This window comes from Parabacteroides sp. Y3-G-102 (genome assembly GCF_023656845.1).
Classification (GTDB): Bacteria; Bacteroidota; Bacteroidia; order Bacteroidales; family Tannerellaceae; genus Parabacteroides; species Parabacteroides distasonis.
Window position 1 is genome coordinate 57,672 of the sequence record NZ_JAMOKU010000004.1, and the last position, 57,671, is coordinate 115,342.

At 47.7% G+C, this 57,671-nt stretch carries 43 protein-coding genes (2 of these 43 cut by a window edge); 17 read left to right on the plus strand and 26 right to left on the minus strand.

The features are described 5' to 3' along the window. From NBH16_RS02950 to recQ, 8 genes are all read right to left on the minus strand, one after another. Window positions 1–865: the 5' portion of a hypothetical protein gene (locus NBH16_RS02950; protein ID WP_057326274.1), read on the minus strand. It extends 1,652 nt beyond the left edge of the window; 865 of the gene's 2,517 nt are visible here — the first part of the coding sequence; the start codon lies at window positions 863–865; its stop codon lies off the left edge, out of view. 21 nt (window positions 866–886) lie between these two features. Continuing rightward, a complete protein-coding gene (locus NBH16_RS02955; RefSeq protein ID WP_057326273.1) occupies window positions 887–1,741 on the minus strand; it encodes a hypothetical protein in 855 nt (284 codons plus the stop codon). 8 nt (window positions 1,742–1,749) lie between these two features. Further along, the gene (locus NBH16_RS02960; RefSeq protein WP_005862182.1) at window positions 1,750–2,139 is read right to left on the minus strand and encodes a helix-turn-helix domain-containing protein; all 390 of its coding nucleotides are present in this window, start codon (window positions 2,137–2,139) and stop codon (window positions 1,750–1,752) included. Between the two features lie 180 nt (window positions 2,140–2,319). Beyond that, complete coding sequence (locus NBH16_RS02965) at window positions 2,320–3,924, minus strand: AraC family transcriptional regulator (RefSeq protein WP_057326272.1); 1,605 nt, start codon at window positions 3,922–3,924, stop codon at window positions 2,320–2,322. Window positions 3,925–3,928: 4 nt separating this feature from the next. Continuing rightward, window positions 3,929–6,418, minus strand: a complete 2,490-nt coding sequence (locus tag NBH16_RS02970) for a TonB-dependent receptor plug domain-containing protein (protein ID WP_284705617.1) — start codon at window positions 6,416–6,418, stop codon at window positions 3,929–3,931. A gap of 14 nt (window positions 6,419–6,432) precedes the next feature. After that, window positions 6,433–7,950 (minus strand): DUF6850 family outer membrane beta-barrel protein, encoded by a 1,518-nt coding sequence (locus tag NBH16_RS02975; RefSeq protein WP_250788090.1) that lies wholly within the window; start codon window positions 7,948–7,950, stop codon window positions 6,433–6,435. A 6-nt stretch (window positions 7,951–7,956) separates the two neighbouring features. Then, window positions 7,957–9,135, minus strand: coding sequence for a DUF4876 domain-containing protein (locus NBH16_RS02980; protein WP_005862191.1), 1,179 nt, complete (start codon window positions 9,133–9,135; stop codon window positions 7,957–7,959). A 94-nt stretch (window positions 9,136–9,229) separates the two neighbouring features. Continuing rightward, on the minus strand, window positions 9,230–11,065 hold the full coding sequence (gene recQ / locus NBH16_RS02985) for a DNA helicase RecQ (protein WP_005862193.1): 1,836 nt from the start codon (window positions 11,063–11,065) through the stop codon (window positions 9,230–9,232). Window positions 11,066–11,173: 108 nt separating this feature from the next. On the opposite strand from recQ, the gene NBH16_RS02990 reads away from it, so the two are divergent. The 10 genes from NBH16_RS02990 to NBH16_RS03035 all read left to right on the plus strand — a co-directional run bounded on the left by NBH16_RS02990 (window position 11,174) and on the right by NBH16_RS03035 (window position 29,469). After that, complete coding sequence (locus tag NBH16_RS02990; RefSeq protein ID WP_008772118.1) at window positions 11,174–12,439, plus strand: DEAD/DEAH box helicase; 1,266 nt, start codon at window positions 11,174–11,176, stop codon at window positions 12,437–12,439. Between the two features lie 284 nt (window positions 12,440–12,723). Next, a complete protein-coding gene (locus NBH16_RS02995) occupies window positions 12,724–13,326 on the plus strand; it encodes an RNA polymerase sigma-70 factor (RefSeq protein WP_008778339.1) in 603 nt (200 codons plus the stop codon). Between the two features lie 81 nt (window positions 13,327–13,407). Next, window positions 13,408–14,430 carry a FecR family protein gene (locus NBH16_RS03000; protein WP_008778340.1) on the plus strand — a complete coding sequence of 341 codons (1,023 nt, stop codon included), beginning with the start codon at window positions 13,408–13,410 and terminating at the stop codon, window positions 14,428–14,430. Window positions 14,431–14,507: 77 nt separating this feature from the next. After that, on the plus strand, window positions 14,508–17,810 hold the full coding sequence (locus NBH16_RS03005) for a SusC/RagA family TonB-linked outer membrane protein (protein ID WP_048927327.1): 3,303 nt from the start codon (window positions 14,508–14,510) through the stop codon (window positions 17,808–17,810). Between the two features lie 14 nt (window positions 17,811–17,824). After that, a complete protein-coding gene (locus NBH16_RS03010; RefSeq protein WP_044545791.1) occupies window positions 17,825–19,516 on the plus strand; it encodes a RagB/SusD family nutrient uptake outer membrane protein in 1,692 nt (563 codons plus the stop codon). A gap of 6 nt (window positions 19,517–19,522) precedes the next feature. After that, the gene (locus NBH16_RS03015; protein WP_048927326.1) at window positions 19,523–21,049 is read left to right on the plus strand and encodes a sulfatase family protein; all 1,527 of its coding nucleotides are present in this window, start codon (window positions 19,523–19,525) and stop codon (window positions 21,047–21,049) included. 100 nt (window positions 21,050–21,149) lie between these two features. Beyond that, on the plus strand, window positions 21,150–22,550 hold the full coding sequence (locus tag NBH16_RS03020) for a Gfo/Idh/MocA family protein (RefSeq protein ID WP_250788091.1): 1,401 nt from the start codon (window positions 21,150–21,152) through the stop codon (window positions 22,548–22,550). 145 nt (window positions 22,551–22,695) lie between these two features. Then, window positions 22,696–23,952 (plus strand): Gfo/Idh/MocA family oxidoreductase, encoded by a 1,257-nt coding sequence (locus tag NBH16_RS03025; protein ID WP_250788093.1) that lies wholly within the window; start codon window positions 22,696–22,698, stop codon window positions 23,950–23,952. Window positions 23,953–23,964: 12 nt separating this feature from the next. Continuing rightward, window positions 23,965–27,432 carry a DUF1080 domain-containing protein gene (locus NBH16_RS03030; protein ID WP_250788094.1) on the plus strand — a complete coding sequence of 1,156 codons (3,468 nt, stop codon included), beginning with the start codon at window positions 23,965–23,967 and terminating at the stop codon, window positions 27,430–27,432. A gap of 138 nt (window positions 27,433–27,570) precedes the next feature. Next, on the plus strand, window positions 27,571–29,469 hold the full coding sequence (locus NBH16_RS03035) for a PAS domain-containing sensor histidine kinase (RefSeq protein WP_022192157.1): 1,899 nt from the start codon (window positions 27,571–27,573) through the stop codon (window positions 29,467–29,469). Here the strand turns inward: NBH16_RS03035 and upp are convergent. From upp to NBH16_RS03050, 3 genes are all read right to left on the minus strand, one after another. Then, window positions 29,412–30,065 carry a uracil phosphoribosyltransferase gene (upp, locus tag NBH16_RS03040; protein ID WP_022192158.1) on the minus strand — a complete coding sequence of 218 codons (654 nt, stop codon included), beginning with the start codon at window positions 30,063–30,065 and terminating at the stop codon, window positions 29,412–29,414. The two genes, NBH16_RS03035 and upp, sit on opposite strands and share 58 nt — an antisense overlap. A 153-nt stretch (window positions 30,066–30,218) precedes the next feature. Next, window positions 30,219–30,503, minus strand: coding sequence for an HU family DNA-binding protein (locus tag NBH16_RS03045; protein ID WP_005856836.1), 285 nt, complete (start codon window positions 30,501–30,503; stop codon window positions 30,219–30,221). 182 nt (window positions 30,504–30,685) lie between these two features. Then, complete coding sequence (locus NBH16_RS03050) at window positions 30,686–31,522, minus strand: hypothetical protein (protein ID WP_022192159.1); 837 nt, start codon at window positions 31,520–31,522, stop codon at window positions 30,686–30,688. A gap of 100 nt (window positions 31,523–31,622) precedes the next feature. Between NBH16_RS03050 and murB the strand changes: the two genes are divergently transcribed. The 4 genes from murB to NBH16_RS03070 all read left to right on the plus strand — a co-directional run bounded on the left by murB (window position 31,623) and on the right by NBH16_RS03070 (window position 37,000). Continuing rightward, on the plus strand, window positions 31,623–32,636 hold the full coding sequence (murB, locus tag NBH16_RS03055; RefSeq protein WP_022192160.1) for a UDP-N-acetylmuramate dehydrogenase: 1,014 nt from the start codon (window positions 31,623–31,625) through the stop codon (window positions 32,634–32,636). Beyond that, a complete protein-coding gene (locus NBH16_RS03060) occupies window positions 32,636–33,391 on the plus strand; it encodes an MBL fold metallo-hydrolase (protein WP_005862219.1) in 756 nt (251 codons plus the stop codon). The genes murB and NBH16_RS03060 overlap by 1 nt, the downstream gene beginning before the upstream one ends. A gap of 117 nt (window positions 33,392–33,508) precedes the next feature. After that, window positions 33,509–35,887 carry an SLBB domain-containing protein gene (locus tag NBH16_RS03065; RefSeq protein ID WP_048927322.1) on the plus strand — a complete coding sequence of 793 codons (2,379 nt, stop codon included), beginning with the start codon at window positions 33,509–33,511 and terminating at the stop codon, window positions 35,885–35,887. A gap of 6 nt (window positions 35,888–35,893) precedes the next feature. Continuing rightward, window positions 35,894–37,000 (plus strand): Wzz/FepE/Etk N-terminal domain-containing protein, encoded by a 1,107-nt coding sequence (locus NBH16_RS03070; RefSeq protein WP_048927321.1) that lies wholly within the window; start codon window positions 35,894–35,896, stop codon window positions 36,998–37,000. Here NBH16_RS03070 and NBH16_RS03075 read toward each other — a convergent pair. From NBH16_RS03075 to NBH16_RS03135, 13 genes are all read right to left on the minus strand, one after another. Then, window positions 36,997–37,878: a hypothetical protein gene (locus NBH16_RS03075; RefSeq protein ID WP_250788095.1), complete on the minus strand. Its 882-nt coding sequence runs from the start codon at window positions 37,876–37,878 to the stop codon at window positions 36,997–36,999. The two genes, NBH16_RS03070 and NBH16_RS03075, sit on opposite strands and share 4 nt — an antisense overlap. Beyond that, window positions 37,875–38,513, minus strand: coding sequence for an endonuclease III (nth, locus tag NBH16_RS03080; protein WP_048927319.1), 639 nt, complete (start codon window positions 38,511–38,513; stop codon window positions 37,875–37,877). The genes NBH16_RS03075 and nth overlap by 4 nt, the downstream gene beginning before the upstream one ends. Before the next feature lie 168 nt (window positions 38,514–38,681). Beyond that, window positions 38,682–41,195, minus strand: coding sequence for a beta-N-acetylglucosaminidase domain-containing protein (locus tag NBH16_RS03085; protein WP_217772824.1), 2,514 nt, complete (start codon window positions 41,193–41,195; stop codon window positions 38,682–38,684). 102 nt (window positions 41,196–41,297) lie between these two features. Beyond that, the gene (locus NBH16_RS03090; protein ID WP_250788096.1) at window positions 41,298–42,881 is read right to left on the minus strand and encodes a DUF3857 domain-containing protein; all 1,584 of its coding nucleotides are present in this window, start codon (window positions 42,879–42,881) and stop codon (window positions 41,298–41,300) included. A 13-nt stretch (window positions 42,882–42,894) separates the two neighbouring features. Further along, window positions 42,895–44,856, minus strand: coding sequence for a DUF3857 domain-containing transglutaminase family protein (locus NBH16_RS03095; RefSeq protein WP_250788097.1), 1,962 nt, complete (start codon window positions 44,854–44,856; stop codon window positions 42,895–42,897). A gap of 2 nt (window positions 44,857–44,858) precedes the next feature. Beyond that, a complete protein-coding gene (locus NBH16_RS03100; protein ID WP_250788098.1) occupies window positions 44,859–45,857 on the minus strand; it encodes an AMP-binding protein in 999 nt (332 codons plus the stop codon). A gap of 3 nt (window positions 45,858–45,860) precedes the next feature. Then, a complete protein-coding gene (locus NBH16_RS03105) occupies window positions 45,861–46,919 on the minus strand; it encodes an o-succinylbenzoate synthase (protein ID WP_250788099.1) in 1,059 nt (352 codons plus the stop codon). A 43-nt stretch (window positions 46,920–46,962) separates the two neighbouring features. Continuing rightward, window positions 46,963–47,787 carry a 1,4-dihydroxy-2-naphthoyl-CoA synthase gene (gene menB / locus NBH16_RS03110; protein WP_250788100.1) on the minus strand — a complete coding sequence of 275 codons (825 nt, stop codon included), beginning with the start codon at window positions 47,785–47,787 and terminating at the stop codon, window positions 46,963–46,965. Window positions 47,788–47,790: 3 nt separating this feature from the next. Beyond that, window positions 47,791–49,479 carry a 2-succinyl-5-enolpyruvyl-6-hydroxy-3-cyclohexene-1-carboxylic-acid synthase gene (gene menD / locus NBH16_RS03115; RefSeq protein WP_122382423.1) on the minus strand — a complete coding sequence of 563 codons (1,689 nt, stop codon included), beginning with the start codon at window positions 49,477–49,479 and terminating at the stop codon, window positions 47,791–47,793. 14 nt (window positions 49,480–49,493) lie between these two features. Next, window positions 49,494–50,591 carry an isochorismate synthase gene (locus NBH16_RS03120; RefSeq protein ID WP_122369431.1) on the minus strand — a complete coding sequence of 366 codons (1,098 nt, stop codon included), beginning with the start codon at window positions 50,589–50,591 and terminating at the stop codon, window positions 49,494–49,496. Next, entirely contained in the window at window positions 50,588–51,820 is a 1,233-nt protein-coding gene (locus NBH16_RS03125; RefSeq protein WP_005862246.1) for a Cof-type HAD-IIB family hydrolase, read from the minus strand. The genes NBH16_RS03120 and NBH16_RS03125 overlap by 4 nt, the downstream gene beginning before the upstream one ends. 260 nt (window positions 51,821–52,080) lie before the next feature. Next, a complete protein-coding gene (locus NBH16_RS03130) occupies window positions 52,081–52,887 on the minus strand; it encodes a Cof-type HAD-IIB family hydrolase (RefSeq protein WP_250788101.1) in 807 nt (268 codons plus the stop codon). Continuing rightward, window positions 52,877–54,817, minus strand: coding sequence for an AAA domain-containing protein (locus tag NBH16_RS03135; RefSeq protein WP_250788104.1), 1,941 nt, complete (start codon window positions 54,815–54,817; stop codon window positions 52,877–52,879). Before NBH16_RS03135 ends, NBH16_RS03130 begins: the two co-directional genes overlap by 11 nt. 280 nt (window positions 54,818–55,097) lie before the next feature. Between NBH16_RS03135 and NBH16_RS03140 the strand changes: the two genes are divergently transcribed. Beyond that, window positions 55,098–56,333, plus strand: coding sequence for a site-specific integrase (locus NBH16_RS03140; protein WP_004291422.1), 1,236 nt, complete (start codon window positions 55,098–55,100; stop codon window positions 56,331–56,333). Between the two features lie 11 nt (window positions 56,334–56,344). Beyond that, entirely contained in the window at window positions 56,345–56,707 is a 363-nt protein-coding gene (locus NBH16_RS03145; protein WP_004291423.1) for a hypothetical protein, read from the plus strand. Between the two features lie 77 nt (window positions 56,708–56,784). Here NBH16_RS03145 and NBH16_RS03150 read toward each other — a convergent pair whose 3' ends face one another. Together NBH16_RS03150 and NBH16_RS03155 are read right to left on the minus strand one after the other, a co-directional pair. Then, window positions 56,785–57,090, minus strand: a complete 306-nt coding sequence (locus tag NBH16_RS03150; protein WP_004291424.1) for a helix-turn-helix domain-containing protein — start codon at window positions 57,088–57,090, stop codon at window positions 56,785–56,787. Between the two features lie 31 nt (window positions 57,091–57,121). Next, window positions 57,122–57,421 carry a helix-turn-helix domain-containing protein gene (locus NBH16_RS03155; RefSeq protein WP_004291426.1) on the minus strand — a complete coding sequence of 100 codons (300 nt, stop codon included), beginning with the start codon at window positions 57,419–57,421 and terminating at the stop codon, window positions 57,122–57,124. Window positions 57,422–57,559: 138 nt separating this feature from the next. Here NBH16_RS03155 and NBH16_RS03160 point away from each other — a divergent pair, with 138 nt between their 5' ends. Continuing rightward, a protein-coding gene (locus tag NBH16_RS03160; protein ID WP_004291432.1) for a helix-turn-helix domain-containing protein crosses the window boundary here: on the plus strand, window positions 57,560–57,671 show its beginning. The gene runs 314 nt beyond the window's last position; 112 of the gene's 426 nt are visible here — the first part of the coding sequence; the start codon lies at window positions 57,560–57,562; the stop codon falls past the right edge of the window.

Genomic DNA, 57,671 nt, shown 5'->3' on the forward strand with positions numbered 1-57,671 from the left:
GTCCTATGTCGTGATGTGCGTATTCTTCCCAGTTGGAGGGCCATGTGTTATCCTTGCCATACTCGCCGCTGTAGCTGAATGCCTCGAAGGTACCGCTCTTGAGCCGGCCTATGATGAGTTTCTCCACGTTCTTTTTCTCGGTGTCGTCGTAGCCGTACCACGAGGTGGCGTCCCAGTGGTCGTCGGGATCGTATTCCATTGATATGCCTGTTGAGCCTTTTAGCTCGATATTATCGTGTCCGGCGTTGCGCACGGTGCCGCACCAGTCCCAGCCGCTGTTCAGCTCGGGGTCGCCGTATTGGTAGACTTGCAGTTTCTTGTTGGTGCGGCGGTGTAGGATGACGCAGATCTTGTCACGGTAGATGGTGGCGGCGAAGTTGGCGTAAGTTTTCCCGTCATCGAGCATACGAGTTTTCTTGTATTCTCCCTTTTTCATATCCACCTCGCCGATCCATATCTGGCCATTGGTATTATTCTTCCAGAGCACGTAGAAGCGATTGCGGTATACGATGATCTCGGCATCTTGGTATACGCCGAAATCATTGAGAAAGATCATTTTCTTACCGGTGTCGCCAACGGTGGATTGTTCCATTGTCCGGGTCTCGCCGTTCACCTCGAAAGCGATGAGGCGTATGGATGAGGGGCCGTTATTATCTATGTAGACCCCGTAGAGCTTCCCTTGGTAGTATTGTGCGTCGGTGAAGCAGTAATAGGCACCTCCGTCTTTATCCATATTGTGGAATTCTTTCACCTTATACAGTTCGGGATGTTGGCTGATCTGTGCCTTGACGGTGGTGGTAGAGGCACAGATAAGCAAAAATATGGCGATCAGCCGTATCGCTTGTGCTTTGAGTGTCGTTCTCATGTATATATCTGTTTAAGAGGTTTAGAAACTGATATTGAATTGTAACTGTACGGACTGCCTCTTGCCGAAGCTTCCGTTTACTCCGAGCGAGATGTTGTCAGCGAGGAAATAGTTCACCCCGGCCAAAGCGTACAGCTTGTGACGGGCGTGGAAGGTCTCGTCGATACGAACGGTATAGTCCTCGCCGGCATATGTCTTGGTGAACTCGTACCGGTCTTTCATCGTGTAGTCCTTGTAGAGGATCCCGGCATAGGGCACGAAATTGCCCAGTGCGTATCCGGCCACCACGGGCACGGCCCACTCTAGGTAACGGCGGTTGAGGCTGAGGTCTCGCAAGGGGATGGTCTTGCCTTGGTAATACACCTCGGTGGTCATGTTATCGCTGTTGGCATAGCGCACGCCGGGTTGGGTAGACATGAAAAAGCGGTCGGTGAAGGCATAGCCGTAACCTAGCCCTCCGCTGTAGATGGGTACCATGTTCTTGCTGAAGATGGTACTGCTTAGGTCGTCATCATCTCGGAAAGTCTCCTCGTGGGTGAAGTTGGTGGTACCGATGCCTGCCCACAGGCTGAGATTGTCCCATACACGATAGGAGAGGCGCAGGGAAATACTGTTCATGATGAGTCGGTGACTTACCGAGTGATTGTCCTCGTCGATTTGTTCGGATGTCCAATTCTCCGGGTTTCCCATCTGTCCATCTTCATCCACGCCAAATGACGTGGTGGAGAGCCAAGGGGTACTGGTATCGTGACTTCCGTTGATCTGTAAGTTGAAACGTTTTTCCCCCGTAGGATATTTGTCTAAGGGGATCAATATATCCGCCTTGGCTTGATAGACAGTAAAAACGGATAAGAGTAGGAGTGTAAAATGTCTCATATCGCTATTTATTTAGTTGAATCATTTACGTTGTTATAATATAGGTTGGCGAAGTACTCGATGGGAGTGTTGCCCGTCACCTCCTTGAATTGGCGGTAGAAAGAGGTACGGGAGGTAAACCCAGCCGTCTTGTATAACTCCTGCGGCTCTTGTGTGAGGCACTTGGAAAATTCCCGTATGAGGTACTCTACCCGATAGATAGCCAGCCAGCGACTGAAGTTCATACCCGTCTGATTGTTCAAGGTAGAGGATAGCCGGGTACGGTTCGTGCAAGCGAGGTTGGCCAACTGGCACAAATTGAACTGTGGATCGAGATAAGGCTTCTTATCCTCCATGATTTGTAAGATGCGGGCATATAGCCTGCGTTCGATTAGGGATGGCTTTTGCTTTTCTTCCATATTGGTACTGTCTTAAGTAACCCGCATAAGAGGGACTTGCGAGGTCAAATATAGACAGTCCCATTTGGTAAATCAAGGGATGAGAAAAGATGCGAACGTATTGAAACTTGATCCGAACGATCTGGTACACCAAAGGCCGTAAAGCCCCTGCATCAAAGGCTAGACACGTACTTTAACAGATTATTTGCCGGTCTCTTTTCGTACGTTTCTGTATTGGTTGGGCGTAAGTCCGGTGACTTGCCGGAACTGCCGGAAGAAGGAGGTTCGGGAGGTGAAGCCTGATTCGGAGGCTAGTGCGGTGATGTCGCTGTCGGGACGTAGGGCGACGAGCGAAAGGAGGTGGTGTACCCTGTATTCAGCCAGCCAACGACTAAAGTTCATTCCCGTCTGCCTATTGAGGGTGGTGGATAGTTGTGTTCGGTTAGTACCCACTAGACGGGAGAGGGTCACAAGGTCGAGATTAGGATTTAAGAAAGGCTTTTGCTCTTTCATAACTGATAGGATTCGTTGATATAGGAGATTATCAGATTTTGTTGTGACCTCGGTGTTTGCCTCTGAATGATCTGGTAACTTTATTTGTGGCCGGGAGATTAGCGGAAGCGGATCGTGTATTAGCAACCAAGCCGCATGATGGCTTATCAATAAATCGAATAACTGGCGTAGGCGACGGCGATGATTTCTCCACCAAAGGTATCCTCCGGTTAGGATAGCCATGAGCAAAATAATGACTCCGGTAAGGATATACTGGATGAGCCGTGCCTGTTCCGCCTCCACCTTCTGACTTTTTAAGCGGGTGGATAATAGTTCGTTTTGCAGGCTTTCGCTGATCATCTTTCTGCGTATGTTCATTTGCTCTTGGGCATAATGGGATTGTAGGGAGTCTGCCCGGTTTGCCTGTTGGATGGCTTCCGATTGATTTCCGGTCGCATAATGGCATTCGGACAACATACGTGCCACACGCACCTTATATTCCTCGATATTGTCTTTGTTCCTCAAGAGAGGCGTGGCGACATTATTGAATGAGACTCTGTCTAATTCCTCCAATACGGATAGTGCCTCTTTGTTTTTTCCATGTTTCCGGAGAGAGACGGCGTATTCCATGAAGAGTTGATATTGCAGATAGCTGATCGTGTGTATTTGGTGTTTCGCCTGAAAGTGGCGGATATCGGTAATGCATCGTTGGGTCCATTCCTCCGCTTCGGCGGTCTTTCCCGTACGGCTTAATGCTATAGCTTTTACTAAGTGAGGAGAGCTTATCACTTTATATTTCAAGTTCACCAATGCTGAATCCGCATAGATGAGTGCTTGGGGATATAATCCACATTCAAGACAAGCGCTAGCCGCCGTGATATACCAGTTTTGAGGATTTATATATGCATATTTTCGTGCCTCGTTTATCCATCGCTCGCATTCTGCGGGTTGGCGTGTCTGTGCGTGAAGAAATGCCATACGCAGGTGATTCATGAGAAGGTGCTTGTCTTTTATGCGGATGGCATAAGGTTTCATGCGGTCGAGTAGCATTCTCGCATGGGCCGTGTCCTGTAATCTGCAATAGCGGGTGTATATGATTTGGCGGGTTGCCAGCAAAAGCGAGTCATTCCCTATTTCTTGGGCATGGGTTTCTATCTCTTCGCATAGCTGGTCGTTCAAGGGACCGCTCAACAAAGAATAATCATTCAGTTGCGCTATTTGCTGATCCAATTGCTGCTTGGGTGGAAGAAGAGAGTGGGAGTCGCAGGCGTAAAGGACTGACAGTAGGAATATGTAAAGTATGCTTGTTTTCATGATGTCATAGTTTTATTTGTAATTCCAGACCGAAAAAAGGCTGGGTATTTTGTTGAAGGTAAGATCTCGTGCTGGCCGAATAGCGAGTGGGGCGTAAATCGGCGAGGTTGTTGGCAAAGAATGCCAGCGTGATGTGCTCTCCGAAAGCTTTGTTTACCCGGATATTCAGCATACCATATGGTTTATAAGAGTTTGGCAGGAATCGTTCCGGCGCGGTGGTGGAGAGTAAAGGCGCGAAGGCTGGATCCTCTTTCTGTGTCTCGGTGAACGAATGTATGATTCCGTCTGTTCCACACCAATATAGGGGCCATACATTCTCGCCAGTGCTACCGTTGTAGAGCGTACGATATTTATAGAGCCATATCATTTGCCACGTAAGGGTAGTGACCAGTCCGATTCTGGGGATGCGCGTGATGAAACGGAAGTTCGTGGAGATGATCTCCGAACGACTTTCATTTCCCGGTCCGCCTTGCTTGTCGTAAAAACCTACGTAGGGGTATTCTGTTTTATCTGTGTACTGGATCGGCCAGATCCCGTTAAGGGCCGTATTCTTTTCTCGTACATATAACCAGATCCCGTCTACGATTAGGGAGGTACGCAAGGGTGAGAAAGTCCCGAGGTCCGCTACCATCTCGATCCCATGTTTCTTCCTATGGAGTGTATTGACTGGTACAGATACCGGCGTGTAACTATATTTCTCTTGATAAGGGACAACCTTACCGTTCACCCATACCTGTCCATCTTTGTATTCAGGACGAAGTTGGGCGGTTGATAGATAATCATATTCCCGATAGCTGAACGGAATATATTGCGCCGAGGAGGAAAAGCCATCCGTTTGTTTCTCGAAAAAAGCGGTCATGTCTAGTCGGATGGCCGGAGTCTTCCCTATAAGGCCAACCTCTATCTTTCGATTTACGGTAGGTTTTAATTTCATATTTCGTTCCATTCCGGGGGCATGTGTCGTGAGAATACCAAGGGTGTTTCCACTTTCATTGCTATCATTATAATAGAAAGAGACCTTATCATTATAAATAGCTTCCGGGTAGAGTTTATCCAATGTCGGCATGAAACTGATCCATCCGAGCCCACCTTTTAAACTCAATGTATAGCCGGAGGGAGAGGAGAAGAGAGACCATAAGAGATTCAGGCGAGGTTCTGTCTGATAGATTAAGGCATAATCCCGGCTTTTCAATCCTTGATTTCTTAATCCGGCTTCTACATGGAGGTTGGAAGTCCGGTATGTGGCCTCAATGAAGCCACCGAACGTATGCAAGGACGGGATTTCCCGGAATGAGCGGGGACGGATAGATGTAGAAGGAGGCCTCTGCCGATCGAAATCCCTGCCTCGCCCTTCGTTACCCTCACTACGGTATGAGAATCCGGCTACTAAGCTGATCTCCCTCCCTTGTCGTAGAGGGAATAAGGTAGACGCCAGCATCTCGGTTTCTACATAAAAAGGTTGGCTTTCATTGACTAATGTGTACATGTAGTTTGAGGATAAAACACGGGCTTCCCATTCGCCGCTCTCTTTCTGGTCTGTATAAAGCTGGCTAGAGGCATTGTTGACCTGACTCTTTGTTTGTTTGCTTTTTTGAAGGGAACCGTCTATTCTCAGAGACAGCTTCTTGAGCCAACGTCGGTCGGGTTGCCATTCCCCTTGTATGGAAAATCGCTGATCCAATCGTTGTCTTTGCGTATGATTCTGCTCGTTGACGAATTGCTTTTCCTTTCCTATGCGAGAGGTGTAAGTAAGGCTTAATTCTAGTTTTTTCCCTGCGGGCAACCAATGGTAAAGGTTTGCCAAGCGTATGCCGCCGGTATGGAAATCGCCTTGGCTGGTATAGTCCGCTAACAGGTTGAGCGTATGGCCTTGTGGGGAGATACAGAAGCCTTTTCCAAGCATATATTGTTTCAGTTTCGGATTGTAACGTATGCTGGTGGAGAGAGGCATTCTACCTTGATGAGTCTTGAGTAATAATACGCTATTTGTTAAGTTTCCGTACCGGGCAGAAGGTATTCCTCGGATGATTTCCGCCTCTTTCACTTGGTTGAGAGATAGAAAACGGGCATCATATCCTTCGTAAGGCTCGTTGATGCCGGTGTTGAAATGAAGAGGAGAGCCGTCTACCCATATTTGGGCACCCATAGCTGCGTTCTTATGAAATTGGTTTACCCCGTTCTTTAAAGAAACCTCCCGCACTGAGAAATATTGTGCGTCTGTCACCCCAGAATTATTGGTGAGACCTCCCGGTAATAATTGTGTCAGATCAGAGATCGTGATCGGTTGCGTATGTTCCAACGTTGACGCTGGAAGCAAGGAAACCGTACCCGGAGTCTTAGACTCGATGGCTGTTACCAAAATGTTGGGTAAATAGAAGGACAGAGTATCCGGTTGCTTTTGCCCGTGAAGGTAATTGCCCGGATGAAGTGATGACAATAAGAGAAATATCGTCACGATCTTTATTGGTATTTTGTACAAAGTTGAGTAACGCATAGTATTAAGACCTATTATAGCCAGATGACAATACTGAGATTTCCGCCCCCTCCGAGGGGCGATTGAGGACTTGTCGTTTGTTCGAGACTACCCATTAAACGAAATCCCGCTGATAAGGCGGAATGAATGGGATGCCGATATTCCATTTCCGCACCGATACCCAGACGGGTTGCCGTGCGAGCAATAAAATCCTCGTTCACTTTTTGCATGTTCTGCTCTAGCTTGATTTCTGCTGAGCCATTCTCATCCTTCTGCGTTTCCTTCTCCCATTTGATCTCGGTGCCATAGCCCGATACGATATACACGGACGGGCGGATACTTAGCTTGTTTTCTTTAGGTAGGCGGATTTGTCGAAAAAACGCGATCTCTCCGTGGAAGAGCCCTGTATATTGTTTGACCGTAAAAGGATATATGTAGAAATCATTTTCCAAACGATTCCATCCGACAGTCATTTGCCATGTGGATACCTTTTCGCCCGAAGTATCATTCTTTGTCGCCTCGTAACTTAGTTGGGTAGATAACATCCGTTGCCTTGCTAGGCGATAGGTGGCGAATGTAGTCCATATGGCAGACGAGCTTGTGGTGGGATTCCGTTGTAATATGCGGTTGGCCGTAGTTTGGTTGAATCGGGCTGTGGGCGACCAGATATGCGTCCACGATTTATTCGTTCGGGTAAAACGACCTTGGTAACTGATTTGATGCAGCCGTTCTTCCCAGCCTCTCAAGTTGCCGGAGTTATTTGGATTGTCCGCTAATTGCTGGGTCTCGTAGAAGAGATCATGGAAAAGACTCCAATGCTCTTTTAGGGTTTCCGTTTGCAAGGAAACACCTAGGCGTTTTCCTTGGCTGCGAAACAGGAAACTTCCCGATAATTCTTGCATCGGAAGCCAATAACCCAGAGGAAATGTATAAAGTTTATCTTTACTATCCGTATCATACGTTAATTCCTCTGTTCGATGGGTATAATGGATCGAGGCTCCAAAACGTCTGCGTACTTGTTCGTAAACGATACCTCCTGATATCCGGATTAAGTGTGCCATCCCATGGTAGATATGGTAAGAGGAGCGATCTTCGTTGCTTGTAGCTGTATAGTCTCCATCTATCCCGACCTTGATTTTCGGGGATAAGACGTAAGCCGCTTGTCCGTAGATCCTGTATTTCTCGATGCGTTGTGGCTCTCCCAAGGAATCGCCGGCCGTAATCAGATAGTCCGGTTGCGATAATAAATTCCATTTTCTCCCTTCCAGTAGGCTTTGCGACCAATCGATACCACCCGCCAGCCAAAGCAGACCCAGCTTTCGGTTACCGGATACATAAGCCCTATAGGTCTGTGTTTGATCCGGCTGGTCGCTGGCAGGTAAGGCGGCTTGATGGATCAAATAACTTAAACCGGCTTCCATAGCGCTGTCCTTAGGCACATAGCTGATGCTGACAGGATTGGCGGATAAAGCCCATGCGCTCTCTTGTTGAGCCCATGACCGTGAGGCATAGACAGATAGTGATATCATATATAGAATGATAGTGATCTTCATAGAGGCTTACCGTTTTAAGGAAGGTGGACTTTTCTCGAAATCCTCGGCGGTGTTATTGGAATCTTTCCAGCGGAAGCGTTTCCCCTCTTGCTCATATTTCCGACGCATTGCCAGGCCGGAGCCGCCGGACGTGGCTATACCCGGACTCACATCCATAGAAGATGGGATACGTGTGTAAGCTACCGTAGAGGTTGAAGAGACGAAATTTGCGATATCCAGCACCCAATCAGCGGGTATATGGAGGTATTTTAGCGTATTGAAACTCTCAGGTTCTTTTTGGATGTGATCCGGATTGGCGATCCATTCTCTTAAGTCCGTTTTGGGACGGAACAAGAGGATCGTCGGGCCGTTCATGGAAAACAGATAGGAGAAACCGGTGCCACGCCATACCAAGTTTAGAGGTTTTACACCGGCGGAGATTTGGCTTCCGGTCAAGATAGGATCCCAAAAAGCCCATTCCACGCTGGATAAATCGAGCGAGGCCGGAACTCCCACTTCGCTATTGGTATGGTTTATGGCGTTAATCGCTATCGTTTGTCGCTCCCCCGGTTGAATGGGATATTCGGCTCCCGTTCCCGGAAACTCCCAGCACATCATGAATAAAGGTATTTCTTTCATATCGGTATGGAGCATCCATCCGGAAGGCTTTGTCACGCTTACGGGTCCTGCTTGTGCGATACATAGGCCATCTAGGAAAATCAAGTCATCGGAGTTATTGACCAACGTGAGGTATTGATCTTTGTTATAGACATTTTTCCCGTCAGGCCAGAGACAACCGCTGAAATAAATCTCGCTAATCAGCAGACGGCCTCGTTCGGACACTTCCAAAGGTATTTCCACGGATCGTTCTTCTCCATTGGCCTCGAACTGGATATTGGAGAGGCTACCACTCAATATATAATCCCTGTTGCCAGTCGTGGTTTCCTGATTTGCGGAGATTGCGCATATGCCAGCGGTTAGTTCAAATAGAGCTAGTCCATTTGTGTCGGTGGTCGTGGTGTAGACACAGCCTATACTTTGATTGATTAGTGTGACCGGGATATTCGCCAAGGAGATATCTGCGTATCCGGAAGGTTTCTTCAATTGGATATGGATACTCCCCGTTTTGAAATACTCATTCTCGCATCCTGCCAGAAAACACAGACAGAGCAGGTGGGTGAGGAGAGAAAGATGTTTGTCTATCATGAATATGGGGCATTGTGCTTAATAACTGTAGACAAATATATGTGATTTTTTTATATTTCCATTTAGGAGCTAAAAACATTAACATGTGTTCTTCTTATTTCGGTAGCTTCAGCACGAACCGGATCAAGGCCACGAACACCTTCCCGTACCGGTCCAGCTTGATTTGCCCCACGCCCCGGATGTCGCTGAACTGGTCCAAGGTGACCGGTTTCTTCTCCACCATGTCTTCCAAGGAATCGTCGGAGAAGATGATATAAGCCGGCGTATGCTCTCGCTCGGCAATTTGCTTGCGAAGCTGGCGGAGGGAGTCCAGCAAGGTCTCGTCCGTGGAGGCGGACCGGATCGGCCGGATCGGCTGGGCTTTGAAGGAGGATTTCCGCTCGCCTCTCCGGACGGGGCGTGTCAGCTCATCCGGTTCCCGATAGATGACGAGCTGGGCCTTTTGCTCCCCGTACAGGACACGCCTGCCTAACGGGGTCATCCGCAAGACACGCTCGGCGGCGTAGTCGATCTCCATGTACCCGAGTTGGATCATCTGGTAAATGTACTCCTTCCATTCCTTATAAGAGAGGTCCCGTCCGGCGCCGTACGTCTTTAGCTTATCGTATCCTCTCTCCAAGAGTTCCGCCCGACCGGAGGCACGTAATATGTCGATCAGCATTTGCATGCCTACATGCTCGCCGGTCCGGATGACGGCGCTCAGCGCTTTTTGTATCAAGACACTGCCATCGAAGCGTTGCGGAGGGTTCTTGCACACGTCGCAGTTGCCGCAATCATGGTCCGCTTCCTCGCCGAAGTAACTGAGCAGGACACGGCGGCGGCACATATCGGACTCGCAATACCGTCTCATCCGGTTTAGCTTCTCCAAGTTCACCTCGCTTTGGCCACTCTCCTCGGCGAAACGGCGAAGTACGATCAAGTCGCTCAAGGAATAGAACAGGAGGGTATCGCTTTTCATCCCGTCCCTTCCGGCACGGCCGATCTCTTGGTAGTAATTCTCGATACTCCCCGGCATGCTGTAATGCACGACCCAACGGACATTACTCTTGTCGATACCCATCCCGAAAGCTACCGTGGCGCACACCACGTCCACCCGGTCGTTGATGAAATCGTTCTGGGCCTGTTCCCGTTGGGCGGGCAGGAGGCCGGCGTGGTAGGCGATCGCCTTGATATTATACATCGCCAACTCATCGGCCAGCTCGGTCGTATCGTTGCGGCGCATGCAATAGATGATACCGCTCTGCTCCCGGTGCCCCCGGATGAAATGGACGATGGCGGCGATCTTCTCTTTCTTGTTAAGTCCCCGGCGTACCGTGAGGGAGATATTCGGGCGGTCGAATGACGATATGAACGTTTGGGGCGTGCGAAGCCGTAACTGCTCTAGGATATCCTTCCGGGTGATTTTATCGGCGGTAGCGGTCAGGGCCACGACCGGGACTTTCGGGAAACGTTCCTTCAAGATCGCCAGTTGCGTGTATTCCGGACGGAAGTCATGTCCCCAATGCGATACGCAATGCGCCTCGTCGATAGCGATGAGCGAGATGTCCAGCCGGGGCAGGAACCAGTCCGCTTCCATCTTGATCCGTTCCGGGGAGATATACAATAATTTGATCTTGCCCTGCACGCAAAGTTGCTTCACCTGTTGTTGCTCCTCTTCCGGCATCATACTGTTCAACGCCGCCGCCGGGATGCCGTTGGCGATCAACCCCTCTACTTGATCCTTCATCAAGGCGATCAAGGGGGACACCACCAAAGCCGTACCCGGCAGATAGATAGCCGGTAGCTGGAAACAGATCGACTTGCCTCCACCCGTGGGCATCAGCACCAACGAGTCCTCTTTCTGTAAGATACGCTGTATGATGTCCGCCTGCAAGGGACGGAAGGAGGTATATCCGAAGAACTTCTTCAGTAGTAGTAATAATTCTTTCATATCGCTTTACGGGCATAAAAAGCGCAAAGATAGTTTATATCATAAAGTTTTACTACCTTTGCCCGCATTATTTACATAACGAGCCGTGATGGCTCACCCTATTTTAGAATGACATTTGAAGATTTAGATTTGATAGAGCCGATATGTAAGGCTCTCGTGCAAGAAGGTTATACGACTCCAACACCTATACAATCAGAAGCGATTCCCATCGTTTCGCAAGGTTATGATTTATTGGGTTGCGCCCAGACAGGAACCGGTAAGACGGCGGCGTTCTCCATCCCGATTATCCAGCGGTTATATCTCCAGAAGAAGAAAGGTTACAAACGGGGTATCAAGGCATTGATCCTTACGCCTACCCGTGAGCTTGCCATCCAGATCGGAGAGAGCTTTGCCGCTTACGGCCGTTTCGCCGGATTACGCCATACGGTGATATTCGGCGGGGTGGGACAGAAGCCCCAGACGGAAGCCTTGGAAAGAGGCATCGATATATTAATCGCTACGCCGGGACGTCTGCTGGACTTGATCGGACAAGGATTCATCCACTTGGATACCTTGGAGTATTTCGTCTTAGACGAGGCGGACCGTATGTTGGACATGGGCTTTATCCATGACATCAAGCGTATTTTACCGTTATTGCCCAAGAAACGCCAGTCCTTGTTCTTCTCCGCTACCATGCCCCCTGAGATCGAGCGCTTGGCAGGTACGATCTTGAGCGAGCCGCAAAAGGTGGAAGTAACCCCGGCCTCATCGACCGTGGACGCAATCGACCAATCCGTTTATTTCGTCGAGAAGGCCGAGAAGATCAACTTGCTGAAAAGCTTGTTGGAGAACCCGGAACTGGAATCCGTATTGATCTTTACCCGTACGAAACACGGGGCGGACAAGGTGGCCCGTGTCTTGTCGAAAGCGGAGATAGGGGCGGAGGCGATCCATGGCAACAAGAGCCAGACCGCCCGCCAGCGTGCCTTGACGAATTTCAAGGATCATACGACCCGTGTGCTGATCGCTACGGATATCGCCGCCCGTGGAATCGACGTGGATCATCTGACGCACGTCATTAACTATGAGCTTCCTAACGTACCCGAGACTTATGTACATCGGATCGGGCGTACGGGTCGTGCGGGCCGTGAAGGTGTGGCTTTCTCTTTCTGCGACGCCGAGGAGGTACCTTTGTTGAAAGATATCCAGAAACTGATCGGCAAGGAAGTCCCCGTAGCCGGTGGCCATATGTATGAGACCAAGGAGGTGAAAGCCGCCGTAGCCGAGAAGAAAGAAGCGATCAAGCAAGAGTCGAAACGCCGTAATATGTTCGGAAGCAAACGTGACGGCAGTTACTGGCGTAACAAGAAGCGTGCCGCCAATTCCTCTAAGTAATCTAAGTTATTGTATTGCAACGATGTATAGTGCCAGTCCTTTCCATAGCATTGGCACAGTCGTGCCACGCTGGTGGCATAGCCGTGCCACAACGATGGCAAGGGCGTGCCATAAGGATGGCACAGCTATGCCACCCATATGCCACCCGGTTCGTCACCTAAGTATCCAAACAGTCCGCTTTAGCGAGCTGTTTGGCGCTATTACCCTATACTTTCTTTTAAAATGAGGTAATCTCTGGAATATTTCATTATTTTTGTGATTCAATTGTGAGTGAAACTTAAGGGTTGACGTTTGTGCTGATTGTAAAGGAGGACATAATATCTCGGATCAATAATGGCGATGCCAAAGCATTTGAACAATTATATACGACCTTCTACGTGTACTTGTGCGCCGTAGCGACTAAATATGTCTATAACCCGGAGGCGGCACGTGAGATCGTTAATGATGTCTTCATGAATGTATGGAATCACCATTCGGCGTTAATACATCCGGTAAACGCTTATTTAATTCGCTCGGTACGTAATTATTGCCTGAATTATTTAAGAGATAAACGCCAGCAAGAAGTCCCTTTATCAGATGTACAAGAAAACTTATTGTCGATACAAGAGTTGCAGATAGACGCCGATCCCCATCCGTTGGCTTATCTGGAGAATAAGGAATTCGAGGAGAAAATCTATCGTGCCGTGGATTCCTTGCCCGCTAAATGCCGGGATATCTTCGTGCAATATCTTTACCATAACAAGACCTATGAGGAAATAGCGATAACAAATCATATCAGTTCCAGTACGGTACGAGTACAGATCAAGATCGGTTTGGCGAAGTTGCGTGAACTTTTAGGCGATCTTTACCCTCTTTTCTTACTTATATTTAATTTTTTCGAAAAATAATTGGAATCTCCTTAAACGGAATCTCTAAAACATGTGTATATAATAGAAACCGGGTTGAAAACCGGCTCCTTTGTTAATATCATGGAAATAGAGAATAAACACATAGAAGATTTAATTTATAGCTACCTCATGGGAGATATATCCGAGGAGGGGCGAAATGAATTACTACAATGGTTGGAAACGGATGACGCTCATAAACAACGCCTTTCCGAGATGGCGGATTGTTGGGCGACGGCGCATGTACCTTTGTTTGCCTCTGATATGAAAGCCGATTTCCAAAAACATTTCGGGGCACTTATCGATCCCGCTATTCCTTCTGAAAAGAATCATTGGCTAAATTTTCGGTTTTTAGGAAAAGTTGCCGCCTCGGTCTTGATCGTGGTATCGGTGGGGACTGCCTCTTATTATATAGGTACGAGACATAATCAGCCGAAATCTGCCGCCTTGGCTTATTTTGAGACGACAACTCCTATGGGAGCCCAAACGAAAGTCGTTTTGCCGGATCAATCCGTGGTTTGGGTCAACGCGGGTTCCACGTTGAGATATGGCAGTGATTTCAATACGAACGGACGTAGCGTACAATTGGATGGTGAGGCTTACTTCGAGATTACCCGGGATTCCCTTAAGCCTTTTATCGTAAAATCAAAGAGATTGGATATCAAGGTTCTAGGAACTAGCTTTAACGTAAAGGCTTACGGAATGGATGAAACGACCGATGTCACTCTGGTGTCGGGAAAAGTAAACGTGAGCTTGCGGGATGAGGTTGCCCATGCGGGCGATGTGACCTTGACTCCAAACCGGAAACTAAGCTTTAATAAGCAGACCAATAAGGTAAGAGTCAGTGAGGTGGATGCCAAGGATGCTCTCTCTTGGATGGACGGTAGCCTGAAATTCTCCGAACAACCTTTCATGAGTATCGCCAAGGATTTGGAACGTAAGTTCAACGTGCGTATCCGCGTCGAGAGCGATCCTTTGAGAAAGGAAATCTTCTCCGGCAGCTTTACGAAAGATTATTCGTTGGATAAGATCCTTCGTGAGGTGGACGTGGATCACAAATATGTGTGGACTCGTTCGGGAGATGAGATTATTATAAAAGATAAATAAAAATACAAACCTTAATCCTAAGGTGTAAGTGTGGAAAATAGTATAAACGAGAAAATTATTTATTAAATCTAACTTTAATGGAAATGAACTATTTCAAGAAGACCGGTAAGATGATGGTAGCCGCATGTATGCTTGCGGGACTGCCGTTTATTCCCGGTACGGTTTCAGCGTCCGAACTTCAGACACAAATGATGTCTGTTCAAATGGAAAGTACGACATTAAAAGAACTTTTCGATTTGATCGAGGAAAAATTTAATTACACGTTCCTTATCCGTAACAATGACATCAATCTGAATGAGCGTATCTCAATCGACATGTCGAACCGTTCGGTCGAGGAGATTTTGACGACGGCGCTGAAAAATCAGCATGCTGATTTTGTTGTAAACAACAATAGGATTGTTGTTTACAAGTCATCTTCTAATCCAAATGAATTGAGAAACGCGGAGAGAATGGTGGCGCAGCAGACAATTACGATTTCAGGTACCATTGTTGACGCGGTGACGGGTGAGCCGGTAATCGGCGCGAACGTGCTTGTGAAAGGCACTACGAACGGTACCAGTACCGATTTCGATGGAAAGTTTAGTTTGGAAGCTCCGGCCGGAGCTACTTTAGTCGTTTCTTACATCGGTTATGTGAACCACGAGGTTAAGGCGACTAGCGCTCCGATGACTATCCGTATCAAGGAAGACACTCAGAACCTTGAGGAGGTGGTTGTTGTTGGTTACGGCGTGCAAAAAAAGGAAAGCTTGACGGGTGCCATGCAGGTGGTGAGCAACGAGAAATTGTTGGATGCCACTAGCCCTACGGTCGAGAACTTATTGTCTGGTAAGGCTCCGGGCGTACAGGTTACTTCGGGTGGTGGTCAGCCGGGCGCTGCCGGTAAGGTGGTGATCCGTGGTAAGTCTACGGTAAACGGTAGCACGGACCCTCTTTGGATCGTGGATGGCGTAATCGTCGGTACGGATGCGGGTAGCTTGAACCCGGCTGATATCGAGTCTATGTCTATCTTGAAGGATGCCGCTTCAACCGCTATCTATGGTTCTCAAGGAGCGAACGGTGTTATCGTGGTGACTACGAAGAAAGGTAAGATCGGAAAAGCTACGATTAACGCTTCCGTAAAGATGGGTGTGAACCAGTTGCACCGTGGAAACATGAATATGATGAACGGCGAGGAATTATATGATTATTATAAATCTTTCGCAAATCAAGACGCCCTTCCGAGTTATTTTACGGAGGATTTGCGCAACCGTAACTTCGACTGGTGGAAAGAGGGTACGCATCTGGGCTTCGCTCAAGATTACAATGTTTCTGTTTCCGGAGGTTCCGAGAAGATCAAGACTTATACTTCCGTTGGTTACTACGATGAGGATGGTGCCGTGAAAGGATATGACTACAAGCGTTATAACTTACGTTTCAATGTGGATTACCAAGCGACGGATTGGTTGACTATCAAACCTAAAGTATGGGCTACCCGTAGCGACGTGATGGACCAGCAACAAGATCTAGGCGCTATCATGTACGTTAATTTCCCTTGGGACTCCCCGTATGACGAGAATGGCGACTTGATCCAGCAATACAGACCTTCAAACTGGATTAATAGTGATGCTACCAATTACTTGTATGATCTGCAATGGAATTACGACAAAAGCACCTCTTATGAGTTCATGGGTAACTTTGACTTCGATATCAAGTTTACCGATTGGTTGACTTTCTCATCCGTGAATAACTATAAATATAATAGTATCCTTTTTAAGAGCTATCAGGATCCTCGTTCTAAGGCGGGAGAGGCAGATAACGGATTATTGCAAGATAAAACCACTGCCTCCTATAGAGTATACAGTAACCAATTGCTCCGTTTCAACAAAGTATTCGATAAGCACTCTATCAACGCTATCTTGGCTTATGAGTGGAATACCTATACACAAGAGATCAAGGATCAGACAGCGGCTAGTTTCGCTCCGGGTTTCTCTGTAGCCGATGTCGCTACTACTCCTAAGACGATAAAGGGAGAGCAAAAAGAGTGGGCCGTACAATCTTATTTGTTCAATGCCAACTATGCGTATGATAATCGTTATTTGTTGTCTTTCTCATTCCGTCGGGATGGTGCCTCCAACTTTGGTACGGACGCTAAATATGGTAATTTCTTCTCCGTCAGCGGTGGTTGGAATATCCATCAGGAGGAATTCTTCAAGGCTAAGGATTGGGTACAACAGTTGAAGTTACGTGCAAGTTATGGTTCCGTAGGTAACCGTCCGACCGAATTATATTCTCAATATACGGTGTACGCCATGTCTACGGGATATAATGGTGATCCGGGTGCGGTAATCGAACAGAAGGAAAACAAGAACCTGACTTGGGAGAAGACTTATACGGCAGGTGTAGGTATCGACGCTATCTTGTTTGATCGTTTGACTATCAACTTGGATTATTATAATAAGAAAACAACCGATTTGCTTTACAAAGTGCCTCTGCCTGGTGTAACGGGTATTGTTGGTATCTATCGTAATGTGGGTGCCGTCAAGAATAATGGTTTCGAGGTCTCGATGAACGTGGACATCTTGAAAGGGGGCGATTGGAGTTGGAGCGTCGCAGCTAACTTAGGTCTGAACCGTAATAAGATCACTGAGTTATATGGTGGCAAGAGCGAGATCATCACTTCTAACGCCGGTTCAAGTTATGCCATTTCGATGGATAAGATATTGACTCCGGGACAAGACGTGGATACTTGGTATGGTACCGAATGGGCAGGCGTAGATCCGGAGACAGGTTCTCCGTTATGGTATACCACGAATGAGAATGGGGAACGTGTAACGACCTCGAATTATAGTGACGCATCTAAGCACCAGACTATAATAGGTAAGTTGAGCCCCGATTTCTACGGAGGTTTCTCTACTGACTTATCTTGGAAAAACATTGATCTCTCCGCTGTCTTCGGTTATTCCGTAGGAGGTGATATTTATAATTACGACCGTTCGATGTATGATAGTGACGGCGCTTATGTAAATTATAACCAGATGAATTTGAAGGAAGGTTGGAATCGTTGGGAAAAACCGGGCGATATCGCTACCCACCCCAAGGCGGAATATGGCAATAAGAGCCAATCCAGCAAGGGATCTTCCCGTTATCTGGAGGACGCTAGCTACTTACGCTTACGTAGCTTGACGTTAGGCTATACATTACCTTGGAAGATTCAGTATGTAGATAATATCCGTCTTTCTTTCTCGGGTGAGAACTTGTTTGTCCTTTCCGGTTTCTCCGGAGTTGACCCGGAACTTCCGGCTGAGGTTGGCAATAAATACAAGGCAGGCTCGGTTGGTGTGGCGATCTCTCCGTACCCACAAGCTCGTAAATTCATGTTTGGTCTAAATGTTACATTTTAATTAAAGGAATCATAATGAAAAAAATCGCTATAGTGGCTCTTGCGGCAGCGGCCACGTTCATAACAAGCTGTGATATCGAACGTCTACCTTACGATAAGTACACGGAAGACAAGATCATGGAGGACAAAGATGCCGCGGTGGATGTTTTGCTAAACGGTTGTTACGCAAAACTGAAAAAGGCATCCGAACACTTGCATTATTGTGGTGAGTTCCCGGGGGATAACGTTTGTAAGGATAAACCGACAACCAATCCGTTCGGTACTTATTTTACCTATCAGCATACGGTAAATAACGGTGGTCTTACTACGGTTTGGAACAGTGCCTATAATATCATCTCACAGACTAGTTCTTTGATGAAGATGATTAATGAGGGCGAGTCTGCTGAGTTGGATCAGAAGTTGGGCGAGGCTTATTATATGCGCGGCATGATGTACTTCTATCTTTGCCGTGTGTTTGGCCGTCCTTATTATCAGGAACCGGAGAAGAATCTGGGCTTGCCGATCGTAAACGGTATGCCTGAGGATATGGATAATCTGGATCTTCCGGATCGTTCGTCCGTGAAGGATACGTATGATCAAGCTCTGTCTGACTTGAAAAAGGCGGAAGAGCTGATGACAACGTTTAAATCTACCGCTTATGCCTCAAAATATGCGGCTCAAGCTTTATTGGCGAAGGTCTATATGTATATGAGTGGCACGTTTGAGAATCCGAATAAGGAATATGCCCAATTATCTTATGATTATGCGAATACGGTAATCGAGAGTGGCCAGTTCTCTATGTTGGACCGTGCTAACTTTATGCGTTATAATGAGTTCGCTCCGGATGCCGCTTCACAGACAGAGACTATTTTCGCCGTGAAGTTTATAGCCTCAGACTGGGAAGATTGGGGTGATCCGCTAGGAAGTATGTACGCTGAGATCGATGGTCAAGGCTGGGGTGAGGTTTACGCCAGCGCTAAGTATATGGATTTGTTGCATGAGACAGGAAAAGGAACCGATGCACGTGAGGCGTTTATCCATCCGCAATATAAGGAAGACGCCAATGGAAATCAGATCCCCGCTTTCCGTTTTGTAGCTAACTTATATACGGACGGCAAGATTTCCGGTTACGTATATCGTCAAGGTGAGACCAAGGAAGTAGGAGGTAAGTTAATCGCTACGGTAGATGGTGAAGAATATACATTAACTCCGGTAGATGTGGACAATAAGCGTTATTCTATTAGCTATAAGGGAGAAACGTATGAGGGAGATTATGACTACTTTATGTTGGAAAGTCAAGGTAACCCGAAATTCTATAGCTATAAGTGCTCTAAGCAAGATGGCTATCCTCACCTTTATTCTCCGGTTATCTCTCGCTTAGGTGAGTTATACCTGATTCGCGCCGAGGCTAGCGCTAAATTAGGAAACTATACAAAAGCATTAGCCGATTTGAATACCGTTCGTACCCGTTCCTTACCTAACGCCGGATATAAATCTTTGGATGCGACAAACGCTCATGAGCTTATCATGAAAGAACGTCAGTTGGAATTAGCTTATGAGGCTGACCGTGGTTTTGATGTATATCGTGTAGGCGATACGATGAAACGTCATTACCCGGGATTCCATGACGGCGTGCCTGAATATCCTGCTACCAGCCCGTTGGCTATCCAGTATATTCCGCAGTCTGAGATTAACGCTTATCCGGGTACATTAACTCAGAATCCGTAATAAGCGATGAATAAGTATTGTATAATGAGTGTGTTGGCAGGGTTTTCCTTGCCAACAACTTTAATAGCTCAATCAGCTCCCCGGCAACCTAACGTGGTGATCATCGTAGCTGATGATCTCGGGTATGGTGATCTAAGCTGTTACGGGGCTCATCGCATACAGACTCCGGGAATGGATCGTATCGCAAATGAAGGCATACGCTTTACGCAAGGTTATTGTACGGCGGCTACTTCTACCCCCAGCCGGTATTCCTTGCTTACCGGATTATATCCTTGGACAAATAGGGAAGCCAAAATACTTCCCGGCAATGCGGCTCTGATTATCAATACTCAACAGGTTACCTTGCCGAAGGTGATGAAGCAAGCGGGCTATGTCACCGGCTCGGTCGGCAAATGGCATCTGGGATTAGGTGACGGGGCGGTAGACTGGAACAAGCTGGTTTATCCCGGAGCGAAAGAGATCGGTTACGACTATTCTTTTATCCAAGCTGCTACCAATGACCGGGTTCCCTGTATCTTTATCGAGAATGGGAGAGGTGTAAACCTCGATCCGAACGATCCTCTCTATGTCAGTTATAAGGAGAATTTCCCCGGGGAACCGACTGGGAGGGATAATCCTGAATTACTGAGAATGCTCCCGAGTGTCGGGCATGCCGGCGCTATCGTAAACGGTGTACCTCGAATTGGTTTCCAGAAAGGAGGCAAGACCGCCCAATGGAAAGATGAGGATATGGCAGAGTTGTTCCTTGAGAAGGCGAAAGGTTTTATGAAAGAGAATAAGGATAAACCTTTCTTCCTGTACTATGGCTTGCATCAACCGCATGTACCTCGTGTACCGAACGAGAGATTTGCGGGTAAGTCGGGGATGGGACCTCGTGGAGATGTTATCTTGGAAGCGGATTGGTGCGTGACCGAATTCTTGAAGGAAATGGATAAGTTGGGGCTAACGGAAAATACATTAGTTATTTTCACTAGCGATAACGGACCGGTTCTGGATGACGGTTATCAAGATCAAGCCGTGGAATTGGTAGGGGATCATAAGATGGCCGGACCGCTTCGTGGAGGAAAGACGAGCTTGTATGATGGTGGGACCTGTATCCCGTTCATGCTTCGTTGGCCTGCGGAAGTTAAGCCGGGCGCTGTGTCGGATGCCTTGGTTTGCCAGATGGATTTGTTAGCCTCGCTGTCGGCGTTGATCGGACAGACCTATTCTGATAAGGTAGATAGCCAAAACACCTTGCCTGTATTTCTAGGAAAAGGTGGTAATGGGCGAAAGGAACTTGTCTTGGAAGGTTATTTCAATTATGCGCTACGTGATGGTGATTGGGTCATGATCCCACCGTATCCGGATACCTATGGCGATGCGGAGGAGGCTGCCTTTGCCGGAAATAGTAACTGTTATCAATTATATAATGTAAAGGAAGACATCGGTCAGCAAGTTAATTTGGCGGAAAAAGAACCTATAAGACTTCGACAGATGATGATGACCTTCGAGAGGCTAAAAAGGGAAACCGGAAAGATAACGAACTTTTAGTCTTGGACTCTTTATTTTTCAAAATACTCAATAACGTTTTGATTGAAAAAATATTTTTTTAATTTTGTATCCTCAAAACACAAACTAATTTATAAAATATATGGAAAACACTCGTCGTTCATTCCTTAAGAAAGTATCTGCCGCCGGTATTGGTGCCGCAGGCTTGGCAATGGCCGGAAACGCCGGAGCTACAACAACCGCCGCTGAACCCCAAAAGAAAAAAACAGCCGGTAAAGATGATGGTAAATTACGTTTCGGTTTCATCGGAACGGGTTCTAGATGCCATGAGCATATTAATAATGTATTGGCGATCCCCGGTAATAAGATCGTAGCGATTTGCGATATCCAACAGGGCCCGATCGATAGTACCTTGAAACATATCGCTAAATTTAATGTTCCTGCTCCGAAAGTTTACAAAGGGGGTGAACGTGAATTTGAGAATATGTTGAACAACGAGGAGTTTGATTGCGTGATCATCGCAAGTCCTTGGGAATGGCACGTACCGATGTCTGTCGCCGCTATGAAGGCTGGTGTTCCTTATGTAGGCGTGGAGGTTTCTGCGGCTAACACGTTAGAGGAGTGCTGGGATTTGGTAAATGTTTCGGAAGCAACCGGAAGCCATTTGAATATCATGGAGAACGTATGTTATCGTCGTGACTGTATGGCTGCGTTGAATATGGTTCGCCAAGGTTTGTTCGGCGAGATATTGCATGGTACTTGTGGTTATGAGCATGACTTGCGTGAGGTGAAATTCAATGATGGAACTCATTACAACTATGTACCGGGCAGTGGTGATCTTCGTATGGGTCCGACGGCTTTCGCCGAGGCTCAATGGCGTACGAACCATTCCGTACATCGTAATGGCGATATCTATCCGACTCATGGTATCGGACCGGTAGCTCATTGTATGGATATCAATCGTGGTAACCGCTTCCTTTCTTTATCCGCTATGGCTACTCAATCTCGTGGATTGCATAAGTTTATCGTGGATAATGGAGGTGAGAATCATCCGTTGGCGAAGGTCAACTTCAATTTGGGAGATATCGTGACTTCTATGATTAAGTGTTCTAATGGACAAACGATCATCGTAACCCATGATACCAATTCTCCTCGCCCTTATTCATTAGGTTTCCGTGTTCAGGGAACTGAGGGTTTATGGATGAATGATGGCGATCATGTATATGTACAGGGTAAATCCAAACCTCACCGTTGGGATGATTCGGAGGAATGGTTCAAGCAATATGACCATAAATTATGGGCACAACATTCCGCTGAGGCGGCTGAGGCCGGACATGGTGGTATGGACTATATCATGATGTACGACTTGATCGACGCTATCCGTAATAAAAAACCGGCTCCAATGGATTGCTATGACGCTGCCGCTTGGAGCGCTATCTCCGGCTTGTCAGAGATGTCAATCGCTCGTGGCGGTGCTTTAGTAGACTTCCCGGATTTCACCCGTGGACAATGGATTCACCGTCAACCGCAATTCGCTTTGTAATAAATTTTCATAAAATACTAGGGAAGGATGTCTTTGTTAAAGGCATCCTTTTCTTTTTTATATACATTTTTCTTGTCTCTTCGAGTATTATGATTATTTTTGTCACTCAAGTTAATCTATTCTATCTAAATTTTAAATTCGTACTATGAAGACAAACAGAAGAGACTTCCTGAAGACTCTTGGAGGAATTGCGGCATTTACGATTGTACCGCGCCACGTGTTGGGTAATGGATTCATCGCTCCAAGTGATCAATTGACAAAAGGAATTATCGGTACAGGTGGTATGGGCCGTGGACATGTGGACTATGCCGGGACTCGTCTTGTCGCCGTGTGTGACGTCGATAAGAATCATCTGGAGTTAGGAAAACAGTTGGTAAAGGATAAGATTGCCGCATACCATGATTTTCGTGATTTGATTCTGGATCCTAATGTAGATATCGTTCATATAGCTACGCCTCCTCACTGGCATGGTATTATGTCTGTCGAGGCCGCTAAAGCTGGAAAAGATATTTGGTGCGAGAAGCCTATGACCCGTACGATCGGAGAGGGTAAACGGGTAATGGAAGCCGTGAAGCAATACGGGCGTATGTTCCGCTTGAACACTTGGTTCCGTTTCGCAGACCCGTTCTATGGATTGGGTACTCCCGTGAAACCTTTGAAGAAACTGGTTCAAAGTGGTATGTTGGGCTGGCCGCTAAAGGTAACGATCAGCAAGCATACCGGTTTCGACTGGAAGTTCTATTGGGTTGGTAAAGAATATCTGGAACCGCAATCGGTGCCTAGTGAGCTGGATTATGATTTCTGGTTGGGGCCGGCCCCTTACAAACCTTATAACCCGCATCGTGTGCATCAGACATTCCGTGGATACTGGGATTATGACGGCGGTGGTTTAGGGGATATGGGACAGCATTATATTGACCCTGTACAATATTTTCTGGGAAAAGATAATACCAGCCCGGTTAAGGTAGAGGTGGATGCTCCGCAACAACATCCGGACGCCGTGGGTACTTGGCGCTCGATTACGTATACCTATGAGGATGGTTGCCAGATCGTACTTTGGGGAGGTGATTACGGGGATCCGAACACACCTTATATTTCCGGACCGAACGGGAATGTTTATAAGAATTTCGTATGTGATATCCCGGATTGGGAGAAAAAGTTATCCGATTATCCCGAACCTGAGCCACAGGTTACCGACTTTATCGAGTGCGTAAAGACTCGTCAGCCTTTTGCCTTGAATGAGCGTAATGGCTTCCGTTCCGCTACGATCGTGAACATGGGTGCCGTAGCCCTTCGTTTGAATCGTACGCTTCACGTTGATCCCGTAAAACTGGAATTTATTAATGATGAGGCCGCTAATCGTTTGTTGGATCAGCCGATGAGAGCGCCTTGGAATATTTAAACACATACACATATGAAAAAAGTATATATATCAATTGCCAGCTTATTGTTGTGCGGTAGCATGTTAATGGCTCAAAGCCCAGCTAATCGTACATCGAAGACGATCGTTGCCGATGTATTGGCACAGATGCCGGCGGAGCAACAAGCTGAATATAACAAATTAATTAATGACCTAAGCTCCACTGGCGAGGAAGGGGTCTTGATGTTGATTAACAAGATTAACGCTCCGGGAAAAGGCAGTAACTCGAACGTGGATTATGCGTTAAGCGGATTGACTCACTACGTGATGGCGAAAGGTGAGGAAAATGCCCGTCTAGCAACAGCCAACGCATATTTGAAAGCCTTGGATAAGGTGAGCGACCGGGAGACAAAGGCTTTTATTATCCGGCAGCTTCAATTACTGGGAAAAGATGAGTGTGTGGATACGCTGGCTAGCTATTTGAACGATGAGAGCCTAAGCGGTCCTGCTGCCCGTGCGTTATCCGCAATCCGTACCGATAACGCTAAGAAGGTTTTGGTGGCTTCCTTGATGCGTCGTTCCGGTACTCCGAAGACGCAAAAGGATATTATCCGTGCGATCGCTGACGTGCAAATCGCTGATGCGGAAAATGTATTGAAAGTGATGCTTGGTTCCAGCGATGAGAATATGCAGAAAGAGGTTCTTTATGCGTTGAGTCGTGTAGGTTCTAAAGCTTCTCTAGGCGATTTAGCCGCCGCTGCGGAGAAAGCCGGTTATAAAATGGAAAAGACCGGGGCGAATGAGGCATATATCGCTTTGATAAAACGTGTCCTTGAGCAAGGCGATACCAAAGACGCGGAGAAAGCAGCGAATGATTTATTGAAGAAGTCTACGAAAGCGGGCATGACACAGACCCGTGAGGCCGCTCTTCAGATTCTATTAGCCGCTAAGCCAGAAGCCGCTACGAAGAATTTATTATCGGCTTTGAAAGATACGGATAAGGGATACCGTAATGCGGCTTTGAACTTCGCATCGGGTTTCGCTGATCAAAATGTTTATATCGAGGTCATGAAACACATGTTAAAGGCGAAGCCGGAAGTCAAGGTGGATATCTTGAACTGGATAGGCCGTGAAAGCAAATGCCCGTCTAAACATGACATGATCAAGAATCTGGAACTTCGTTTTGATCTACCAGCGAGACAAGTTCTTTTGGACCAATTGAAAGATAAGGATTTCTATGTGCAACAGGCCGCTGTTTGGGCCTTGGTTAAAATCGGTGATAAGAGTGTCATTCCTGTGCTGGCGGATTTGTTGAAGAGCAATGACAAGCAAGTGATATTATTGGGTCAAGATGCTTTGATGGCATTTAACGGCGATATTGATCAAGCGGTCGCTAAAGTGATCCCGTCTGCTTCCGATGCCGGGAAAATCGCTGGTCTGGAGCTGTTGGCGATACGTATGGCCGATGCGAATCTGAATACGGTACTGGATCAGATTAAATCCGGCTCTCCGGAGGTGAAGAAAGCCGCTTATACCGCATTGAAAGATGTAGTGTCTGAGAAAGATTTCACTTTATTGTGTGGAATGTTGGAGACGGCGGAGGCTTCCGCTATCGCCCCGCTTCAGGATGCGGTCATTGCCGCTATCTCTAAACAACCGGCGGCAACTCAAGTATCTAACGTGAATCGCCGTATGGTACAAGCGGGAGATAGCAAGAGATATCTTTATTATAAGGTCTTATCAGCGACTGGTGAGAAAGAGGCTTTGGCTACGATCGTGGAAGGATTGAATAAAGGGAATGGAGCGGCCAAGGATGCGGCTCTTGACGCTTTGTTGGCATGGAAGGGTATTGAGGCTGCCGATGAACTATTTAAGGTTTGCCAATCAGCCTCTTCCGATCAAGTATTCGACAGGGCGTTAAAGCGTTATGTGCAGTTGGTATCTAATCCGGCATTTACGAGAGAGAATCGTTTGTTGAGCTTGCGGAAAGTCATGGAGATCGCCCGGACGAGTGAGCAAAAGGCTCTTATTTTACGTCAGATCCAACGGGCGGATACCTTCTTGGCATTGATGTATGCGTCGGAATTCTTGGATTCAAGCGATGCGGCTGTTCGTTCTGCGGCTGTTTATGCGGTTTGGAATATCGCTCGTAACCATCCGGAATATAAGGGTGACAATGTGAAGGCAATCTTGAAACGTGTTTTGACCATGTTTGACGGGGAAGACGCTCGTTATGATATCGATGCCTTGAAGCAACATTTAGATGCGATGCCGGACGAGGTTGGATTTGTCTCTATCTTTAATGGTAAGGATTTAACGGGTTGGAAAGGTTTGGTTGAGAATCCGATCGCCCGTGCGAAAATGAAACCGGCTCAATTGGCGAAAGCGCAGGAGAAGGCGGATGAGAATATGCGTCGTGACTGGAAAGTGGAGAATGGCCTGTTAGTATTTGACGGTACTGGGTACGATAACCTATGTACTGAAAAGCAATATGGTGATTTCGAGATGTATGTTGATTGGATGTTGGATCCTAAAGGACCTGAGGCTGATGCCGGTATTTATCTGCGTGGTACTCCTCAAGTCCAGATCTGGGATACTTCTCGGGTAAATGTTGGTGCGCAAGTAGGTTCCGGAGGCTTGTATAACAATCAGGTAAATGAGAGCAAGCCTTCGAAAGTGGCCGATAATAAACTAGGTGAATGGAATTCCTTCTATATTAAGATGGTTGGCGACCGTGTGACGGTTGTCTTGAACGGAGAAAAAGTGGTAGATAACGTGATTCTGGAAAACTATTGGGATCGCAAGCTTCCGATTTTCCCGGTAGAGCAAATCGAGATGCAAGCGCATGGTAGCAAGGTTTATTACCGTAATATCTACGTGAAGGAATTAGAGAAACAAGAACCGTTCCAATTGTCTCCTGAAGAGGAAAAAGAGGGTTTCAAGGTTTTGTTTGACGGAACGAATATGCATGAATGGACTGGAAATACGGTTGATTATATCTTGGAAGACGGCTGTATCTCTATGGTTCCAAGCAGTAGCTTCGGAGGTAATCTGTACACCAAGAAGGAATACGGAAACTTTATCTATCGTTTTGATTTCCAGTTAACCCCGGGAGCTAATAACGGTGTCGGTATCCGTACGCCGATGGAAGGAGACGCAGCATATGTAGGTATGGAAGTGCAGGTCTTGGATTGTGAACATCCTATTTACCAAGGAAACATCACTCCGCTGCAACATCATGGTTCCGTATACGGTATCATTCCCGCCCGTGAGGATCATCCGAAAGCGTTCAAGCCGGTTGGAGAATGGAATACGGAAGAGATCATGGCGGATGGCGATCATATCCGTGTGACGGTGAATGGAGTCGTAATCTTGGATGGAAATATTCGGGATGCCGTGAAGAATGGTACGCCGGATGGAAAGGAGCATCCGGGTTTGTTTAACAAAAAAGGTCATATAGGTTTCTTAGGACATGGTTCCCCTGTCAAATTCCGCAATATTCGTATCAAGGAATTGAAATAATTTATATCAGGCTTTGAATATATAAAGAGATTGTCTTGAGTGATTCGAGACAATCTCTTTTTTATTATAGGGGATTTATACTATTTAAATTATATCTTTGTGAAATCATAGTGTAATTTTATCGGAAGGGATATTTTTATGGAGGATATACAGACTCAATTGGATCAATGTAAATTGTTATTAGATAGAGCGGAAGTTGGCTTGTGGGAAGCCGATTTTGTTCAAAGAAGTTATATCTGTTCCGATTATTTAATGAGTATATTTGGGAAGAAGGGGAATAATCTCTCTTTTTTTGAATTTTACTATATAATCCGGGAAGACTTTAGGGATCTGATTACTACGGATTTTTTATCGATCCAATCTGTCGATACGTATGAGCAGATATTTCCGATAATAACACCGACTGGGGAAAAATGGGTACGCTCCAGATTATGTGAGCGTAAGTTGAATAATGGAGTGTGCGTAAAAGCGTTGGGCATATTACAGATTTTACCTAATTTCAAACTGAAAGAGGAAAAGATTAGTAAGATGATCGATCATAATGAGATGATTTTCCGAAAGCTGTATGTAAATTTACCTGTGGGAGTCGAGCTTTATGACAGGGACGGTTACTTGATTGACCTGAACGCAAAGGATATGGAGATATTCGGTATCCGGTCAAAGAAGGACGTTTTAGGAGTCAATATTTTTAGCAACCCGATTATGCCTAAAGATGTGATCAAGAAACTCAAGGAGAATAAATCCGTGAATTTCCGGCTGAATTATTCGTTTAAGAAGGTCGATGATTATTATAACACCTCGAAAGTAGGCGAGATGGATATCGTTACCAAGGCCAGTATTTTATATGACCAAAGAGGTGAACCTTCCAGCTATTTACTTATTAATTTGGATAATACGGAAAAGATGATCGCCTATAACCGTATTTCTGAGTTTGAGAATGTATTTACCTTGGTCAGCGTATACGCTAAAGTCGGTTATGCCCTTTATGACTTATATACCTTTGAGGGCTATGCCATTAAGCAATGGTATGAGAATATGGGAGAGAAGGATGGAACCCCCTTGTCCCAAATTATTGGGATTTATTCTTATATTCATCCGAACGACGCTGGATATATAAACTCATTCTTTGAGGAGGTGAAACAGGGTAAAGCGCATCATTTCCGTAGGGAAGTGCGTGTGAAGTCTGGTGACGGATGGAAATGGATTTGCGCCAATATCACCCGTAACCCTCAAAGCGTAGACCCGAATAAACCGGAGATGATCTGTATTAATTACGATATCACGGAGTTAAAGGACTCTCAATTGAAAAGGGAAAGGGCGGAAGAACTGGATCGTTTGAAGTCTGCCTTCCTAGCGAATATGAGTCATGAGATTCGTACGCCATTAAATGCCATTGTCGGTTTTTCTCAATTATTGGCGGAAACGGATGATCCCGAGGAGAGGCATGAGTTTGTGGAAATCATCGATAGCAATAATCGGATGTTGCTTCAATTGATCAGTGATATTCTAGACTTGGCAAAAATTGAATCCGGTACGATGGATTTCAAGTTCGCCGATATGAACGTAAAAGAGGTGATCAATGAGATCGTGACCTCATTCCGTATCAAGATGCCCGATAACGTAGCTCTGATCGCTCCCCAAGATTCACCGGAATGCCAAATCTATAGCGATCGTATGCGGCTGACGCAGGTAATATCCAATTTCCTTAACAACGCGATCAAGTATACGAGCGAAGGTTGTATCACCTTAGCTTACGAGATCATAGGTGATGAGATAAAATTCTCCGTGACTGATACGGGGGATGGCATGAGCCAAGAGATACAAGCCCATATCTTTGATCGTTTCTATAAAGGAAATACGTTTAAACAAGGTACGGGCTTGGGGCTATCTATTTGCGAGACCATCGTAAATAGGCTAGGTGGTCGGATCGGTGTAAATTCCGAGTTGGGCAAAGGCAGTACGTTTTGGTTTACGCATCCCTATTCCTTCTCGCCGAACGCTAAATCTCCTGCATCGCCTAATCCGGGAACGATATAAGAATGATCGTCGAGGTCATTATCTAATGCGGCGATCCAGATTGTAGTCTTGTCATCCGGCATTTTCTTCTGCAAGTATTCCAAGGCTTGTTTGCTTGAGATGATGGAGGCTACGTGTACATGGCCGGGTACTCCTTTGGTCAGCAGGGCCTCATACGCCAATTCCATAGAGCTTCCGGTGGCCAACATCGGGTCGGATATGATCAAGGTTTTACCTGTTAAGCGAGGAGAGGCGATATATTCGATATGAATATCAAAATTCAAACGGTCTTTATATTTGCGGTAAGCGGATACGAAAGCGTTCTCCGCATTATCCAGATACCGAAGGAAACCTTGGTGGAATGGAAGTCCGGCACGCAAGATCGTACTAATCACGATTCGATCGTCCGGCGTATTCATCGGGGCTATACCTAGCGGGGACTGGATGTCTTTCGTACTGTAATGAAATTCCTTACTGATCTCGTAAGCCATGATTTCTCCGATACGCTCAACATTACGACGGAAACGAAGGCTGTCTTTTTGTATATCTACATCTCTAAGTTCGGCTACGAACTTGTTTAATATGGAATTTGTGTCTCCAAGATTGACGATTCTCATGAGTCTTTTTTTTGAGCCCAAAAGTAATCATTTCCGGACACTAAAAATCATAAGTATGAAATTTTTCATTCATAGTTATAAATGAAAGATTTCATACTTATGGTTTTTTATCCCCTTACCGGGGATATTTTTACTACGTTTTCGGTGACTTTATTATTTCAGGTGGGCATTCATCGCCTCAAGGAGGAATTTACCCGGTTTGAATTTTACGGTCGTACGAGCGGGGATCATTACCGGAGTACCTGTTTTAGGATTTCTGGCAAGACGCTGTGTTTGCGGTCTTGGGATCAGTGTTCCAAATCCGACAAGTACGATTTCCTCATTTTCGGACATACGCTCAGTTACGATCTCGATGTAAGCATCCAATACTTTCTTTGCTTCTTGCTTTTGTAACCCGGTCTTGTCTGCTAAAGCCTCTATAAGTTCTGCTTTGTTCATAAATGCAAATTTTTTAAATTGTTAAACACTACAAATGTACACTTTGAAGCTGGTTTTATAGTTACGTTTTGCAAAGATACATTTGCATTTGAGTTTCTTATTAAACAAGGCCTACAGATGTTTGTTACATTTTTAAGAACAAAAAATGTTAATAATGTGTCAGTTTGCGAATTTCGAAACATTTATTGAATCTTGATATACCCGATTCGTGTGTACTTGATAGTACGGGATTCTATATGTTTTAAGACCTTAGCGGAAGTCAAAGTCAATTTTTCCCCTACTTGGAAAGCATGAGCGCCCGGTGGCAACGTTTGCGTGGTAAGACTACGATCTTTCGCTTTTATCCTCAATAAAAAGTAATTCCCGGCGATGTCCACGGCCGTGAGCAATTGATCTACATAGAAATATTCGGTACCACGGATAATCTGTGTCTTGTAAGAATCGTCTTCAATGCGGACTTTTGTGATTGTTAACTTTAAATCGCTCAATTTTTCTCCCGGTGTTCCTACAAAGCGGCTTACAGGCATTTTATATTTCTTACGGGTCTGTAGGTCGAGATAGATTTTACTGTAGGTCACCGCTAACTCTTTAAAACGCATCTCGCTTTTTACGTGAGGCTCATATTTATCGGCTATCCAAACGACGTAACGGGGATCGATCGTATAGATGTCATGCAAATGGTATCCTCTGTATTTACCGAAAGAAATAATATCGTCTCCATTATCGGGAGAGTCTTTGATATCTGTCGTTATAAATAAAGGTAGAAAGGAGTTGCTTACCATCTTAATCGCCTTATTCACCGAGCTGATGGCATTCAAGTCGAGATTCGCCAAATAGACCGTCGGATGATAAGTGGCCGAAGGCGTAAAGAACCAAAGCGTATAATATAAGGTCTTTGAGGTAGGCAAAAGAATGTAGTACCGCCCTTTGTCTGACGTTTTTCCTCGATTGAACGTGTTTAACTTGTCGAGGATCATCTTCTGTATTTCACCGGATAGGCCGGACGTGTTCTCATCCATACGATCAACTCTATATACAAATCTACTGAAAAAATCCGGAACTACATAATTTGCGGATGAGTTATTTATGACTACTTTTGCCCTAAAAATAAAATAGACGATGAGAATAGAGCAGAATTATTCGTTGGAGAAACACAATACGTTCCATCTCCCAGTAAAGACACGTTGGTTCATGGAGTATGAGACGGAGGAGGAGTTGCAACGAATCTTACATGATGAATACTTTCAGGAATGTTTATCCTTGCATATAGGAGGCGGGAGCAATCTATTGTTCATCAACGATTATAATGGCATTATCATCCATTCCCGAATCAAGGGGATTTCTATCTCGGCGGAAACGGACGAGTATGTATCGCTTCGTGTCGGGGCTGCGGAGATCTGGGATGATGTCGTGGCATACGCCGTATTGAAAGGTTGGGGAGGTATAGAGAATCTTTCTTTAATACCCGGTGAGGCGGGCGCTGCCGCTATCCAGAACATCGGGGCTTATGGTATGGAGATCAAGGATGTGATCGAGAGCGTGGAGGCTTATAACCAGTTGACATTCGAGAAACGGACTTTTACGAATACGGATTGTGAATATGGATATCGTAATAGTTATTTCAAGAATGAGCATCATGACCCCCACATCATAACTTATATTACGCTTCGACTATCCAAGAACCCTAGCTTTTCGGTTAATTATGGGAACTTAAAGGAGGAGTTGACGAAATATCCGGAAGTTACTTTGGAAACGATCCGTGAGGCTGTCATAACAATTCGCAGGCAGAAGCTTCCCGATCCGGAAGTATTAGGCAACGCAGGCAGTTTCTTTATGAACCCGATAATTACGGCAGAGCATTTTGAGAAATTGAAAAAGCAATTCCCGGAAATCCCGTCTTATCCCGCTTCGGAAGGAAAGATCAAGGTTCCGGCCGGTTGGTTGATCGAGCAATGTGGGTTTAAGGGTAAAAACCATGGGCCGGTAGGTGTTTACGAGAAACAAGCGTTGGTATTAGTGAATTTAGGAGATGCCCGGGGGCATGAGATCGCGTTGGTCGCGGAGAGCATTCGTACCGCCGTAAAAGATCGTTTCGGTATAGAGCTTATGCCTGAGGTTAAATATGTCGGATAATGAAAATCGTTTTTTTAGGAACAGGAACGTCTACGGGCAATCCTGAGATAGGTTGCCAATGTGAGGTATGTACTAGTAAAGACCCCCGTGATTGGCGTCTACGGGCTTCGATCTTGGTAGAGACGGAAGGGAAACGGATATTGATCGATTGTGGTCCGGACTTCCGTTGGCAAATGATAACCAATAAGATTTACTATTTTGACGCCGTTTTAGTAACTCATGAGCACTACGATCATGTAGGTGGCTTAGATGATCTACGTCCTTTTGGCCGGTATAAAGATGTGGATATTTATGCGGAAGACAATGTCGTGGAGGCGATAAAGACTCGCATCCCTTATGTCTTCCGGGAGCATAAATATCCGGGAGTGCCTAATTTGGTTTTGCATACGATCGGGACGAAACCGTTTGAGGCCGCCGGTGTCATGATCACTCCGATCCGTGTAATGCACGCTAAGCTGCCGATCTTAGGTTTCCGTATCGGCAATATGGCTTACTTGACCGACCTTAAATATCTTCCGGAAGAAGAGTACGCTAAGTTGGAAAACCTTGATGTATTGGTTATTGATGCCCTTCGGAAAGGAGAGCATCAATCGCATGAGAGTCTGGAGGAAGCCTTAGCGAATATATCCCGTATCCAGCCCAAGGAGGCCTATTTAATCCATATGAGTCATCGCATAGGGTTGCATGCGGTCATTGAAAAAGAGTTGCCTCCGCATGTACATTACTCATATGATGGATTAACGGTGACTTTTTAAGTCATATATTGAAAAGATTCTTTATCTTTGCCAGCTGAAAATCTAGAGAATAGCTGCTTTTTTAAGTTAGTCGCTTATAGCAGGAGTGGTATATAATAAAAAACAATAATAGACTGTATGAATTTATCGTTTAAGAACGTACTATGCGTATGTTGCTTATTGCTGTCGGGATCTGTGTATGCACAGGTTCCGCAAGACTTGATTGACAAGGCGAAAGCCGCTGGAATGTCGGATACGCAGATCCAGCAGGAATTAGCCAAGCGTATGAAACAAGAAGGGGGATCAGTCGGATCTCAAGCTACCGCTACCGATGCGAAGGTTAGCGACCGGGTAATGCCGGTAATCGATGAAGGACAATCCTTAGAAGCCCAACGTAGAAATAATCTTCCTGCTTCAGCCATGGAGAATACTGTATTCGGGCATGAAATCTTCTCAAACAAGAACTTATCTTTTGCCCCAGATTTAAACATCCCTACACCTAAGGATTATGTGCTTTCCGCTGGTGATGAGTTATTGATTAATGTATGGGGAGATTCCGAGCTAAACTTGAAATTAAAGATCTCTCCGGATGGTACGATCCTTGTACCAAATTTAGGTCCGGTGTCGGTCAGTGGATTGACGATCGCTGGCGCTGAGACTCGTCTGCGTCAGGAGTTGAGCCAGATTATGTCTACGCTGTCTGGTTCGGGAGAGGGGAATACCTTTGTTTCCGTCAGTTTGAGCCAGATTCGTAGCATGAAGGTGAATATTGTCGGCGAGGTAGTCGCTCCCGGTACGTATACATTACCTTCATTCGCCACATTATTTAATGCGTTGTATGCCGCCGGTGGTGTGAATAAGATCGGTTCTTTGCGTAGCATCAAGGTATATCGCAATAGCAAGGAAATCGCTAATCTCGACGTATATGATTATTTATTGAACGGAAAGTACACAACGAATGTTCGTTTGGAAGAGAACGATATGATTATGGTAGGCCCGTACGACCAGTTAGCGGTGGTTCGAGGTAAGGTGAAACGTAATCGTATTTTCGAGTTGCGCAAGGGTGAGACCTTGAAGCAATTGCTGGATATGGCCGGCGGATTTACCGGCGACGCTTATACGAAGGACGTACAAGTGAAGCGTAAATCAGATAGTCGTTACCAGATCTCTACGGTTTCGGAAGATAAGTTCGCTTCTTTCGTGATGCAGGATGGCGATTCTTTGCTGGTAGATTCCGTTATTCCTTTTTATGAGAATCGTTTGATCGTGACGGGAGCAGTATGGCGTCCGGGAGAATATGAGTTAAGTCCGTCGGTTCGTACGGTAAAGCAATTGGTAAAACAGGCCGCAGGTCTTAAAGGAGACGAGTTCGCCGGCCGTGCCTTGATTACCCGTTTGAATCCGGATTTCACGACTACGATGATCGCCGTGGATATTCGTGGTATCTTGAACGGTACCGCTCCAGATGTGGAGTTGCAAGCGGAAGACCAATTAAGCATTCCTTCCCTATTCGATTTGCGCGAACCTTATACGATCAAGGTTGGCGGAGCCGTGAATTATCCGGATACGGTGCTTCCGTATCGTCATAATTTGACAATAGAGGACGCTATCATGATGGCCGGTGGCTTAAGAGAGTCCGCTTCTTCTATTAATGTAGAGGTAGCCCGTCGTGTGAAGGATCCTAGTTCCAATCAGAATGTCAACCGGATCGCTGATGTATATAACTTCTCGTTGAGTGAGGACTTCAAGTTGAATGCGGGAGATACGATCTTTACGCTGGAGCCGTTCGATGAAGTTTATGTTCGTTTCTCCCCGGGGTATCATGAGCAACAGGTCGTGAAGGTGAACGGCGAGATCACTTTTGCCGGTAGCTATGTATTGGCTACGAAGAACGCACGTTTGAGTGACATTGTCGCGAAAGCGGGAGGCGTTACCCCAGAGGCTTATGTAAAAGGTGCCAGCTTGAAACGTCAGTTGACAGAAGATGAATTGAAACGCATGGAGACCCTTCTGGCTTTAAGTGAGGCGAATAAGCAAAGCCGGGATTCCATCGGTGTAGCGTTGATGAATGTGAAGGACTATTCCGTAGGTATTGATTTAGAGAAAGCGTTGGCAAATCCGGGCAGTATCGATGATGTCGTGCTTCGTGATGGTGATGAACTTTATATTCCGCAGTTGCAAAGTACGGTGAAGATGAGTGGAGCCGTGACTTATCCGAACAGCGTGACTTACACGAAAGGTATGTCAGTTACGGATTGCTTGTCTCAAGCCGGTGGTTATAATGATATCGCACGTAAGTATCCGATCGTAATATATATGAATGGTAAGGTCGCTACGACGAAGCGTACCGCTATCTTTTTCAAGCGTTATCCGAAAGTGGAGCCGGGCTGTGAGATCGTAGTTCCGACGAAGACGCAACGTGAGCGCCGAAGCTTGGCTGAGATCATGAGTATCAGTAGCTCCGCTACCTCTATGGCCGCGATGATTACCTCTATTGTTAACATGATTAAAAACTAATCAGGCATGGATACGATAAACGAGATAAAAAGACAAGAGTTACCTGAGGAGCAGGAGATCGATTTAATCGAACTGGCGCAAAAACTGTGGAAAGAGCGTAAGTTCTTATTGAAAGGCTGTGGTATTGCGGTGGTAGTAGGTTTGATTGTAGCTTTCAGTATTCCCAAGGAATATACAACTACGGTGAAATTGGCACCAGAGACACAGGATGCGGCAAAAAAATCTAGTCTTGGCGGTTTGGCTGCTATGGCTGGGATTAATCTGAATGCCGCTGCCGGTGCGGACGCGATCTCTCCGGATTTGTATCCGGATGTGGTGCAGAGTACCCCGTTTCTGTTGGAATTGTTTCCGGTAGAGGTTACCGATAAGGAAAAGGAGTTAAGCACTACATTGTATGATTATATGAGTGAACATCAACGTAAGGCTTGGTGGGGATATATTGTCTCCGCTCCATTCAAGGCGTTGGGTGCGGTAATGAGTTTAATCTCCGGTGACGAGGAAGAGTCTGAGGGCTTGAATCCTTACCATTTGACAAAGGATCAAGAAGAGGTGGTGAAGGCCTTGCAGGAGCGGGTTTCTGTTTCCGTGGACAAGAAGACCTTGGTTATCACGGCTTCCGTACAGATGCAGGACCCGGTTATTTCCGCTCAGATGACAAAGGTCGTTTTGGAAAACCTCCAGAATTATATTACGAATTATCGTACGCAGAAAGTAAAGCAAGATTTGGAATTTACCCAGAAGGTATTTGGCGAGTCACGTGACGCTTATTATAAAGCGCAACGTGCGTACGCTGCTTTCGAGGATGCCAACCGTAATATTATCTCTTCCAGCTACCGTACGGAGCAGGAACGTTTGAAGAATGAGATGACCCTTACGTTTAATGTTTACAATACGTTGGCGCAGAAGTTGGAGCAAGATAAATTGCGTGTACAGGAAGAAACTCCGGTGTATACCGTAATCGAGCCGGCTACCGTACCTTTGAAAGCATCTTCTCCTAAGAAGGCACTTATCTTGGTCGGTTTTGTCTTCCTCGCTTTATTCGGATGTATCGGATATTTATTCGTAAAAGATATGTTTGTGTCAGCATTCAAGAAAGAAGGGACTGAAGCTTAATTCCCGCAAACCGTAAAATAGACCACGGCCTCGTCATGACTGACTTGTGCCGTGGTTTTTATTTGTGGGAATAGCCGATTGATCCGAGTAGTTATCGTATCGCATAAGTTGGGGTAAAAGTTCTCCAAGGTTTCTTCATAGGGCTGCTCATTGAAGCAGCAAAGGCTTCCTTCATTATAGAATAAATCCATTGCCAACCATTGATTTTTCATTTTCCACTCCATCGAGTCATTCATTTGAACCTGTAAATCTAAAGAGGCGCTTTGGATGAAGAGATTCATCGCGCCACTCTTGCCTTTTTTACTAATTAGATCAGCTAATTCCGGAATGATCTGTGCGGGGTACATCTGTTGCTTTTTCGCTGTCTCTACCAATAATTTTCGATTGTAGGACACCACGAATATACCCTCGTGGTAGTAACAACCTAGAAAATGCTTATCAACATCCGGATAGTATCTAACAGGAACGGAAGCTTCCTCTCGTTGCTGGGCAGGAAAAGTGAAAGAAGCGTCCAGTTGCTTGAAAATACGCTCTGCCGTATGACTATCCATAGGGGCGTACAAGATATCCCCTTGTGGATAATAAGCGATCAAGAAAGACGATAAATCCGGATTTTGCTGTATTAAAGAGAGGAAAATAGCGGGCGTATGATCCGAGAACGCCTTGCGTATATTCTCCATGGGTAATATCATCTTCTCGAATACAGGAGGACGATTGATAGCAAAAATTGCTGTGGGGGTCGGGATGACCAAGCTATAGGGATCTACCGTGGCGACAAATTGCTCGTCGCTCATATTCTTGTAAAAGTACCTCACGCAAACGATCGTAGCCAAAAACAAGACAATGAATGCCATTATGTCTTTCTTGCCGATCCTCATGTTTGCTTTAGGAAGTATTTACACCAAGGCTTTAATCCGCATTCCTCACATTTCGGTTTCCGGGCGAGGCAAACATATCTTCCATGTAATATCAACCAGTGATGGGCGATGGGGATCAGTTCTTCCGGAATGTTCTTCACTAGCTCCTTTTCCGTTTCCAAGGGTGTCTTGCTATTATTGGTCAAGCCGATCCGGTTGGAGACACGGAATACGTGCGTATCTACCGCCATGGCTGGCTTGTCATATACAACGGATGCGATTACGTTCGCAGTTTTTCTTCCTACACCCGGAAGTTTCTGTAGCTCGTCAATATCGGAGGGAACCACGCCTTTGAAGTCCTCTATCAGCATCTTCGCCATACCTACCAGATGTTTAGCCTTATTGTTCGGGTAAGATACGCTTCGTATGTATTCAAAGACGACTTCTGGTGTGCTAGCTGCCATTACCTCGGGAGTAGGGAAAGCCTCGAACAGGGCAGGAGTGATCATATTCACTCGCTTATCCGTGCATTGTGCGGATAGGATTACCGCTATCAATAATTGATATGGATTGTCATAATGTAGTTCAGTCTCGGCTACCGGTACGTTTTCCTTAAACCAGTTTAATACGCCTTTATATCTTTCTTCTTTTCGCATTGTTTTTTCGGTTTCTATTTTTCGCATCCTAAAGGTATAACTTTTAAAAGGAATATACAAGCGGAGATGTGCCAAAAATAAGATACTCCCGAATTGTACGAATAAATAAAAAAGTACCGATCTCCTTCTTCCATCTAAGAGAGAAAGAAATCGGTACTTTTTTATTTATTATTCCCTAACGATCTGGTGGATATGTATAGGTTCTTTTCCTATTGTGGTGATTTCTAAAGAAGAGAAATCCTCGAACATGGTTTTATTTAATTTGATGTAGCCTACGTTCCCTTGATAGACGATGTTTTTCTCACCATCTTGAGAGAGGCCGGTGATAGATACCAAATTCTCGTTACTTCCGGAGAGGAAGAAAGATACGGCGTTGATATCATCGCATTTTATGTGAATTATTTCTCCCGGATTCAAGTTCTTATACGTATCTAGGTTCATATCGTACATCATAAGAGCCTCATTGATTTGCGGGTCTTGTTGGGTTGTCGCCGTGAATCCTAGTACATATAGCTCCATTTGCTGATCCGAGTTATTTCGCATACGGATATAACGGGCTTTCGGATCGATGGTGCGGATCGTATCCTTAGCGTTTTCCGTGGAGACATGGGGGATTAGGCTCCAGCTCTTTCCGTCAGCAGACCACTCGAATACCCGTCCGGGTTGGTTGCTTTTCGGAAGATTGAAACAGAAGGATTCCGCTTCTTTCTGGATTTCCCAGCCGATACCCAGATATTGATTAGGCTGTACCTTGACTACCTCGAATAGGGGGACGTAACCGACCGTATTATCACCCTCGGCACAAGGCTGGCTCTTCAATTGGTCGATATTCGTGAATATGGAAGGGATGCTAACCTTCACCTCGTCTGGGGCGATACCGTCCGTAGATAGCAGGTTACGACCTGTCTGGCGGTATAAGTCTACGATGAAAGGGTGTAAGACTTTCGATCCGACTTTCACGCCTTTAGGCTGTGCCTTCTGGTTCAGCGTGCGGTTTATCAGTTTCATGCTATCTAGCAAGGCAGATGTTTCCAGATAGCGTTGCCATGTATAAGACCGGTCTTTCTCATACCAAGCGTGCGCCATATGCAGAGCACTTGTACCGGCTTTTCCTAAGAACTCGAATTGGATAAGCCATGGATTGATTTGTTCGATCAGGCGTTTATTGGGACTTTGGCTGTAGATCATGCTCGGGGAAGCCGTGATTTGAGCGAATAAGGTTCCCAGAAGATTCGCGCTTTGCTCCGGGAACGTGTTTTTCTTATATCCGGCGAGGAATGTCTGGATAGGAGCCACATAGTTAGCGGACTCTTCCCGGCGGTATTGATGTCCGTTCGGACCCGGATCGCAGTTATGCTCGCAGAAAATGCGGAAAGCCATGGAGGCCTCCGGCATAATAAAGTCGCAAGCGTCTTTCCATGCCTGTGTAGGATCGTAATTCTTGATATTCCAAGTGTACATTCCAACGCCGAATATAGCGACCTTGGAAGCCTCGGCGTATTCCATAGGATTGGATACGAATCCGGTCATGGTGCCGGCGGCTTGCGTATCTAGGCCGTAGGCGGCTCCCATCAACAAATGATCTTGGCAATAATCGCTTACGGGGAAGTTCCACCAGATATAGGCGGGACGACGGATACGGTTGTTTACCCATTCGACGCCTTCTTTCGTGATATCGGCTACGACACGGTCTCCGGTCCACATGATTTGGATGGCGGGATCGAGTTGGGTACCGAGGATATCCAGATAGTCGGTCTTAGCCCATGAACGGTTGTATTCGGTAGGGCACATGATCAGGGGTTGCACGTCATTTTTCTTGCTGATAAATTCCTTATGGATGTAATTCAATAAGCCGGCTTGCTTTTCCGGGCGGGCTCCCTCTCCGGATATATCATCGAAGAAAACGGCGAAAGAGCGTACGCCCAAATCGTACATTTTCTCGAATTTGGAAAGGATATTCATGCTATCTGTTAGGTTCCATTGAATGTCTTGTCCCGGGTGGATGGCCCAAACGAAGTTTACTTTGTTATGGGCGGCCTCTTTCGCTAGTTCCTTGATATGCTCGGCTTCCTCGGCGGGATAAGGTTTGCGCCAGTTGGGGGAGCTGTGGTAAGGATCATCTTTCGGACCATAGATATAGGTGTTCAGCTTGATCCTTCCGTAAAAGCGGATTTGCTCGATACGGTCGGCGTGGCTCCAAGGCTGTCCGTAGAATCCTTCCACGGTACCCCGGAATAATACGTCCGGATAGTCCTTGATCGAGCAGAGAGGCAGGATCTTCTTACCCTCGTCATATTTAGCTAATTGCTTGAGGGTTTGGGCGGCGTAAAACAAGGAATTATCGTCTACGATCCCGATCGTGATACCTTTTTTAGTGATCGTCAGCGTATAGGCACCCGAGCGTTGCATTTCCGGAGTTTTGTCTTTTAGCTTCTTGATCTCTAAAGGGAGAGATTTGCCGGATTTAGCGAAAGGTAGCGTTTCTTTAAGTAGTTTGACCGCATCTGCGTCCGGATTATTTATACCCCGTAGGGCATATCCATGGGGCGGTGCGTATGTTTGGCTGGAAATAGTCACTTCTTGGGGCTCGGGGAAGATTCCTAGGGATAGCTTTTGGCTATACGTTAGGCTGCAAACGCCTAGAAGGAGCATGGTGACGAGTAAATACTTTAGTGTTTTCATATGCGATATGATTTAATGTTAACGTTCGTAAATGTAGGGAATAATTAGACACGAAGCACACGGAGGGCACGGATTTGTTCCGTGTGCTCCGTGTTTTAGATCTTATAGGGAGAATAGCAATACCCGGTTATCCGGATTTGTCCATTCATGGATCAAGCTACGCACGTCGCTATATTCGGCGGGAGTGAACTGTTGCTTGTCCAACTCGATCGTACGTACTACCTCGATCGTATTTCCTCTTGGTGTGATCGTGCGGGTTACTTTACCAAAAGGCTTGCTTATCACTTGCTCTTTTGTGGAGGTCTGCAACTTCATGCCCTCGGCGGGAGTAACCGTGTAGGTTACCTCTTCCCTAATTAGGGAGGGGAGTTCGAATAAGTTGGAACGCTTGCTGTTCAAGGTGCTCATGCCCCAGCTATCGATTCCGGCGGAGATGGCTGGCAATACGCAGATGGCGAAACCGCCTTTTGCTTGATCGGTGGAGATGGCCACGGATCTACTTTCCTTAATCTGAATAGGTGTGGTCTCAATCTCAATGGAAGCTCCGGAGAGGGAGACTACCTTATCTAGTCCGCCACGATTTGTCAGTGGGGAGGCGGATAGGTATTGGTCTTTCCCATCGACAGTGGCTTTTACGGCTAGTGTCTGGATGGCAGCCAGCCCGCAAGCGTCCGTATCGAGATGGCCGGGATAGACGGCGAGGACTTCCGACGGGATTCCGGCGGCATTCAACATCACGTTCAAGAGCTGCGCGATCTCTAGCGGCGTACCGTAGGCACTGCGGAGAACGGTATCGATGTCACGGACGGTATAGCCGGTCATTGCCATGGGGATAGGACAGGTACTGAGATTGTTGAGTATATGGTCTCGGATGATGTTCACCTTCTCTTGTTCGTTACCGCTTTTATCGGTGAGGAATTGGGCGAAGGTTTTGCTCTCGTATCCCTGCGATTCCTTTAAGCGCTTATCCAAAGTGGCTAAGGCCGCTTTACCTGAAGGATAGGTAGAGGCTACCAAGTGGGGTGAAGCCTCACGGTTCTTTGGTTGGAAAGCCTCACGGGAGGAAGCGGGAATGTTCCGTAGTGTCCAGTGTACCTCCTTTATACTGTCATGGCTCTCCTCCACGGCTTTTACGGGGGAGCCGTACAGACCGCAAGCCAAGGGGGTCCCTTCCGGTACGGAGATAGAGACCTTGCATTCCTTCACGGGAGAAGTCTCTTGTAGTCGCTCGTTGATATCCAGAGCCGGATAGTAGCCCGGTTTTGTGATAATAGAGTAATCCAAGTAAATCGTGGCCCCAAGTTCTAGGCCAGTGTGTACCACGACCATTTCCTTAAGTTGGTTATAGGCCGGAGCGTCGGCGGCGAAACGGGGCAGGACCTCCACGAAGGCGTTATCGGGTGTCTTTACGATCGTACCGTCTTTCTGCCTCGTATAGGATGAGTGAATCTTCAGTGTTTGGAAATCGGGATTGTAGACGATAAAACTCTCGCCATACGTGCTATTCATCGCAGTGTGCGTGAAGAGCGTCAATTCCATGGAGGATCGATATTCTTGGCTACCGTCGGCATGCAAGGTCCAAGCTTTTGATACCTTCCCGTACTCAGCCTCCGATGCGGCGAATGAAGTAACCGTCATCGCTAACAAGCTTAGGAGAAGAATCAGTTTATAGGTTATCTTAATCATTGTCTTTCTGTTTTTATTTCTTGATAATCAAATAGTCACCATAACTCTTATAAGCGTTCACGGCGGAACGGAAACCTTTCCAGTCGGCTGCGTCGTAGACACGCTTCTTCAACGCTAGCTTCTGGCGCAAGACGATGTTCTGGTCGCCTTCCTGCGAAAGGGAACCTTCGAAATCGGCCGCATCGCTTCGCTGGGCGTCATTCTTCGGGGCGTTCAAGAGGGTATAGCCCTTGGGGAGGCGGATGGTCTCATCTTGTTCTACCAAACGGGAGCAAGCGTCCTTGAATCCATACGTACGGTTTTCCGGTTTCGTATCGATACGCAAGAAACTCTTCACTTGATTGTAGAGGTTATTCATGACTAGCGGTTTGATAAGCATCTGGTCTCCGGCGATAATCGCATAATCGGGGATCTCATAAGAGAACGTGATCTTGATAGGGGCCGCTTGATAGTTCTTCGGGTCCTTACCGTAATCTACACGAAGCAGTTTGGCGTTGGGGGATACGGTCAGCAATTGCTTCTCCATCGTGTTCTGCCAGTCGGATTGCCATCCGGTGGTGAAGATGCGGCGGATATTGCTGTCGGATTGTCCCTCGGCGGTGATCGTGAATTGTCCGCGGAGCGTGCCTTTCTCGTCTAGGTGGTTGTCGGCGTGGATGCGGACGTAGTGGTTCTCCGGGGCGGAGACAGGGGTTAAGCGGAGGTCGGAGCCTTCGGGCACACCCGGGAGGTAGTTCTGCTGTTGCTCGGCGCTACTCCATAATTCCCGGCAGAAAGGAACCCAAGTCGGGTCGAGAGGCATATACGTACCGCTCGCCAGTTTTACCACCGCCACGCAATGGTTGAAATGGTCGGCGGGGATACTTTCTACACGGCTTCCCGCCATTGTCATCGCCGGGTAAGCCTCGAAGCCGGCCATGCGGAGGAAGGCGATCAACGTACCGGCGATATCCTTGCAGACACCGCAACGATCGGTATAATTCATCTTCAGGTTGTGGAGCGTGAAACCCTCGCCTTTACCCATCGAGATTCCGGAGTAACGGATGTTATCGGCCACCCAGTGGGTCAATACGGCTATCTTCTCCATTTCCGTTTTCTTGCCTTTGATCAGCTCGTCTACCTTCCTTTGGGCTTCCGGGATCGCGGTAAAGCTTCCGTAATCCTCGTTAACCTTATTGAACCAAAGGGATTTATCCTCCCAGCGGGGAGTACTGGACATCATGAGCTTCGGGGCAGCGTCGAATAGGTCTACCATATTCGGTTCCTTGGCGAAAGGAAGGATATCGTCGGAGGTGAAGGTATATACTTTCCGTCCGTCCTCGTATCGCATCGAAGAGGTACATTCGCCTTGGTAGAACTGGAATTGCAACTCTTTCTCCATCGGCATGGATACCCGGTACACCTTGCGCACGGTAGGCTCGGTAGCCCAGAAGGGGACGATATCGTAAAACTGTCCTCGCATAGGAGGGATGAAACGCTCGTCGTCGTCGCCCGCCGTCAGCAAGGCGTAGGTGAAACCTTTCTTGGCGATCTCGTACTCCACGACATCTCCCGGTTGCAAGCGGCCCACTTCCAGCATGATCTGCCGGGCGCCCCAGTAGATGGCACGTGCGGGGGCGGCGTAGTCGCAAGCTTGGGTCACGTCGAGATTGATCACGTCGCCGTTCGCACGGTAGATCGTGGCGTAACGAAACTCGGCATGTGCCGTCAGCGGGTCGTAATCGTATTTGATGATACGGTTGGCGACGGCTCCTTTGGAAGTCTGTACCTTAAAAGCCTTGCATACGGCGAAAGCCCCCGAGCCGGTAGGTTGTACCGTTACGGCGGTGCTATCCAGCAAGGTGACGCAGTCGTATCCTGCATAGGCTTGCGATTTCTCCAAGGTAGGATCTTGCGGGTATCGGCAAGAATCCTGCCCGTACATAGGCGATAAGGCCAATAGGGAGACCGCGGTGATTGTTAGAATTCTTTTCATGTTTATAGTGTTTTTGTAATGATATTTCTCGCTAGCTCCCGGCAGGCGGCACGGTCGATCTTGCCGCTTCCGGTTTGGGGGATCTCGCTTACCTTTATGATGTGCCTCGGACGGAGGTACTTGGGCAGGCTGGCGAGAACCTCTGTTAGCATCTCACCTCGTAGGTTTGAGGCAAGCAGTAGCACGACCGCCTCTCCCAACCGAGGGTCGGGGGCGGCGGTGATGGCATAGGGGCGGTCGAGGTAGGGCCGTAGCCGCTCTTCCACCTCCTCGATCTGTATCTTGATACCTCCGCTATTGATGATATTATCTTTCCTTCCGATAATGGCGAAACTCCCGTCCGGCAGCAGGCGGGCGACATCGTTCGTCACCAGCCGCTCGTCGCAAACCAATGGGGCGTCTATCACCAAGGTATTGTCCGGCGACAAGGATAACGTCACCGAGGGGAAGGGATGGTAATAGGGTGAGGCTTCCGGCCCGTTCAGCCGGCGCAGGGCGACGTGAGACAGCGTCTCCGTCATTCCGTAGGTGGAATAAACCGTGTTTGGCATCTGCCGTATCTCCTGTTCCAAGGCCGCGTCGATCGCCCCGCCGCCGATAATCAGGATATCCGTTTGCTCCAGCCGCTTACGTTCCTCGGGTACTCGCAATGTATTGTAAACCTGCAAGGGGATCATGGCGGCAAAGCGCAGGGGCGTATCCCCCCAATCCGCCAACGGGTGTCCGGAGGGCTCGCGCACCTCCAGATCCAGTCCGGCGTATAGGGAGCGGACTACCATCATCTTTCCGGCTATATAGCGTAGGGGCATACATAACAAGGCCTTGTCGCCCTTCTTAAGCCCCAGATAATCGCAGGTAAGCCGGGCGCTGTTCAGCATCCGGTCCTTGCGTACTCGCATCCGCTTGGGCGTACCGGTGGAGCCAGAAGTCTGGACTTCCAGAAAAGGGGAGGGATCGTGCCATTCAGCTAAGAATGCTTGTAAATCATCTTGTATCGGCATAGGTCAAAGGTCATAGGTGAACCAGATGGTGTCTCCTTTTCGTTGGATCAACTTATGTTTATCGTCCTTGAAAATCTCGCCGGTTCCCAGACCTTGCGGTAGCGGGTTACCTAGCGTGGCGCACCATTGGGCGATAGCGTTCAGTCCGATTTGCGATTCCAGAGCGGAGGTGACCCACCATTTGGGCCTCTCGGGGGTGCTCCCTAAGATAGTTTCCGCTAAGTGAACCCATTCCGTGCATCCGGCGATGCCTCCGTGGAGGGAAGGCTTTAATATAATGTATTGGGGATGGATCGTTTCCAACAACCGCTGTTTCTCGTCCGGGGCGTTACAGCCGATCAGTTCCTCGTCGAGAGCGATGGGAAGGGGTGACTCTGCCGCAAGGCGTGCCATCTCTTCCAACTGCCCGGCACGGATAGGCTGCTCGATGGAATGCAAGTCCATCTCGGCGAGCCGCTTCAGTTTGTCCATCGCCTCCGAGGGTGTGAAAGCGCCGTTGGCATCTACCCGAAGCTCTATTTCCTTGGCAGAGAAATGCGCACGGATGTGTTTCAATAAAGAGAGTTCCCGCTCGAAATCGATAGCGCCGATCTTCAGCTTGACGCAGCGAAAGCCCTCCTTCATCTTTTCCTCTACCTGTTCCAGCATGTACTTATAATCGCCCATCCAGATCAGTCCGTTGATGGAGATGCCCGCCTGCCCCTGCGAGAAGGGCGTGTCGTAATGCCGCCAACCGCCCTGTTCATAATGGCGCATGGCCGTCTCCAGCCCGAAAAGGATGGATGGGTAATGGCGCAAAGATTCGGTGTCAACATGCCCCTTCTGTTCCAGATCGAGGCAAGCCTTGGATAACGTGATCTCGTAATCCACTCCATAATCGCAACTGAGATCCGGCAGGGGGGCACATTCTCCGATACCAATAACCGAGGGTTCGTCTTCCTTACGGATTCGGACCTCCCACAATTTCCGGGTCGTGTAAACACCCCGTGAGGTTCCTGCCGGTCGCTTGAAAGTCAAGCACCGGGGAACCACCTCAATCCTATATAACCTCTCCTTTACCATTCATTATTCATTCTTAACTATTCATTATTCATTCTCAATCCCCCTACGGGAATTTCGGGTAATCCTCGAAGCGTGGACGGCGTTTCTCCAAGAATGCCTTGCCGCCTTCCTGCGCCTCGTCCGTCATATAGTAAAGCATGGTAGCATCTCCGGCCAACTCTTGTATACCGGCCTGTCCGTCCAACTCGGCGTTCAAGCCCGCCTTGATCATGCGCAAGGCCAACGGGCTAAGCAACATCATCTCCTCGGCCCATTGAACGTACTCGTCCTCTAATTTATCCAAGGGGACTACCTTATTTACCAGACCCATATCCAAAGCCTCCTGCGCATTGTACTTGCGGCATAGGAACCAGATCTCACGGGCCTTTTTCTGTCCGACCACACGGGCGAGGTAAGAAGAGCCGAACCCGGCGTCGAAGCTACCCACACGAGGACCAGTCTGTCCGAAGATAGCGTTCTCGGAAGCGATCGTAAGGTCGCAAACCACGTGCAATACGTGTCCGCCGCCGATAGCGAAACCATTCACGGCCGCGATGACGGGTTTCGAGAGAGAGCGGATCTGCTTTTGTACGTCCAATACGTTCAAGCGAGGTACGCCGTCTTTACCCACGTAGCCGCCACGTCCTTTCACGTTCATATCGCCTCCCGCGCAAAAGGCCGTATCTCCGGCTCCTGTCAGAACGACTACGTTAATGTCCGGGCGTTCCCGGCAGATGTAAAAGGCGTCGCTCATCTCCGTGGTCGTAGTCGGGGTAAAAGCGTTGCGATACCGTTCCCGGTTGATCGTAATGCGGGCGATGCCGTTGTAGAAATCAAATAAGATCTCCTCATATTCCTTGATGGTTGTCCATTCTCTTTTCGTTTCCATATATTATATGTTTTGTGCTTGGGATGAATTTTTTAGTTGATGATAATATTCCTTGAGCAATCGTACGTCTTCTGCTTTGTCCGTGAAAACCTCCATGAATAGGGGATGTTCGCTCGGTTGCTCCGTTTGGGTAAAGGCGCTCATCGCCGCTGCCAACTCCTCGGCATTATGGACAGCGGAGTAGGAGAATCCCCTTTCCGTGGCCCATCCCTCCGCTGAGGTCTGGTGGGAGGCGGTAACGTAACGGTGCGTACGCTCGTTCATCTTGAATCCCGGCAAGGCTTGGAAGATCTCGCCACCTCCGTTGTTCAAGAGCAGGATGCGAAGGTTATTGTGCAAGTTACCGTTCCACAACGCGTTCATATCATAGAAGAAACTAAGATCGCCTATAACGATAAAGTTTAGTTTTTGCGAGGCCGAGGCGTATCCGATGGCCGTAGACAAGGAGCCTTCGATCCCGCTCGTACCTCGGTTACAACAAACCTCAACCGTCTCGGGTACGGTGTACAATTGCGCGTAACGTACGGTGGAGCTATTCCCCAAATGCAAGGCCGATTCAGCCGGAAGCGAGCATATCAAACCACCGATCGCCGCCATCTCGGAGTAAGCGAACTCCGGCTCCGGCAGGTTCCGGGATTTGTATTCCCAAGCCTTCGGATATTCAATCTGCCTATTCTCCAGCATATAAGCGATTTTCTCCAGAAACTCGAAAGGGTCCATCTCGATCACCGTGGTCAGGCTACCGAATAAATCCGCTACCTCTCCATCCAATGAGACATGCCAATGCTCCTTAGGCGGGTGTTTCCGCAAAAACTCTTTCAGCCGCTTGGAGACAATATGGCCACCGTAGGTGATTACGAGCTCGGGAACTAGCTTCTCTTTTTCCTCCTCCGGGGTAGCATACAGGATAGCGTCGAAATTCTTGATCGGTAATCCCGGTACGATACGGTTGCCGATGTGCTCGGAGAGCCAAGTGAAATGCTTGTATAGTAACTTGCATATTTTCTTCTCGAAGAGATAGATCAAGCTCATTTGTCCCGCTATCATCATCCGCTTGCTATATTTGTTCAAGCGCTCGATCAGGTCATCATATTTCCGGTCGTACACGTTCAAGCCTTGATAACGGGTGATTACCCGTACCTTCGGCAATTCGGGTGTCGTGAACTGAAATAAAGGCTCGGAGATCGGAACGTTGATATGCACCGGTCCTTTGCCGTGATGGTTCAGTTCCAACAACGCCTCGTTGATCAATCGATTGCAATACCATTCATCTTGATCCGTATGTATTTCCGGTAGCTGCACCGACTTCTTTACCAGCGAGCCGAACACCCCGGGTTGCGGCAAGGTCTGTCCGTCCATTTGCCCGATCCATGCGGCGGGGCGGTCGGCGGATATCACGACAAGTGGAACTTTCTGATAGAAAGCCTCCGCTACCGCCGGATGTATATTCAGCAAGGCCGTGCCCGAGGTACAGCAAACAGCCGCCGGCTTACCTCCGTGCAACGCTAGCCCTACGGCAAAGAATCCCGCGCTTCGTTCATCCGTCACGGAATGGCAATTGAAGAACGAATGGTTTGCCAATGTGTGCACAATCGGAGAGTTCCGGCTTCCCGGACATAGCACGATATTACTTACGCCGTGCTCTATCAGCAAGGCTACCAATTGAAGGATGTTCTTTTTATCGCTATACATTATATGATATAAAATTATAAATTACCCACTATTCTCCGCATCGTATCTAATTTATCCTCTGTCTCCTGCCACTCATCTTCTAGCTGCGAGGCCGCCAACAGACCGCCTCCGGCATACAGCGTAAAGGTTTGGGGGAGGATATTCATGCAACGGAGGTTTACGTACAGATCTGTTTTGCCTTTGGGATCCAGCCAACCGATGAAACCGGAGTAATAGCTACGATCGTACCCCTCATTCTCGATGATGAAATGATAAGCCTCCTCCTTGGGAAGACCGCAAACTGCTGGAGTAGGGTGTAATAGTTGAAGGACATCACCCAGCTTCTCGGGATTCGGCAAGGAGAAGAAGAAATCACTTTTCAAATGAGAAACCTCTCCGGCCCGGGCTGAATAAGGCCCCTTCTCCTCGGGAGTAATACCCAAGGTGGACAGCTGGCGGCGTATATAGGAGGCGACTAATTGCTGTTCTCTCCAATTCTTATGGTCCCAGCTTTTCGGTAATTTCCCGTCTCGTAAGGATTGGGTTCCGGCCAAAGCTACCGTTTGCCAGTCGCCTTTCTCGCCGGATAACAAGATTTCCGGTGTCCCACCCATCCAAGTTCCGGTTTCCGGGGTATGGCAAAGGTAGACATAGGAGCGGATATATCGTTCTTCCGCGGCGAAGAATGCCTTGCCGGGTGAGAAAGAGGGATCTTTCCGGATCGTTTTGCTACGGGATAGGACTAGTTTATCTTGGCTTCCTTTTAGCAAAGGGTTGGTAAACAGGGAGAAATGGTAAGCGTATCGTTCCTTCTCCTCGGATTCGGACGGGATTTCGATTTCATTCGAAGGGAATTCGTTTTTCTCTCGAGAGAAATCCCAATCGGATTCGGAGGGGATTTCAAAGCAATCCGGTTGGATTAAAACGATAGGTCGTTCCGCTGTCACCTGAAACGGAGCGATTACAAAACCGCTCCGTTCATTTAAGTCTTTTATGTCGTATAATAGGCAAGGAGAGCCGGCGCTTTGCATCCTGAAATGGAGCCTATCCTCACCGGGAATACGCCAAATAGCGAAACTCCGGCCTTGCTTGATCAACGTGTCTATTATTTCGTAAGAATCTCTTGGAATCATTTCTTCTTTAGTATACTATTGATTACCCGTACAGAGGAAACCAGTTTGTCGGTAGAGGTGAATATGTCTACGTTCCACACATGGGATGAACGGCCTTTGTGGATAATCGTCCCGACGGCACGTACCGTGTCTCCCTCGTGGGCGGACGACATATGGCTGCCGCTAACTTGCATGCCGACTACCATCTCGTCCGGTTTCGCCAGAATCATGGAACCTAGTCCGGCCACGGTCTCTGCCAGAGCCAGTGTAGCGCCTCCGTGCAAGATACCGAAAGGCTGGCGGGTCCGTTCGTCTACAGGCATGGTCGCTTCCACACGATCCTCTGACGCATAGGTATATTGAATGCCTAGATTACCCATTAAAGCATGTTTGGCCCGTGCGTTTAGTTGATCTAACGGAACCTCTGTGGGTTTGATCGTGGCAAGGATCGCTTTCTCGATCGCTACCGCCACACCTTCCATATTATTGGGTAAGGTCGTGAAATCGGCACAAGCCTTTACGGAATCGCGTGCGTTACCCATCGCCACGCCGGTACCGGCTAATTGAAGCATGGATACGTCGGCCACGCCATCACCAATAGCGACAACCTCTTCGGTCGTGATATTCAGCATCTCCATCAATACCGCCAACGTATTTCCCTTATTGATGAAATGAGGAGCTACCTCCAAGAAATAGTCCTCGGAGCGGAAAGCTTCCAATACCCCGTCCAGACGTTTCTTCCAATGATTTTCGAGACCCACTAGATTGTTCTCGTCATCGCTGGTAAGAATACACTTACAGGGTGCGAAATCCACCGCTTCCGGGAAATTCTCCACACCGATGATGCGCATCTTATTGAGTTCGGCCTCCTCTTGGACATGCTTGTTTTCCGGGCTATCGGTTAGGATATAGTCCTTGTGATATGTGAAGATCGCGAAACCGTTTTCCTTCGCCTTCCGGTTCAAATAAGGAATCATGGCCGGATCGATTCGTTTCTCGAACATCAATTCTCCGGTCTGGGCATTGATGATCTGACCTCCGTTATAAGATAATATGAAACCACCGTAATGATTCAATTCAAGGGCCTCCGCCAAGGGTTGAACCCCGTTGGTGGGTCGGCCGGATGCCAATACAACATGAACTCCCATCTGCTGAGCCTTTAACAAGGCGGCATGGGTCCGGGGAGTTATCTCTTTCTTGTCGTTAAGCAACGTCCCATCTACGTCTAAGACTAATAATTTGTACTTCATGGCGTCTTATTTTTATGGTTTAGAATACAAATATACATAAAATAGTTGATAGTTAGAAGACATTTCCATGAAAGGAATTTACGTATATCGGCGCAAGCTCACGCCTATACTGGCGTAGCCCTACGGCACTACTGGTATAGGCGTATGCCGGTATAGGCATTGGCCTGTGTCGATACTGGTGTAAATGTCTCTGAAAAAACACGTACGTGTTCTCGCGAAAACATGTACATGTTTTTCGGAAAATACGTACGTGTTTTTTTTCAAAGCAATTCTTGGATGAAACGAGCCACTCCATCCTCATCGTTCGTGTATTGGGTGATGCGGTCGGCATTGGCCTTGACAGGGGGCTGGGCGTTGGCCATAGCGACTCCCAATCCGGCGAAACGGATCATGGATACGTCGTTGAAACCGTCGCCGATAGCGATCACTTCCTCCTGTTTTATCCGGGTTCGCTCTAGTAAGCGGGATAACGAGGCTGCCTTATCGATGCCTTTGGGGACAAGCTCCAGATAGAATGCCTCGGAACGATATACGTTGATACGTTTCCCTAATTCTTGGCGGAGCTTCTCTTCCAACGATACCAACATCTCCGGTTCGCCTACCACCAAGCATTTATCGGCTGGCTGATGCAAATCCCGCAGAAAATCGTCGGTAGCCTTGATCTTCATTTTGGTTAAGAAAGATTCGTATTGTACGTATTTATTTTCCGGATGCTCGCTTAAGATATATTTACCGTTGTAGGAAAGGATAGCCAGTCCCGCTTCTTTGGAGCGGTTGTATAAAACAGGTATGATATCGGGTGGCAAAGCCTGTTCGAAAAGTACTTTGTCTGTCATCAAGTCGATCACCTTACCGCCGTTGAAGGAAAGGATAAAACCACCATATTGCTTTATGTTCAGTTCCTCGGCTAAAGGCACGATACCGTAGGTGGGCCGGCCGGAGGCTAAGACCAGATGCAATCCTTTTTCCTGCGCTTGCAGAAGGGTTTCCCTCGTAAACGGGGTGATCTCTTTTTTACTGTTTGTCAGTGTACCGTCTAAATCCAGTACCAATAATTTATAGTTCATGCTCTTGTTTCGTGTTGATCGTGATTATTTTACCTCTTTGGGAGATATAATTATAGAGTTCTTTATAAAATGCGTGCCGGGTAAGGGTGGAAGCGTCTCCCAAGATCATCAGTTTCATACGGGCACGGGTGATCGCTACGTTCATGCGCCGCAAGTCGTTCAAGAAACCGATCTTTCCATCCTCGTTGGCCCTTACCAAACTGATCAAGATGACATCGCGTTCTTGCCCTTGAAAACCGTCAACGGTATGTACGGTGATCAGTCTGCGTAAAGGCTTGAAGAAAGCGTCTTGTTTGATCAATTTACGGATGTATTGTACCTGCGCCTTATAAGGGGAGATCAATCCGAAGTCGATATTCTCTTCCAGCACTCTCTCCTTGGATATTTTCTGTATATAGGAGCGTAATTGTTCCACGAGCAATTCCGCCTCTTGCCTGTTGACACGGCTCATGGTCTCTTCTCTCGTATTTTCCGTGAAATCGCACTCGGACGTATCGAACCATACGATGGGAGTGTCCAGTCGCAAGATTCCCCGCCCACTTACCTCGGGAGCGGATTCGAGTTCGTTATGATAGAACCATTGGGAGGAGAAGCGCATGATATCCTCGTGCATACGATATTGGATCTTCAAGAGAGAGACCGTTTCCGGTTTCGCATGGGCTATCTTTTGCATCAAGGTACGTCCTAAGCCTTCTCGTTCCGCTTCTATACATTTAATAGTAGGGGGCAATTGGTGATGATCGCCCGCTAGTATGACCCGGTCCGCCTTGCTGATCGCTATCCAGCAAGCGGCTTCCAAGGCTTGGGCGGCCTCATCGATAAACAAGGTCGTGAAGTGTCGGTTCATCATGATCCGGTTTGCGGAGCCAACCAAGGTGCAAGCGACAACACGAGCCTCGTCGAACAGCTCTGTATCGATCTTGACTTCCAGTTCGGTCGCCCGGAATTTCAAACGGGAGAGGCGGTTTCGGATCGTATCCCGTTCCTCCCGGCTTTTCTTTCGCATATTGGATTGTATATCCCGTACCGCTTTTCGGATGCTCCATAACTCGGGATAATCCGGATGCGATTCGAAACGGCGTTCATATGTGAAAGAGAGCATCTTGTCATTGATACGAGTGGGGTTCCCGATGCGCAGGACGTTAATGCCTCTATCTACCAGTTTCTCCGAGATGCAGTCTACGGCGGTATTACTTTGGGCGCAAACGATCACTTGATTCTCCCGGTGAAGGGTCTCGTAAATGGCTTCCACCAAGGTGGTTGTTTTCCCGGTTCCGGGAGGGCCGTGTACGATAGATACTTGTTTCGCTCCCAATACCTTGTTTACGGCTTCTTCCTGCGAGCGGTTCAACCAAGGGAAGCGGATCGGGAATAATTCACGCTGTCCCGGTTTTTCCTGCCCCAGCAATACGTCCCTAAGATGGGAGAGTTGGTTGTTTTTTGCCCGCATCACGTCCGAGAGAGCGGAAAACATCGTTTTATAGCTGGTCTCGTCGAAGTAGAGTTGCACGCCGAGATCATTGCTTTTTCCTTGTATATCCATCAAGGCGGAAGGAGTGGGGAGAACTACCACCATCCGGTTCTCTTGCACGTAGCTGATCGTGGCGGAGAAATCCAGATACTTAAATTTACCACTGATATCTGCCGTAAAGAAGCAAACCGGGCGCCCGTACTCAAAATTATGCTCGATCTCCCGGTCTTCTGTCCTTTCGATCTCGATCACCAATTGGTTTAAGGAGTTATAATAACTGCGTCCCGGAGTGACCGGATACCAACAGAGGCCCTGCGCCACTCGTTTTCGCAAACCCGTACGCTCGGATTGCTGTCGGTATGTTTCCTTCTCATATTCATATTCTTTCTGCAGGAGATCATATTGCGTTTGCAAAGTTACTACAAAAAAGTGAAATGCGGAAAGATATAGTGATAGAATTGAGTTACAAGGGTTTTGGTTGAAGTGGCGATAATCCGTGAAGCCATTACAATCCCTGCCGAAGCCAAATCCTGACGCCGCTACGTTACTTGTTCGTAACCATGCCCGAAAATGCGACAAACGGGTACGAATAGCGAAACAAGGCTCTAAGGAATAGTGAGTTATCCATAACTCATGCGAAAAATCAGGTTACGGAAAAAGATTGCGCCGTTCCTCCCCGTTTTGCGTACCAACACCGGACTCTTCACCAACTAATTTTGAAACCCAAAAATTAAGGACAATGAAGAGTACATTTTCAGTAATCTACTACCTCAAGCGTCAGGTAGTGAAAAAGGACGGGACAGTTCCCGTCATGGGACGCATCACGGTGGACGGCAGCCAGACACAGTTCAGCTGCAAACTGACTGTCGATCCGAAACTGTGGGACACCAAAGGTGGACGTGTCACGGGCAGAAGCACGGCGGCACTCGAAACGAACCGTATGCTTGACAAGATGCGGGTACGCATCAACAGGCATTATCAGGAAATCATGGAGCGTGACAACTTCGTCACGGCGGAGAAGGTGAAGAACGCCTTTCTCGGACTGGAACACCGCTACCACACGCTGATGCAGGTGTTCCGCCAGCACAACGAGGACTACGAGAAGCAGGTGGAGGCAGGCATGAAAGCCAAAGGCACGCTGCTGAAGTACCGCACCGTTTACAAGCACATGCAAGAGTTCCTCGACATCCGCTACCATGTGAAGGACATCGCCCTAAAAGAGCTTACCCCGGCTTTCATCTCCGACTTCGAGATGTTCCTGCGCACGGACAAGCACTGCTGCACCAATACCGTGTGGCTGTACGTCTGCCCGTTACGGACGATGGTATTCATCGCCATCAACAACGAGTGGCTGACGCGCGACCCGTTCCGCGAGTATGAAATCAAGAAGGAGGAAACAACACGCAGTTTCCTGACCAAAGATGAGATCCGCCTGCTGATGGAGGGGAAACTGAAAAACGCCAAACAGGAATTGTACCGCGACCTCTACCTGTTCTGCGCCTTCACGGGGCTGTCGTTCGCGGATATGCGCAACCTTACGGAAGAGAATATCCGCACCTACTTCGACGAACACGAGTGGATAAACATCAACCGCCAGAAAACGGGCGTGGTGTCCAACATCCGCCTGCTCGACATCGCCAACCGCATAATCGGCAAATACCGGGGACTGTGCGGGGACGGCAGGATATTTCCCGTTCCGCATTATAACACGTGCCTTGCCGGTATCCGTGCCGTCGCCAAGCGTTGCGGCATCACCAAGCATATCACGTGGCATCAGAGCCGCCACACGGCAGCCACGACGATATTCCTCTCCAACGGTGTTCCCATCGAAACGGTCAGCTCCATGCTCGGACACAAGAGCATAAAGACGACGCAGATTTACGCAAAGATAACCAAAGAGAAGCTCAATCAGGACATGGAGAACCTTGCCGCAAGATTGAACGGCGTCGAGGAATTTGCAGGTTGCACCATCTAAAAAGAAAAGCCATGAAACGTGACACAATCATCATCGAGGACAAGGCAGTCAGCGTAACCGGTAACGACGTGTGGATGACCGCCACCGAAATAGCCGGATTGTTCCATACGACCGTCCCGGCAGTGAACGCCGCCATCAGAGCCGTCCGCAAGTCGGACGTGCTGAACGACTACGAGGTGTGCCGCTACATGCAGCTTGAAAACGGGCTGCACGCGGACGTGTACGCCCTTGAAATCATCATCCCGGTCGCTTTCAGGGTGAATACCTACAACACCCACCTGTTCCGCACATGGCTGGTGGGAAAGGCACTCTCACAAGAGAAACGGCAGACATACGTGATGTTCATACAGAACGGAAAAGCCGGGTATTGCTGATTGCACATACCCCATAAGACAAGTAAACGGGTAGCACCACAAAAGGTGTCACCCGTTTACTTTTTCATGAAACCGCCTCACTCCAGCGGCTTGCGGTAGTTCGCTTCCAGTACCCCGCGCAGCCCCGTTTCCGGGTAAAGCACCTTCCCTCCCAAAAGTATGAAGGGCAACACGCGGTTGTTGCGGTATTCCTGCAAGGTGCGCCGGCTCACACGGAGCAGTTCCGACACCTCGCCGTCCGTCAGGTAACGTTCCCCGTCCAGCGGAGGACGGTAGCTTTCCAGAAATGCGGACAGCCATTTCGAGCCTTTGCGCATATCCTGCACCACAGAGGCTATCGGCTCGTCTTCCATCGTAAAAACATCGTTGTTCTCGTTCATCATAACTTCGGATTCAGTGGGTGAATAAATCAAATCATCTGCCGTGCGGATAGAGCGTGCCGACAAGCGGTATCAGCCGCTTCACCTCCTCTGGCTTGTAATAGAACCTGCGGTTTATCTGCGAGTAGCCGATAAGCCGCCTGTCACGCAGCGTCTGCAACGTGCGCGGGCTTATTCTCAACTGCCCGCAGACCTCCTCGCCCGTGAGCCATCTTTCCATGCGCCCCGTGTCGCTTTTGCGCCTCAGGGCGGCGACCTTCTCCGAGAGTGCGCCGAATGCCGCCACCATCATCTCGAAAGTCTTTTTCTCGATAGATACTATTTCCATATTCATGTCATTTAGAGTTTGCCGCAAAGGTAACGAAACGGCATACAAGACGTATCGTTTTCCGCTGAAAGGCTGCCTGTTGCGCCGTTTGACCGGGTTACGGAGCCATCTTCCGCAAAAATCTTACGTGAGTCACGTAGTGAGTTGTTAAAGCCCCTTTTGTTTATTGCCGAATTTTGTCGCAGAAACAAAAAGAAAGGACTGAACATGAAAGTGATAACAATGGAAAGTTCCGCCTACAAGGAGATGATGGCGC

What these genes read in the sequence shown, in the direction of transcription:
- NBH16_RS02975 (WP_250788090.1), bottom strand. Translation starts at nt 7,950, where the DNA reads ATGAAGATCACTATCATTCTATATATGATATCACTATCTGTCTATGCC.
- NBH16_RS03010 (WP_044545791.1), top strand. Translation starts at nt 17,825, where the DNA reads ATGAAAAAAATCGCTATAGTGGCTCTTGCGGCAGCGGCCACGTTCATA.
- NBH16_RS03070 (WP_048927321.1), top strand. Translation starts at nt 35,894, where the DNA reads ATGGATACGATAAACGAGATAAAAAGACAAGAGTTACCTGAGGAGCAG.
- NBH16_RS03125 (WP_005862246.1), bottom strand. Translation starts at nt 51,820, where the DNA reads ATGAAGTACAAATTATTAGTCTTAGACGTAGATGGGACGTTGCTTAAC.
- NBH16_RS03020 (WP_250788091.1), top strand. Translation starts at nt 21,150, where the DNA reads ATGGAAAACACTCGTCGTTCATTCCTTAAGAAAGTATCTGCCGCCGGT.
- NBH16_RS03085 (WP_217772824.1), bottom strand. Translation starts at nt 41,195, where the DNA reads ATGAAAACACTAAAGTATTTACTCGTCACCATGCTCCTTCTAGGCGTT.
- NBH16_RS03000 (WP_008778340.1), top strand. Translation starts at nt 13,408, where the DNA reads ATGGAAATAGAGAATAAACACATAGAAGATTTAATTTATAGCTACCTC.
- menD (WP_122382423.1), bottom strand. Translation starts at nt 49,479, where the DNA reads ATGTATAGCGATAAAAAGAACATCCTTCAATTGGTAGCCTTGCTGATA.
- NBH16_RS03035 (WP_022192157.1), top strand. Translation starts at nt 27,571, where the DNA reads ATGGAGGATATACAGACTCAATTGGATCAATGTAAATTGTTATTAGAT.
- nth (WP_048927319.1), bottom strand. Translation starts at nt 38,513, where the DNA reads ATGCGAAAAGAAGAAAGATATAAAGGCGTATTAAACTGGTTTAAGGAA.
- NBH16_RS03095 (WP_250788097.1), bottom strand. Translation starts at nt 44,856, where the DNA reads ATGAAAAGAATTCTAACAATCACCGCGGTCTCCCTATTGGCCTTATCG.
- NBH16_RS03150 (WP_004291424.1), bottom strand. Translation starts at nt 57,090, where the DNA reads ATGATGAACGAGAACAACGATGTTTTTACGATGGAAGACGAGCCGATA.
- menB (WP_250788100.1), bottom strand. Translation starts at nt 47,787, where the DNA reads ATGGAAACGAAAAGAGAATGGACAACCATCAAGGAATATGAGGAGATC.
- NBH16_RS03015 (WP_048927326.1), top strand. Translation starts at nt 19,523, where the DNA reads ATGAATAAGTATTGTATAATGAGTGTGTTGGCAGGGTTTTCCTTGCCA.
- NBH16_RS03060 (WP_005862219.1), top strand. Translation starts at nt 32,636, where the DNA reads ATGAAAATCGTTTTTTTAGGAACAGGAACGTCTACGGGCAATCCTGAG.
- recQ (WP_005862193.1), bottom strand. Translation starts at nt 11,065, where the DNA reads ATGAAAGAATTATTACTACTACTGAAGAAGTTCTTCGGATATACCTCC.
- upp (WP_022192158.1), bottom strand. Translation starts at nt 30,065, where the DNA reads ATGAGAATCGTCAATCTTGGAGACACAAATTCCATATTAAACAAGTTC.
- NBH16_RS03145 (WP_004291423.1), top strand. Translation starts at nt 56,345, where the DNA reads ATGAAACGTGACACAATCATCATCGAGGACAAGGCAGTCAGCGTAACC.
- NBH16_RS03155 (WP_004291426.1), bottom strand. Translation starts at nt 57,421, where the DNA reads ATGAATATGGAAATAGTATCTATCGAGAAAAAGACTTTCGAGATGATG.
- NBH16_RS03140 (WP_004291422.1), top strand. Translation starts at nt 55,098, where the DNA reads ATGAAGAGTACATTTTCAGTAATCTACTACCTCAAGCGTCAGGTAGTG.
- NBH16_RS02955 (WP_057326273.1), bottom strand. Translation starts at nt 1,741, where the DNA reads ATGAGACATTTTACACTCCTACTCTTATCCGTTTTTACTGTCTATCAA.
- NBH16_RS02980 (WP_005862191.1), bottom strand. Translation starts at nt 9,135, where the DNA reads ATGATAGACAAACATCTTTCTCTCCTCACCCACCTGCTCTGTCTGTGT.
- NBH16_RS03050 (WP_022192159.1), bottom strand. Translation starts at nt 31,522, where the DNA reads ATGGATGAGAACACGTCCGGCCTATCCGGTGAAATACAGAAGATGATC.
- NBH16_RS02965 (WP_057326272.1), bottom strand. Translation starts at nt 3,924, where the DNA reads ATGAAAACAAGCATACTTTACATATTCCTACTGTCAGTCCTTTACGCC.
- NBH16_RS03105 (WP_250788099.1), bottom strand. Translation starts at nt 46,919, where the DNA reads ATGGTAAAGGAGAGGTTATATAGGATTGAGGTGGTTCCCCGGTGCTTG.
- NBH16_RS03025 (WP_250788093.1), top strand. Translation starts at nt 22,696, where the DNA reads ATGAAGACAAACAGAAGAGACTTCCTGAAGACTCTTGGAGGAATTGCG.
- NBH16_RS03120 (WP_122369431.1), bottom strand. Translation starts at nt 50,591, where the DNA reads ATGATTCCAAGAGATTCTTACGAAATAATAGACACGTTGATCAAGCAA.
- NBH16_RS03065 (WP_048927322.1), top strand. Translation starts at nt 33,509, where the DNA reads ATGAATTTATCGTTTAAGAACGTACTATGCGTATGTTGCTTATTGCTG.
- NBH16_RS03045 (WP_005856836.1), bottom strand. Translation starts at nt 30,503, where the DNA reads ATGAACAAAGCAGAACTTATAGAGGCTTTAGCAGACAAGACCGGGTTA.
- NBH16_RS03005 (WP_048927327.1), top strand. Translation starts at nt 14,508, where the DNA reads ATGGAAATGAACTATTTCAAGAAGACCGGTAAGATGATGGTAGCCGCA.
- NBH16_RS03130 (WP_250788101.1), bottom strand. Translation starts at nt 52,887, where the DNA reads ATGAACTATAAATTATTGGTACTGGATTTAGACGGTACACTGACAAAC.
- murB (WP_022192160.1), top strand. Translation starts at nt 31,623, where the DNA reads ATGAGAATAGAGCAGAATTATTCGTTGGAGAAACACAATACGTTCCAT.
- NBH16_RS02990 (WP_008772118.1), top strand. Translation starts at nt 11,174, where the DNA reads ATGACATTTGAAGATTTAGATTTGATAGAGCCGATATGTAAGGCTCTC.
- NBH16_RS02960 (WP_005862182.1), bottom strand. Translation starts at nt 2,139, where the DNA reads ATGGAAGAAAAGCAAAAGCCATCCCTAATCGAACGCAGGCTATATGCC.
- NBH16_RS02970 (WP_284705617.1), bottom strand. Translation starts at nt 6,418, where the DNA reads ATGCGTTACTCAACTTTGTACAAAATACCAATAAAGATCGTGACGATA.
- NBH16_RS03075 (WP_250788095.1), bottom strand. Translation starts at nt 37,878, where the DNA reads ATGAGGATCGGCAAGAAAGACATAATGGCATTCATTGTCTTGTTTTTG.
- NBH16_RS03090 (WP_250788096.1), bottom strand. Translation starts at nt 42,881, where the DNA reads ATGATTAAGATAACCTATAAACTGATTCTTCTCCTAAGCTTGTTAGCG.
- NBH16_RS03100 (WP_250788098.1), bottom strand. Translation starts at nt 45,857, where the DNA reads ATGCCGATACAAGATGATTTACAAGCATTCTTAGCTGAATGGCACGAT.
- NBH16_RS03030 (WP_250788094.1), top strand. Translation starts at nt 23,965, where the DNA reads ATGAAAAAAGTATATATATCAATTGCCAGCTTATTGTTGTGCGGTAGC.